This window comes from Methylobacterium sp. Leaf93, assembly GCF_001422345.1.
In the GTDB taxonomy this organism is placed as follows: domain Bacteria; phylum Pseudomonadota; class Alphaproteobacteria; order Rhizobiales; family Beijerinckiaceae; genus Methylobacterium; species Methylobacterium bullatum.
In genome coordinates this window covers 757,153-812,676 of sequence record NZ_LMMS01000001.1, presented here as the reverse complement: position 1 = coordinate 812,676, position 55,524 = coordinate 757,153, and the positions used below count along the sequence as shown (strand labels likewise).

Here is a 55,524-nt window from a genome sequence, read left to right as displayed (position 1 = left end):
TCGACGAGCCGGCCGACGTCCGAAGCAAGGACATCGCCGTCGATCTTGACAAGGGCGAAGGGGTCGGACGGATCGGTGACGAAACTCTCGGCTAGACGCTTGGCACGCTCGAAGACGAGGCCGGTATCCGGCCCGTAGACGAGGATCACCGCGATCTGTGACGCCGGTCCGCGCCGCAGCAGAGCCTCGATATCGCCAGCCTTGACGGCGGTCAGGGCTTGGTCACCAGAACGGAAGCGATCCGCGTCTTGATCTGGTCGGCCAGGGTCTTGGCCAAGCGGATCTCGGCATCGCGGGCTGCCCGCAGGGAGGCGAAGCGCTGAATCGAGCGATCGTAGGTCGTGGTGGCCACGGCCACACCCTCGGTGACGATCTTCGCACCGTCCAGCGATTCGAGGGAGAACCGGATGGTCCCCACCAGCGTACCTGCTTCGGCACGACCCGTCTGGGACGACACGATGGGTGTCTTCACCGACTCGCTGCCCTGCATCTTCAGGCGATAGCGTTTCGGAGACGGCTGACCCGAACCGTCGAGATCGAAAATGAGTTCGCTGCGCAGGTAATGCCCGAGCCGCTCCTGGCCCGCGGCCGTGGAGACGTCGTCCACCTGTACCGAGGCGAGGAGGGCGGCCATGGGCTCGCCCGACGCGGTCGGTCCGTAGAGCGGACGAAAGCAGGCCGACAGGTTGACGGCCATGAGGGAGACCAACGCGACCTTCGCCGCGCGGGACCGTACCGCCTGTCTCAGCCCATGCATCATCATCGCAGCACTGCTCTCCGTCCGGTCCCGCTCTTTACGGCGATCCCGCCCCTTGCGTCACCTGTATAAGCAGCAAGCTTTACGATTCCTCTGCGGCAAGACGGTGGTCGCCGCCTCGACAGCTGATCTCACGGGGTTTCGCCTTCGTCCTATCGCACTCAACAGGCCCCCCATGGCCGAGATCGGGGAGATATCCCGAATGCCGATAGAGGCGCCTGTCACACCACGAGGTTCACGATCCGCCCAGGCACCACGATGACCTTGCGGGGGACACGACCTTCGAGTGACTTCTGCACGGTCTCATCGGCGAGGACGAGAGCTTCCACTGTCGCGGTATCGGCCGTGCGAGGCACCGTGACATCCGCGCGCTTCTTCCCGTTGAGCTGAACGGGGAGCGTGATCTCGTCCTCCACCAGCAGGGCACGATCGACCACCGGCCACGCGGCCTGAGCGACCAGTCCCTGCCGTCCGAGGGCCGACCAGCATTCTTCGGCCAGATGCGGCATCATCGGCGCAACGAGCTGGGTAAGGATGCCCGCCGCTTCCGTCGCCGCATCGCGCGAAACGGTGGCCGTGCGGATCGCCTCATCGAGAGCGTTCGACAGTGTGTAGATATGGGCAACGCAACGGTTGAAGCGGAGGCGCTCCACATCCTCCTCCACCGCCGCGAGAGCCTTATGGGCGGCTTTGCGAAGCGCAGCGTCCGACGCTCCGCTCGCTGCCGGCACGCCCACAGCGAGGGAGACCAGGCGCCAGACTCGCTGAACGAAGCGGGCCGCGCCCTGGACGCCATCTTCCGTCCAGATCACGTCACGCTCGGGCGGAGAATCGGACAGCATGAACCAGCGAGCGGTATCGGCGCCATAGCTCGCGATGATGTCGTCCGGGTCCACCACGTTCTTCTTGGACTTCGACATCTTTTCGATGGAGCCGATAGCGATCGGTGCGTCTGTTTTCACGTGAAACGCCTGACGACCGCCGCCCTCGGCGGTGATGCGGATATCGGCGGGTTGAACCCATGCGCCCGCTGCGTCCTTGTACGTTTCGTGGACGACCATGCCCTGCGTGAACAGGCCGGCAAAAGGCTCTGAAACCCCGGACCAACCCGTCGCCTGCATCGCCCTTGTGAAGAAGCGGGCGTAGAGCAGATGCAGGATCGCATGTTCGATGCCGCCGATATACTGGTCCACGGCTAGCCAGTGATCGACCGCCGCACGGTCGGTCGGCGCGTCCTGCAGCCAGGGAGCGGTGAAACGGGCGTAGTACCAGGACGAATCCACGAAGGTGTCCATTGTGTCGGTCTCGCGCCGGGCCGCAGCGCCGCAACGCGGGCAGGGCACGTTGCGCCAGGCATGATCACGCTCCAGCGGATTGCCGGGGGTATCGAAGGAGACCTCGTCGGGCAGTTTCACCGGAAGGTCGGCGACCGGGACGGAGACCGGCCCGCAGGCATCGCAATGGATGATCGGGATCGGACAACCCCAGTAACGCTGGCGCGAGACGCCCCAGTCTCGCAGGCGGAACTGGACCTTGCGGGCCGCCACCGCTTCCCCGTCCAGGATCTCGGCTTCGAGCCGGTTCGCCACGGCGTGGAAGGCCTCGTCCGTCGTCATGTCGTCGAGGAAGCGCGAATTGATCATGCGGCCATCGCCATCATAGGCGGTGTCGGTGACGACGAAGCTCGCCGCGTCCTGCCCTTCCGGACAGACGACGGGCGTATTGCCGAGGCCGTACTTGTTGGAGAAGTCGAGGTCGCGCTGGTCGTGGGCGGGGCAGCCGAACACGGCGCCCGTGCCGTAATCCATCAGGACGAAATTCGCCACGTAGACGGGCAGCAGCCAGGACGGATCGAGGGGGTGGCGCACCCGCAATCCGGTGTCGAAGCCGAGCTTTTCCGCCGTATCGATCGCGGCCTGCGCCGTGCCGGTGCGGCGGCATTCCTCGATGAAGGTCTGGAGCTCGGGACGCGTGGCGGCCACGGACGCCGCGACCGGGTGGTCGGCGGCAATGGCCAGGAACTTTGCGCCGAACAGGGTATCGGGACGGGTCGTGTAGACCTTGATCTCGCCGTCACGCGCGTCGAAGGCGAAGCGGACCTCCAGCCCTTCCGAGCGGCCGATCCAGTTCTTCTGCATCACCCGGACCTTCTCCGGCCAACGCTTCAGGCCGTCGAGGGCGTCGTAGAGTTCCTGCGCGAAATCGGTGATCTTGAAGAACCACTGGGTCAGCTCGCGCTGCTCCACCAGCGCGCCCGAGCGCCAGCCCCGCCCGTCGATGACCTGCTCGTTGGCCAGCACGGTATGGTCCACCGGGTCCCAGTTCACCTTGGCCGTGCGGCGGGTGACGAGTCCCTTGTCGAGGAAGTCGAGGAACATACGCTGCTGGTGCTTGTAGTAGTCGGGATCGCAGGTTGCGATCTCCCGGCTCCAGTCCAGTGACAGGCCCATGCTCTGCAACTGGCCGCGCATGGTGGCGATGTTGGCGTAGGTCCATTCGCGCGGGTTGACCTTGCGCTCCATGGCCGCGTTCTCGGCCGGCAGGCCGAAGGCGTCCCAGCCCATAGGGTGCAGCACCGCGAAGCCCTTGGCGCGCTTGTAGCGGGCCACCACGTCGCCCATGGCGTAGTTGCGGACGTGGCCCATATGAATGCGCCCCGACGGGTAGGGGAACATCTCCAGAACGTAGTATTTCGGACGCGGGTCGTCGTTCTTGGTGGCGTAGATACCCTGGGCGGCCCAGGCCTCCTGCCAGCGCGGCTCGGCATCCTTGGCGTTGTAGCGCTCCGGAACGGGCATGGGGGAGGAAGTCATTGTGCGGGCTCTGACTACGGCCAGGACGGCCTGGCGAGGCGCCTCACGCGGCGCCGGAACGGTTGGATGCCGGACTAACACGGCTTGTTTGCCGGTCAACAGAGCCGTCACCGGTGGAGCCCGGCGCTTGCGGCCGGCGTTGCGGATGATAGGTCAGGCGTAACCCGCCCTCCTCCTTCGCCCGCGAGACATCATGCCCGACTCCACCGCGCCAAGATACGCCCATCCTGACGCCGCCGCCGTCGTCGCCGGGCTTGAAGCCGTGCGCGATAAGATCGTCCAAGCGGCTCAGGATTCCGAGCGGGATCCGGCCACGATCTCGCTGGTGGCGGTCTCGAAGCTCATCGATGCGGACGGCATCATCCCGGCGCTCCAGGCGGGACATCGGATCTTCGGCGAGAACTACGTTCAGGAATCGAAGGCGAAGTGGCCGGCTTTGCGGGACCGCTTTCCCGACGTGGAGCTTCATCTCGTCGGGCCGCTCCAATCGAACAAGGCCCGCGAGGCGGTGGAATTGTTCGATGTGATCCATGGCCTCGACCGGCTGTCACTGGCGGCGGCCCTGGCCAAGGAGATCGAGCGCACGGGGCGCACGCCGAAACTGCTCGTCCAGGTCAATACCGGTGACGAGCCGCAGAAGGCCGGGGTCTCGCCCTCGCAGGTGGACGTCCTCCTCAGCGAGTGTCGTGAGACCCATGGTCTGGCGATCAACGGGCTCATGTGCATCCCGCCGGCCGAGGTCCCGCCGTCGGCGCATTTCGCCCTCCTGGCCCGCATCGCCGAGCGCCACAACCTGCCCATCCTCTCCATGGGGATGAGCGCCGATTACCCGGCGGCGATCCAGATGGGGGCCACCCATATCCGCGTCGGCACTGCCATCTTCGGCGAGCGCCCCCGCGCCGCAGGGGCCTGAACGGCACCGCCTGTCCCGGGGCCGCGTCTCGGAACCCGGGACGACGGTGAGTTACCCGAACGCTCCCACCTCGTGCTGGATCATCCCCGACAGCTCGCGGACGCGGGCGAAGGACTGGCGGATCGGGCCGAAGATTGTCTTGTGCTCCGATTCGTAGGTGCCGACGTCGCGCGGGCCGGCGGGCTCGCCGAAATTGAGGCCGAGGGTCGGGTCCGGCGTGATCGGGAAGATCTCGTCGAGCATGGCGAGGCAGCCGTCGATGTCGAGGCGCAGGAAGCGTTCGATCAGCTGCTCGCGGGTGATGCCCGATTGCGGGCGGAAGCCTGGAATGTGCACGGCCAGGAACCAGATCCGATGGATCAGGGCGAGGCGCAGGGCGTGGAGCATTGTCAGCCTCACCGACATCTTGCCGAGGTCGGGAGCCGCCGACTGCAGGCTCAACCAGTCGCTGGTGAGGCGGCCGAACAGACGGCGTAGATCGGGCGCGAGGCGCAGGCGGTCGAGGGCGGTGGCGATGACGAGGAGTTCGTCGCGCCGGTCGTCGCGCTGCGTGCGCCGTGCCCGTTCCAGCCACATGGCCGGGTCGAGCGTGTCGATATAGGCGCGCAGCACATCGAGGTCGCCCACCGCCGAGGCATGCTGGGCGAGGCGGAAGGCGCGCGAGAACCGGACCGAATCACGGCGCATGTCACGGAACAGATCCGGTGCGCGGCTTGCCGCCCGGCCGAGGCCGTGGAGCGAATTCGCGAGATAGCCGAGCTGGTGCAGGATCGCGTTGTTAGGGATCGCCCGCATCTGCCGGGGATGGGTGATCATGCTGGGGCCACCGCTATCGGTCTGGCGGGCCACGGGACGCGAGCCGGTGCGGTCGAGCAGGCTTGGGCCGAACGTGCCCAGCAGTGCGGCGTAGCCGGGATCGTCCACCAGGGCTTCCATGTCCTGGCGGGCGACGGTGAAGAACTCGGCGGCGAAATCCGCCTCGCCATAGATCGGGTCGTCGGTCTCGTCGGCGCCCGGCGCGTCGGACAGGACATAGTCGGCAAAGGAATCGTCGTCGGCGATATCGAAGGCGAAGAGGTGCTCGGCGATCCGCTCCACCGTGGCGCGGGCCAGCGCCTGCGTGCCGAACATCAGGTAGCCGTCCGAGCCCTGGAAGCTCGATTCCAGGCGCACCTTGATCCCCGCCTTGCGGTTCTTGTGTCGTGAATCCTCCGGCGCGAGATAGGCGAGGCGGTCCCGCAGGGAGGTCGGATGGGCGCCGCGCCCGATCGATTCACCATGGGTATCGAAGATCGCCAGTTCGATGCCGGACAGGCCGTTCTGCGCCATCAGGTCGGTGATGCGCAGGCGCAGGCGCTCGATCCAGAAACTCGCGGCGAGCTGGCCGACATAGCGGCCCGAATCCGAATAGCCGAACTGCACCGTCAGGCGACCGATGCGCTTGAGGTAGGCACGCCAATGCGGGTTGCGCAGGGCATCGTCGAGGACGCGGATGCCCTGTTCCAGGGCACTCGCCGTCTCGAAGAGCGGCGTGATCTCGACCTTGTCGCTGATCCCGTAATGCCGGGCGAGCCAGAGGGCGGCCAGCAGCGTGTAGCCGGTCTCGGTCTCGGCGATGAGGAAGCGCACCGGATGGGTGCCGTCCACGTGCTTCAGGATCTGCGCGATGGTCATCATCAGGCGTGCGGCCGAAGCCCGCTCGGCGGCGAGCGCGCCGAAATCCACGGCCACCGGATGCACGTCGTTGAGGAGGGCGTGGATGGTGGAGAGGTGCGAGCGCCGCTGCGCCGCGTCCGTCGGCTCTCCTTCCAGGTCGATGACTCGGCGCACGGCGTTGTGGATCTGGCTGGCGTTGAGCCGGAAATGCGGCAGGGCGTTCGACAGACCGTGTGTCGCGATGCCGGAGCGCAGGAGAGCGATGGCGCGCTTGTCCTCGTCGCTCTCGACGCCGCCCAGGGCTCCAGCGAGGCCCGCCAGGAGCGGCCCGGAATCGGTCTGGGCGCGCTCCCGCTCGATGATGAGCGCCAGGGCGAAGCGGTGCACCGCCTCCAGGGTAGGCTTGGTCCCGAGGCGCGGGGCGACGGCGAGTTGCCGGTTCACGGCCGCCAGCGCGCCCTGCGTCAGGTCCCGCACCACGTTGGTGGCCGGCACGTCCGGCAGGTGGCGCATCACCCGGTCGAGCTGCATGCGCTTCGATTCCAGGCGGTAACGCAGGGTGTCCCACCAGCCGATATCGGTGCGCCCGTCCGTGTCGCAGCCAACCCAGGAGGCAAGGGCGAAGGGCTTGAGCACCAGCTCCGTCCAGCGGTCGGGCCAGCGCGCGCGGGCCGCATCGAGCAGGGCTGCGTTGAAGCTGTCCAGGGCCGCGCGGCCGTGATTGGCCGCGAGGCAGGCCTGCTCGAACTCGTCGTCCAGGCTGATCTTCGCATCCGGCCGGGTCGAGAGGGCGGCGGCCTTCTCCATCAGGGGCAGTCGCGCGGCATCGTTGTCCTGGGACGCGGCCTCGGCGATGAGGGCCGCCACGGCCTTCGGCATGCCGAAGGTCGGGTGAGCGGTGAACACCACGGCGAAGCCGGTACGGCCCACGAGATCGCGGAAGGTCTCGAAATCCCCCGTGCCTTTCGGGATCGCCGCCACGAGACGGGCCGGCAGCGTGTTGTCCGCCGATGTCTGGGCGTCGCGGTCCAGCCCGACATAGCCGCGCAGGCGCTCGGCCCGGGCGACCAGGGATTGTGTGCGTAACCGGGTGAACAGGCCGTCGAGGTCGTCCTCGTCGATCTCGTCGCGGTCGAAGCGGCGGGTGATCGCGAGCGTCACCGCCAGGACGGGATTACGGAACGGATCCTCGCTCGACCGTTCGCGAGAATCCTCGATGAGGGCGATGAGATCCTGTTCCAGCTTACCGGGATCGGGCACCGTATTGGCTGGGCTGCGGTCAAGCATGCGCATCGATCGACCTTGTCTGGACAGAAGAAAGAGGACGGCCCCGAAGCCGAGTTGCCTTAGAACAGGTTGGGCGTCGCGCCAGCGACAATGCGTGCATGACGACCCGTCATCCACCGATGGATCGCTTCGCGAAACGGCGCCACCACCGTGCAAGGCCAATCCGTCCGCATGGTTTCGGCTCCGCGTTCCCTCGGCGCAAGGGGCCGAAATGAGACGCAAGGACCGTTCCGGCCAGGACGACCCGGGCGGCAATGCCTGCCTCCGTGCGAAAGCACTCCTGTGGCGCGCCACAAGTGGATGCAAGCCGGCTCTCGCTGGGGTAACCCTCTCAGCCATGCAGATCTCTTCGATCCCGTCCTGTCCTTCCGGTAACCCGAACTCCGCGTTTCGGCCTTGGAGGATGCGGACTGGGAGCCGCCTGGCGCTGGTCTCCTGCGTTGCTCTTTTATGCGTGATGCTGGGAGTCTCCCCCGGTTTCACACAAGAAGACGCCGCGCCATTGGGCGAGGCAGAGGCTCCGGCCCCCAAGCCTAAGCCGAAACCAAAGCCCAAGCCCAAACCGAAACCCGTCGCCAAGCCAGCCGAGGCATCCGATGCTCCTCAGGCCGCGCCCCTGCCGATGCCGGCGGCCAATCTCGCCCCCGTGAAACTGCCCGAGCTCATCGTGGTCTGCGACAACGGTCAGGGTGCGTTCTACGAAGGGCAGGGCGCGGTCTCGCTCTGGGTGACGCGGAGCGGCACGATCACCGTCGACAACCCGCTTCGCCCCCTGACGCCGGAGGCTACCCGCGTGCTGCAGGTCGTCATCGGCAACAAGGCCGCCACCGCCTTCGGCCCGGACCTCCTGGCCCTCCGCCGGGGCGGTAGCCCCGCAGCCCTGGAGGCGACGATTGGCGGACCGGTCCGCTGGGACGAGCAGCTCACGGTGTTGCCGGATTTCCTCAACATCGTCTCGGAGGCGGGCGAAGTCCTGGCGCGCCTCGATCATCGCCGCTGCGGCGATGCCCCGGAGGTGAAGGCGGCGCCCGTTGCCAAGGCGAAGCCCAAGCCCGTGGCGAAAACACCGCGCTCGCCCAAAGCCACCGCCACCGAGGGAGCTGGGCGAGGGGAGGGCGCGGCCCCTCGCGGCCTTCAATTGCCTCAGGGCGCCATTCCGGCCGGCCAATAACGATCGCGGGACGAGGGAGGACGACATGAAGGCCGCCGAGGTGATCGCAAAGCTGGGGCTCCAACCCCACCCGGAGGGCGGCCATTATCGTGAAACGTTTCGCGATCCGACGGAGGTCGATGGCCGTTCGGTGGGCAGCGCGATCTACTACCTGCTCGATCTCGGCGAGACCTCGGATTGGCATCGGGTCGATGCCTCCGAGATCTGGTTCTGGCATGCCGGCGCACCGATGGTGATCACCACGAGTCCGAACGGTCACGATGCGACCGCCACCTATCTCGGTCCCGACCTCGCCCACGGCCAGCAGCCGCAGATCGTGGTGCCGGCGGGGCATTGGCAGACCGCCACGAGCCTCGGAGCGTGGACATTGGTGAGTTGCACCGTCTCCCCGGCCTTCCGGTTCGAAGGGTTCGAGATGGCGCCCCCGGGCTGGCGGCCGGTGCCGCGCGGCTGAGGGGGGCGCGTCTCTCCGTTCGCCTTGCCGGGAGCCTAAGCAGGTTCGCGTTGGTCGACCAACGCTTCACCCTGCTTAGCTCTCCGATGTGTCGCAGGTTTCGATCGCAGAACCGGGGGCCACTTCTGCGAAACCTGCTTAGCCCTCGATCTCGTCCGTCTTCGCGATCATCGGCACCAGCGGGGTGATCCGCAGGGCGGTGATGCGGTTCTTCGCCTTGCGCAAGACCTGAAACCGGAAGCCGTGGAAGTTGAAGGCGGTGCCGGTATCGGGGATCGCGCGTGCCTCGTGGATGACGAGGCCGGCGATGGTCGTCGCCTCCTCGTCGGGCAGGTTCCAGTCCATGGCGCGGTTGAGATCGCGGATGGCGACGGAGCCGTCGGCATTCACCGAGCCGTCCCCCTGGGGACGCACCCCGGAGACCGCGACGTCGTGCTCGTCGGCGATGTCGCCGACGATCTCCTCCAGGATGTCCTCCAGGGTCACGAGCCCCATGACCTCGCCGTACTCGTCGACGACGAGGGCGAAATGGGTCTTCTTGGTGAGGAAGGCCTTCAGCTGGTCCCGCAGGCTGGTCGTGTCTGGCACGAACCAGGTCTCGAGGGCCAGGGCCTCGACCTTCAGACCGGAGGCGTCGCCTCCGGCGGCGTCGAGGGCGCGCAGCAGGTCCTTGGCGTGAAGCACGCCGATGATGTTCTCTGAGGTGCCGCGCCAGAGCGGCATGCGGGTGTAGGGCGAGGACAGCACCTCCCGCACGATCTCCTCAGAGGGGAGATCGGCATTGATGGTGCGCATCTTTGTGCGGTGCACCATGACCTCGGAGACGGACAATTCGTGAAGGTCGAGCAGGCCGCCGAGCATGTCGCGCTCGGCCTTGGCGACGCCGCCCTCGCGGTGGAGCAGGGCGACCTGTCCGCGAATCTCCTCGGTGGGCGAGAGGATCGACTGGTGCTGCCCGATACTGATGCCGAAGGGGCGGAGCATCAGCCGCACCACCTTCTCGATGGCGATGGCGGCCGGGCCGAGGAGCGCCACCGCGAAGGCGACGGGCCGCGCCATCACCAGGGCGGCCTGGTCCGGCTTGTTGATGGCGAGGGTCTTGGGCAGCACCTCGGCGAAGACGATGACGAGGACCGACATCACACCGGTGGCGTAGAGCACCCCGCTCTTGCCGAAGATCGTGGTCAGCACGCTGGTGGTGAAGGCGGAGGCGCCGATGGCGACGATGTTGTAGCCGATCAGCATGGCGCCGATGAACCGCTCGCGCGAGGCGAGGATGCGGTTGACGACGCGTGCCCGCAGGTCGCCGCTATCTTCCAGGGCGAGCATCCGCGCCCGCGACGCCGCGGTGAAGGCGGTCTCGGCTCCCGCGAAGAAGGCCGAGAGCAGCAGCGACATCACCACGATGCTCGCGGCGAGCCAGAGGTCGGTATGCGTGTCCATCAGGCCGTCGTCGCATCAAGCTGTGCCACACCGGCACGGTGCCGGTCTTGGCAAGCCCCTCTCATATACCAACCCGCGACCGAAACGAGGCCGTGGCACCGGATCTGAGCCGGGAGGTCTTCATGGCTCTCCCACGATGTGGCCATGGAGCCGGGATCACCCTCCGCCGACAGCTCCAATCGTCAGGGAAAGTAGAGACGATCCGGTCAGGCCCCGCGCAACTCGTCCTGGAGAAAAGCCTTCACCTCGGCGCGGTCGATGCCCGGTGCGATGAAGCTCTGGCCGATCCCGCGGGCGAGGATGAAGGTCAGCGCCCCGTCGCGGACCTTCTTGTCCTGGGCCATGGCCTCGAGGATGGCGTCGGCGCCGCCGCATCCGCCCGGCACCGCCTGGAGCCGGGTGGGCAGGCCGGCCAGGGCCAGATGGTTGGCCACGCGGCCGGCATCCTGGCCGGGGCAAAGGCCGAGGCGGGCCGAGAAGCGGAAGGCCAGCGCCAGGCCGATGGCGACGCCCTCGCCATGGACGAGGCGGGCGGATTCGTAGCCGGTGAGCCGTTCCAGGGCATGGCCGAAGGTGTGGCCTAGGTTGAGCAGGGCACGTTCGCCGTCCTCGCGCTCGTCGCGCACCACGACGCCGGCCTTCGCCCGGCAGCAGATCGCCACGGCCTCGTCACGCTCCGGACCACCGGAGAAGATGCCGGCCCAGTTGGCCTCGCACCAGTCGAAGAAGCTGGAATCGGCGATGAGGCCGTATTTCGCCACCTCGGCGTAGCCGGCGCGCATCTCGCGCTCGGACAGGGTATCGAGGGTGGCGGTGTCGGCCAGGACCAGGCGCGGCTGATGGAAGGCACCGATCAGGTTCTTGCCGAGGGCTGAGTTGATGCCGGTCTTGCCGCCCACCGACGAATCGACCTGGGAGAGCAGTGTCGTCGGCGCCTGGACGAAGCGGACGCCGCGCCGGAGCGTCGCCGCCGCGAAGCCCGCGAGATCGCCGACCACGCCGCCGCCGAGGGCCACCACGAGGTCGTTGCGCTCGATCCGGTGGGCGAGGAGCCCGTCGCAGACCTGAGCATAGACCGCATAGCTCTTCGACACCTCGCCCGGCGCGACGGTGACGAGGCCGGAGCGCAGGCCCGCCGCCTCCAGGCTCTCGCGCAGGCGTTCACCATAGAGCGCCGACACCGTCTCGTCGGTGACGATGGCGGCGGCTTTGGCACCGAGGGCGGCCACGCGGGCGCCGGCCTCGGCGAGGAGACCCCGGCCGATATGGATGTCGTAGTCCCGACCCTGGTCGAGGGGGACGTGGACCGTCTGTCCGTCACTCACTGCGCGGCAACGCCTTGGTTCGAGGGGCCGTTGAGATAGGCATCGAGTGCCTCCATCACGTCCTCCACCACGCGGTCGTGCGATACGTCGCGCGAGGGGATCATCACGTCGGCACTGCCATAGACAGGATGCCGGATCTCCATCAACTGCCGCATCGTCTCCTCCGGGTCGTCGGTCTGGAGCAGGGGGCGATTGCCACGCTTGCGCACGCGGCGCATCAGCACGTCGAGCTCCGCTTTCAGCCAGACCGAGACGCCGCCCTGCGCGATCCGCGCCCGCGTCGCCTCGCGCATGAAGGCGCCTCCGCCGGTGGCCAGCACCAGCGGCCCTTCGCGGATGAGCCGAGCGATGACGCGCTCCTCTCCCTCGCGAAAGCTCGGCTCGCCGTAGATGGCGAAGATGTCCGGGATCGTGAGATGGGCCGCCGCTTCGATCTCGTTGTCCGCATCCTTGAACATCAGCCCGAGGCGCGTCGCCAGGCGCCGCCCCACCGTGCTCTTGCCGGCGCCCATGAGACCGACGAGCACGATCGAGCGCGCGCCGAGGGCACGGCGGAGCCTGACTTCGATGGGATCGGCGGCGATGTCGCCTCCCGATGGCTCGGTCTCGGTCTCGGTCATTGGTAAAGTCTTGATACACGTCTTCACGCGATCCTAGCGCGTTTCATCCGCCGGGCGAAGCGAGGCCGTCGGGCGGGACGCGATTCTTCCCAGGGCGAGCTTCTTTCGGGCAGGTTTTCTCGTCCCGCGAAGCCTCCCGGACCGGTGAGTCCGATCGCCGCTCGGCGGTCGTGAGTCCCTTGCGGCGCTTCGTGTGGCTCCGAAGTCCTTGCCATCGCGCGCCCGGCATGGTGCAAACCCTTGGCTTGGCTGTTCAATGATCTGCTGGCCGACCGACGCCGTTCATTTCCGCACAGTTCCCTCCGACCGAGGTTCGTCCGAGTGCCGACCCTGTTTCGTTTCCTCGCCACGCTCGCCATCCTCGGTGGACTGGTCTTCGCGGGCATGTTCGCGCTCGCCACCTTCGTTCAACCCACGCCCCGGGAAATGAGCGTCAGCATTCCCTCTGCGAAGCTGCAGCCGCCCGGCCGGTGACGGAGTCGGAGAAGGCTGACGACGTGACGGGTGACGTGGCGGGCGCGGAAGGTCCGGACCTCATCGTGGCCTATCTCGAAATGCTCTCGGCCGAGCGTGGCGCCGCCGCTAACACGCTCGCCGCCTATCGCCGCGACCTCGGCCATTACCTCGCGGCCCTGTCCGCCTCGGGACGTGATCCGCTCGATACCGATGCGGGAGAGGTCCGCGCTTATCTGGCGGATCTCGAGACCCAGGGACTGAAGGCCTCCTCCGCCGCGCGCCGGCTGTCCTGCATTCGCGGCTTCCACAAGTTCCTGTACGCCGAAGGCCTCGCCGAGACCGATCCGAGTGCACCGGTGGGCGGCCCGCGCAGGGGACGCACCCTGCCCAAGGTGCTGTCGGTGACCGAGGTCGACGACCTCTTGCGCACCGCCCGCGAGCGGGCCGTGGCGACGCCGGCCGAGGAGGTGCCGGGCGAGCGGCGGCGCGCGGTCCGGATGCTGTGCCTGCTGGAAACCCTCTACGCCACCGGCCTGCGCGTCTCGGAACTCGTCGCCCTGCCGCGCTCGGCCGCCACCACGAAGCAGCGCTACCTCGTGGTGAAGGGCAAGGGCGGGCGCGAGCGACTGGTGCCGCTCACCGATCTCGCGCGCGCCGCCATGCGCGACCACCTCACTCATCTCACCGGCGACGGTCCCTTCCTGTTCCCCTCCGACAGCGAGAGCGGACACCTGACCCGGCAGGCTTTCGCCCGCGACCTCAAGAGTGCGGCGGCGGCGGCCGGGATCCGCGAGGACCGCGTGAGTCCGCACGTGTTGCGCCACGCCTTCGCCAGCCATCTCCTGCAGAACGGGGCCGATCTCAGGATTGTTCAGGAGCTCCTGGGCCATGCCGACATCTCGACGACCCAGATCTACACGCATGTCCTCGACGAGCGCCTGAAGAGCATGGTCCGCGATCTCCACCCCCTCATGGACGACCCGGCCGAATCCGGTACCGCGCCCGCCTGACTCGGGCGATTCGACCTCCACTCAAAACGAGGTCTGTCTTCCCCTGCTGACCGCGATCGTCGTCTCATCGGTCAGCGAGAACACGATACCCGCGCTGCGCAGGGCGCAAATCGCCTGATTGCGGTTGGGCACCGAGACGGAGGTGATGCAGCCCTCGAGCCGACGGACGGTCGAGAGCGACACGCCAGAGGCTCCGCTCAAATCCGCCATCGACCAGTCGAGCAGTGCGCGTGCCGCACGGATATGCCCAGCTTCGATGCGCTGTTCGAGGCCTTGAAGAAGACGGCCAGCGGGCCTGATCTTCAGATGTATCGGACCGATGAAATTGATCCAGCTTTCGACATCTCCGGTCTCGTTCAGCATAGGAATCATCAGCAGGCGGTAGGTCGCCGTTTCCCCATTCGCGAGTCTGAGGTTAGGCATCGTATGGACGAGGCGCTTGGTAAGATACTGCTCTTGCGCGTGGTCGCGCCAATGGCGGCGCTCCCTCTTCAGAACCGGCAGGGCCGGATCCTGCAGGAGTTCCGCTTCGGGAAGGCCGACGAGGTCGAGCCATTCGGCCGAAAACCTCCTGAACGGGTAGACATCCGTTGTTGACGTGAAGGCACCGACGACGACGTAGATTTCCCGGTCTCGCCGCCGCTGTTCCTCTTCGGCGCAGGTCTGCATGGCCGGATCGCCGATGTCGGCGAGGATGCCATGGGCGCTCAAGGGCCGTCCATCGGGTGCGGCCGTCACCTCCACGCGGCTGATGACGGTACGGATCCGGAAATCCGGCCGGACGATGCGGAAGATCGAGGGGGGTATCGCTTCCGATCGCCGGACGACGTCGGGTGCCATTGTTCGCGGGCAATCGTCCGGATGGATGAGCTTAAACAGGAGCGCGTAATCGGGCCTGACGAGGCCGTCGGGAATCCCCAGGATCGGATAGAGCCCGGGCGACCAGAAATGAGTGCCGTCGACGAAGTCCCAATGCCAATGCCCAACACTTACAAAGTGTCTGACTATGTCTGAAACGCCATCCGATAGGTTTTTAAACGTACCGCCGTGCATTGTGAGACCACAAACTCACGATGATCGTCGAAAACAGGACGGAGCCGGGGAGCCGAAACGACGATCTGAACCAACGAATATCTATCTTTTGATAGTATCGCAATATTCATTCGGGAAACATCCTTACCGTGATGCAAAATCGCGGGGCGACTGCCGATGTCATCGACCCGCCCTGACAAGGCTCTTTTGTAAGGGCGCCCGGATCTCTATCATGGGCTTTCGGCGACTCTCCATCGCCCCTGGAACAAGCATGGCCACTTGCGCGAGCATGCGAGTCTCATAGGCGGATCGTCCTCGTCCGGCCGGCCCCGCGTGGTCGTCTCCGGCGCCAGCGTCACGCCTCTCCACCGGCTCCGCGCTCAGACATCCGCCTCCTCGTCGAGCGTGTCCTCGATATAGACCTGTTCCAGCACGACCTTGATCACCGCCATCAGCGGCAGCGCGAGGGCGATGCCCCAGAGGCCGAACAGCACACCGAGCACGAGCTGGCCGGCGAAGATAGTGGCCGGCGGGATGTCCAGAGCCCGCTTCTGGATGAAGGGCGTCAGCCCGTAGCTCTCCAGGCATTGCACCACGAGGTAGACACCGAAGGCGCCGAGCGCCGCATTGGTGCCGGAGGCGAGGCCCGCCAGCACGATGATGACGCCGGCGATCAGCGGGCCGATCGTGGGGATGAAGGCGAGGAGTCCCGCCTGCAGGCCGAGGATGAGGGCACCTCCGATACCGAGGAAGCTCAAGCCCGCCCAGATGCAGACGAAGATCACCGCCATGGTGATGAGCTGGCCGAACAGCCAATGCCGCAGCGTCTCGCCCATGCCGTCGAGGAGAGCGGTGGCGCGGGGACGGTAACGGGGCGGTACGAACCGGACGGCGCCGTCACGGTAGCTGGCGGGATCGGCCGCGCAGGCGAGGCCGAGGAACACGATCACCAGGACGTTGCCCAGCGCGCTGAACAGCCCGGTGACGACGGCGGCCGCCGGTCCGAGCATGCTGCCGGCATCCGAGAGGAGGGAACCGGGGCTTTTGATCGCCCCCGAGGCGAGGACGCCGAGGCCCCCGGCCTTCTTGTCCTTGTCGGTCTCGTTGTCATTGGCTTTGTCGGGGCCCTGGTCGCTCGACGTCGGCTCCGGTGCCGAGAAGGCCGGCAGATCGATCCCGTATTCCTTCAGGCGGTCACGGACAGACCCCGCCTGTTTCGTGACGGTCTGGCCGAGCTCCCTGCCCTGCTGCACCACCGTCGCGCCACCGAAGGCGAGAAAGCCGAGGGTGAGCCCGCCGAGGACCAGGCTGACGATGGTGAGCCGGAGCCCGCGACCGAGCCCGATCACCTGGCCGAGCAGGCGCGTCAGACCATCGAGGAAGACCCCGAGCAGGATTCCCGCGAAGATCAGGAGCAGGGTCGAGGCGGCGGTCCAGGCGACGATCAGCAGGGCGATGAACGCCACCACCGCGATTCCCGAGGCCGCCGGCGACCAGTTGGCGGGGTGCGGACCCGGCTCGTCCTTGATCGGCGTACCCTGCTGCATCTGCCCGTCCCCTCGCGCGGTCTACCGAAGCGCGGTGCGAACGGGCGCGCGAAACCCGTCACAGGCAAGGGGCGCACGGGCTGAAGCGCGCCCTCCTCTGTGGATGACCGGAGGCGAATCGCCGCCGGTCCGCCCTCACGCCCAGCGTGACGCGGCCTCGTCGTCGGCGCCCGTGGCTTCGACCCAGCCCCCCATGGTGCCGTCGGCCAGATGCTCGCGCTTCCAGAACGGGGCCTTCGTCTTGAGATAGTCCATGAGGAAGCTCGCCGCCTCGAAAGCGGCCACGCGGTGGCTTGCCGCCGTCACCACGAGAACGATGCCGTCGCCCGGCGCGACGAGGCCGTGCCGGTGGATCACCCGCACCGCCTGGAGCGGCCAGCGGTCCTGAGCCGCCTCCACCACGCGGCCGATCTCCGCCTCGGCCATGCCGGGATAGTGTTCGAGTTCGAGTCCGATCAGGCGGCCGCCCTCGTCGCGGCACAGGCCGGTGAAGGTGACGATCGCCCCGGTCCTGCCTTGAAGCGTACCGCTCAGCGCAGCCATCTCCGCGGCCACGTCGAAGGGCGCGCTCTGGATGCTGATCGCGGCTGCGCCCCGATCGTTCGCCGTCGTCTCGCCTGCTGACATCCGTCGATTCCTTGACGCATCGGCGCGAAAGCCCTCGCGACCGGGTTTGATCCCCCTTAAGGGATGCGCGACATTGCAAAGTCCGCGCGGTGGTTTCACGCTGTTGCGCGTCGTTCAGGCAACAACATTCCGGCGTCCGGCCTTACCACTCGACCGGCATGGGTTCCATGCCCCGCCGGTCCCATGGCCGGTCTACGCCAACGGCTTCGAAGGAACCCCCTCGCGTGACGCCTGAGTTGATCCTGCCCCATGACGGCGTCCTGCCGGTCTTCTCGGCCCGTCCGGTCTGGTGCGGGCGCGGAAGCACGGTCATCGGCGCCGCCACGATCGGTGCCCAGGCCTGGCTCGGCGACGACAGCGTGATCCGTGCCGACGGCGAGGCGGTGACCGTCGGCGAGCGCTTCTGGCTAGGCCATCGCTCGACGCTCCACATCGCCACCGATTCTCACCCCACCCTCGTCGGCGACCGGGTGACGGTGGGCCGCAACGCCGTGGTCCATGCCTGCACGGTGGGGTCCGACGTGGTGATCGAGGACGACGTCATCGTCCTCGACGGCGCCACCGTGGAGGACGGAGTGCTCATCGAGGCCGGGGCCACCGTCTTCCCGCGCTCGCACCTCGCCGCGGGCTTCGCCTATGCCGGCAGCCCGGCGAAACCCCAGCGTCCCATCACCGCGGCCGAGATCGCCGAGCGGGCCGAGCGCGTGCGCGAGGCCACGGGGGATACACCGCCGCCCGTCGCCGGCGACGAGATCGACGTCGATCCCAGCGTTTACGTCGCCAGCACGGCGCGCCTGCGCGGCCGCATCGCCCTCGGCGCTGGGTCGAGCGTGCTGTTCTCCTGCGACCTGCATGCGGAGGTCGGCCCCATCCTCGTCGGCGCCGACACCAACATCCAAGACAACACCGTCATCCGTGCACGGGCCGAGGGTGTCGTCATCGGCCGCGACACCACGATCGCGCATAACGTGCGGATGGCCGATTGCCGGATCGGCGCGCGCAGCCTCATCGGCATAGGCTGCGTCCTCGCCCCCGGCACCGTGGTGGCCGACGACGTGTTGCTCGCGGGCGGTTCCACCACCGATCCGGGTCAGCTCCTCGAGAGCGGCCATCTCTGGGGCGGCCGCCCCGCCCGCATCCTCGGGCCCCTCGACGCGGACAAGCGCGCGATGATGACCCGCATCGTCGCCGGCTATTGCGAGCATGGGCGGGTGTATCGGCAGATGGAGACGGGTGAGAACTGAAGGGATGCGCGAAGCGCGCCTGCCGTCCGGTCCTCGAATGCGACGATTACCCGGCAGGTGCCGGTCCGCACCAGCACACGTGGCGGCATCTCTTAAGGGATGATGGCATGCAGGAGGGCAGCGCATGGTCGCCTCGTCCAATGATGCTCGGGAGACGCGCTCCATCGCGATGATCGGCGCAGCGCTTCTGGCACTCGCCGCGCCGGCCCCCGCTTCGGCCGCCCCCGAACCGCAGCGCTTTTCCATCACCTATCGCCTGTCGTTCCTCGACCTTCCCGTGGGCGAGGCCACTCTCGCCGTCGATCAGGCCGGCGGGCGCTACGCCTACGATCTGAAGGCGGGCCTGCGCGGCCTCGTCGGTGTCTTCTTCGAGGGATCGGGGACGGCCTCCGCATCGGGAGAGCGGTCGCGAACCGGAGCGCTCACCGGCACGTTCCGGTCGGAGAGTCTCTACGGCCGCAAGCCGGTCCAAGTCTCGATGGTCCTGTCGGGGGGACGCGCGCATGACGAGAGCGTGGAGCCCCCTCCGACTCCGACGCCCGACCGGATCCCGGTGGCGCCGCAGGACAAGGTGGGTGTCGTCGATCCCCTGACCATGCTGGCGATCCCCCTCGGCGCGGCGCCCCTCGATGTCGCCCTCTGCGAGCGCCGCATCCCGGTCTTCAACGGGGTGGCCCGGGCGGATATCGTCCTCTCGCGCGGGGTGCTGGTGACGGTCCAGGAGGGACCCTATCGCGGACCGGCGCTCGATTGCCGGGCGCGCTGGGTGCCGATTTCAGGCCACCGACCCAATGGCAGCAGCGTGCGCCGCATGGCCGAGAACGACGACATCCGCGTGCGGCTCGCCCCCGTTCCCGGCGGCGCGATGATGTTGCCGCTCACAATCTCTCTGGCCACCGGCTGGGGGCGGGCGGGGATCGAGGCGACACAATGGGGTGCGCCGCTCAAGGCCGACGGACGCGGCGCGGTGAAGGTCCACCTGCCCAACGCCCGCTGAGACAACGGACGCTTCGCGTCTTCCTGCGCCGGACCCCGGCTCGCCTTCCGCCGGCGCTCCAGTCGGCCAGGGAGGGGGGAGGGGAGGGAATACGGGGAGACGGTGCGCCGCTTACCCGACGCCGCGCGATATCAGCCCGCCACGTCCTCGTCGGCGAACAGCCCCGTGGGCAGCCCGTCCATGCTGCGAGCGTTCTTCTGGCGGCGATAGGCGTCGAGTTCGGCCTCCGTCTTGGCCTGGGCCCAGCGGTCGAGGGTGGGACGTTCCTCGCGGTAATCGAACACGGGCACGCCGAAGCCGCAGGAGGTCTGCACGAGATCGATGACGAGACGCACCATCTGACGCGCTCCGGGCGGCTCGCAGCCGTCGAACACATCGGAGAGGAGGCTGGAATAGGCCTCGCTGCCCCGCGCCAGAACCTCGCCGCGCCCGTAGAGCCGCAGGATCGTCGGCGCGCCCTCAAGCGCGCAGAACATCACCGTCAGCCGTCCATCCACCCGCAGATGCGCGGCGGTCTCGTTGCCGCTGCCGGTGCGGTCGAGATAGACGACGGTGTTCGGGTCGATGACCCGGAACGTATTGGTGCCACGCGGCGACAGGTTGATCCGCGTGCCCTCCGCCGCCGATGCGGTAAAGACGATGTGCTGCCGAGCGATGAATTCGCGATGGCGCTCGTCGAGGGCCGGAAACTGCTTGGCCATGGATGTCCTTCTCGCTGCGCTACGCCGCCTCGGGACGTCCCGCCATGATCGCGCGCAGGGCTGCTTCGGGCTCGCGATCCAGGATGTTGAGAAGAGTGCGGACGTAGGGCGGGATCATGGTGCGGCCCTGTTCCCAGTTCTTGAGGGTCGCCAGAGGTGCGCCGATTACCTCGGCGAAGGTCGCCTGCGTCATGCCGAGGCGCTCGCGGATCATCCGAGGAGGCAGCACGATGGCTGAGCCATCGAGGTGGGAGGGATCGTCCGGGTCGAACCCGTCCTCGATCATATAGCGACGGATATCCTCGTCGGTGGTCGCGTCCAATCTGGCGCGATCGACTGTGACGGGACGTGTCAAGGCTTCTTCGAGTGTGATCTTTGCCATTCAGCGCGCTCCTTGCGGTTTGCTGGCCAAGCCGTGATGATCCATCGCGTATCGCTACGATCAGTGTAGACAACCGTGACGAAAACCTCGTTCATCTGTCCGATGGCGATCATACGAACTTCTCCGTAATCCTGCCGCGTGTCCGTCTTCACGAGGACGGGACCCGCAAAGATCGTGACGGCGTCCGCGAAATCGATGCCGCGTTCTGTCAGAACCTTGCCCTGCTTACTCGGATCCCAATCGAAGTTCATCCTGGGCTTCGCGTCCCCGGAAAGCTCCCTGCCCGCCTCTGCAGCGGAAGAGAGGGTGATCCCGTGGGAGTTTCGCGAGAGACAGATATACGCTGTCAGCGCCCCTCAGTAAAGGAAACGCCGGGTTTCTTTGCTGCGACACGCGGTTCCTAGGGCCGCAGGAACCGACCGACCAACAGCCGCGCCAGATCGCGCGGCGGTTCCGGGGTCAGGACGGCGAGCTTGTTGGAGGTGGAGAGGGAGGCGAGCCCGTGGAGGCCCGCCCAGAGGGTCGCCACGGCCTGCCGTCTCTCGCCCGCATCGGGGATCAGCGGTTCGAGCACGCCGTCGACGAGGTCGGTCGCCTGGGCGAGCGCGGCGGCGTACCAGTCGGGAAAGGTCGAGTCCGGCGCCAGGGAATGCTCGAAGACGAGACTCCAGACTTGAGGGTCCGAAGCTACGAAGGCCAGATAGGCATCGGCGAGGGCCAGAGCGTTGTCCCGCGGATCGGCGTCGGTGCGGATCGCACCCTGGAGCGCTCCGTGCAGGCACTCCAGGGTGCGGGCGTTGACCCGCATCACCACCGCGTCGAGATCGCCGACGCCGTTATAGATCGAGTTCGGGGCGTAGCCGATCACCGAGGCGAGCCGGCGCATGCCGAGGCCACGAAGCCCCTCCATGCGGACCAGGCCCTCCGCCGCCTTGGTCACCAGGGCCTCGAATTCCTCGCGGTTGTGCTCGCCCCGTGGGCCGGTGCCGCGCCGTGCCGGTTTGGTCGCTTTCGTCACGCTGTCCCCGCCCTCGGGTGCCGCCCGGCACGTCCTCGTCGCATAGATTGCACGCCGTGCAAAATCAATGTTGCCGCCCTTTCCGCATCCGCATATTTTGCACGTTGTTCAAATTCGGTGGACGTGCCGGATTTGACGGTTCGTTACAGGGTGGGCAGTCATGGTCCGCCCCGAGGAGACCAAGATGTTCCGTAGCTTGATGACGACGCGCCGGTTCGCGCCCCTGTTCTGGTGCCAGTTCTTCTCCGCGTTCAACGACAATTTCCTGAAAAACGCGCTGGTCTTCCTGATCCTGTTCAAGGTCGCCGGCGCCGGCGAAGAGGCTGCCCATCCGGGTATCCTGGTGACCCTGGCCGGCGCGGTCTTCATCGGCCCGTTCTTCATCCTGTCCGGCCTCGGCGGCGAGCTCGCCGACCGTTACGACAAGGCGCTCATCGCCAAACGCCTGAAATTCGCGGAGGTCTTCGCCGCCGCCGCCGCCGCGATCGGCTTCTTCCTCCACTCCGTCCCGATCCTGTTCGTGGCGCTAGGCCTGTTCGGCACGGTGGCGGCCCTGTTCGGCCCGATCAAGTACGGCATCCTGCCCGACCACCTGAAGCGCAACGAGCTGACGGCAGGCAACGCGCTGGTCGAGGCGGCGACCTTCCTGGCCATCCTGCTCGGCACCATCGTGGCCGGCTTCGCCAGCGCGCTCGGCGGCGATGCCCTGGCCTTCAGCGCGCTGATCATGGTGTTCGCGATCCTGTGCTGGCTCTCCGCGCGGCAGATCCCCTCCACCGGCGAGGCGGCGCCGACGCTGAGAATCGATCCCAACGTCGCCCGTTCCACCGTGGCCCTGCTGCGTGACCTCTACGCCGATACCCGGCTGTGGCGCGGCTCGCTCATCGTCAGCTGGTTCTGGCTGGTGGGTGCCGTGGTGCTCGCCCTGCTGCCGGTGCTGGTGCGCGAGAGCCTGAACGGCTCGGAGACGGTGGTCACCCTGCTGCTCGCGATCTTCTCGGTGGGCATCGCCGTCGGCTCGGCGCTGGCCTCCTGGCTCGCCAGCGGACGCATCGTCCTGCTGCCGACGCCGATCGGCGCGCTGTTCATGGGCCTGTTCGCCCTCGACCTCGCCTGGACCGTCTCGCACCTCCCGCCGGTCTCCGGCGAGGTGATGGGGGCCGGCGCCTTCCTCTCCACCGGGGCGGGCCTTCGCGTGGCGGCGGCCTTCGCCGGCCTCGCCGTCGCGGGCGGCCTCTACATCGTGCCCTCCTTCGCCGCCGTGCAGGCCTGGACCGACAAGGACAAGCGCGCCCGCGTCATCGGCGCCGTCAACGTGCTCACCGCCGCCTTCATGGTCACCGGGGCTCTGGGGCTTGCCGCCCTACAGGGCGCGGGCTGGTCCATGGCCTCCCTCCTCACCCTCATCGGCGTCGCCAATCTCGCCGCCGGCGTGATCGTCCTGAAGGTGATGCCGACCAGCGCCTTCCGCGACTTCCTCTCGATCCTGTTCCGCGCCTTCTACCGGCTCGAGGTTCGGGGCCTGGAGAACGTGGAGAAGGCTGGCCCCAACGCCATCATCGCCCTCAACCACGTCTCGTTCCTCGATGCGCCGCTGGCCCTTTCGCTCCTCGACAAGGAGCCGGTCTTCGCTGTCGACCACGGCATCGCGCAGCGCTGGTGGGTGAAGCCCTTCCTGCGGGTGACCAAGGCGATGCCTCTGGACCCGACCCGGCCGCTGGCCACCCGCACGCTCATCAATGCCGTCAAGAACGGCGAGACGCTGATCATCTTTCCCGAGGGGCGCCTCACCGTCACGGGCAGCCTGATGAAGGTCTATGACGGCGCCGGCCTCATCGCCGAGAAATCCGGGGCCAAGGTGGTGCCGGTGAAGATCGAGGGCCTGGAGAAGACCGCCTTCTCGCGCCTCTCCCGCAATCAGGTCCGCCGCCGCTGGTGGCCGAAGGTTATCGTCACGGTGATGTCGCCGGTAGCGCTTACCGTCGATCCCGCGCTGAAGGGCAAGAACCGGCGGCGCGCGGCAGGAGCGGCGCTGTACGACATCATGTCCGATCTCGTCTTCGACACCGCCTTCATCGACCGTAGCGTGATGAGTGCCCTCATCCAGGCCGGTGTCGACCATGGCTGGCGCCGCACCGCGCTGGAGGACCCGGTCACAGGCACGCTCAGCTATTCCCGCCTCGTGATGGGCGCCAACATCCTCGGCCGGAAGCTGATGCCGCTCGCCGCCGAGGGCAAGGCCATCGGGCTGATGCTGCCCAATGCCAACGGCGCGGCCGTGACGTTCTTCGCCCTGGCCAGCGCCGGGCGGGTTCCGGCGATGATCAACTTCTCGGCCGGCCCCGCCAACGTCCTCTCGGCCTGCACGGCGGCGCAAGTGGACACCATCCTCACGTCACGTGCCTTCATCGACAAGGGCCGCCTCAACGGCCTGATCGAGGCCATCCAGGGCAAGGTGAAGCTCGTCTACCTCGAGGATGTGCGCGCCAGCATTACCACCGGCGACAAGATCCGAGGCTTTCTCAGCCCCCGCAAGCCCCTCGTGGCGCGGCGCGGCGACGATCCGGCGGCGATCCTGTTCACGTCAGGCTCGGAGGGCACGCCCAAGGGCGTGGTGCTCGCCCATCGCTGCATGCTCGCCAACACTGCCCAGGTCGCCGCCCGCATCGATTTCGGGCCGACCGACAAGGTATTCAATGTCCTGCCGGTGTTTCACGCCTTCGGCCTGACGGCGGGCCTGATCCTGCCTCTGGTCTCCGGCGTACCGGTCTACCTCTATCCCTCGCCGCTGCATTACCGGATCGTGCCGGAACTCATCTACGGCTCGAATGCCACCGTCCTGTTCGGCACGGACACCTTCCTGTCCGGCTACGCCAAGACGGCCCATTCCTACGACCTGCGCTCGCTCCGCTACGTGGTGGCCGGTGCCGAGGCGGTGAAGCAGGCAACCCGGAAGACGTGGAGCGAGAAGTTCGGCCTGCGCATCCTCGAAGGCTACGGCGTCACCGAATGCGGGCCGGTCGTCGCCCTCAACACACCGATGTTCAACCGCTTCGGCACGGTCGGCCGGCTCCTGCCGGGGATCGAATCCCGCCTCGAACCGGTACCCGGCATCGAGGAGGGCGGCCGTCTCTCGGTGAAGGGGCCGAACGTGATGCTCGGCTATCTCAGGGCAGAGAAGCCCGGCGTGCTGGAGGCTCCGCCGGAGGGCTGGCACGATACCGGCGACATCGTCGCCATCGACGCCGAGGGCTTCGTCACGATCAAGGGCCGCGCCAAGCGCTTCGCCAAGATCGCTGGCGAGATGGTGTCGCTCGCCGGGATCGAGGCCATCGCCGGCGAACTCTGGCCGGATACGCCGAGCGCGGTGGCGGCGGTGCCGGATGCGCGCAAGGGAGAGCGGCTGATCCTGTTCACGGAGCGCAAGGACGCCACCCGCCCCGCTTACCAGGCCTTCGCCAAGGCCAAGGGCGCCACCGAGATCGCCATCCCGGCCGAAGTGGTGGTGCTGGACAAGCTGCCGATGCTGGGCACCGGCAAGGTGGATCAGGTCGGCGTGGTCAAGCTGGCGCACGAGCGGGCCGGCGGCGAGTCCACCGCTGCGGCCTAGGTCTCGCGAACCCTCTCTCGGAAAGGGGGGAGGGTTCGTGGCCATTGTCTCATCACCGCCTCGGCCAACCCATCCACCTGCGCCTCCGTATGCGCGGCGGAGAACGCCACACGCAGCCGCGCCGTCCCGGCCGGGACCGTGGGCGGGCGGATCGCGACCACGAGATAGCCCTGGTCCTCCAAAGCGGCCGAAAGGCCGAGCGCAGTGTCCGCTTCGCCGATGACGATGGGGACGATAGGGCTCTGTGCCTCGGGGAGGCCGAGTTGCGCGGTGAAGCGGCGGGCGAGGGCGAGCGGACGCGCGGCGAAATCAGGCTCGGCCTCGACGATGTCGAGGGCAGCCAGGGCGGCCGCCGCCGAAGCCGGGGGCAGGCCGGTGGTGTAGACGAAGCTGCGGGCCCGGCTCGTCATCAGGTCGACCACTGCGCGGGAAGCGCAGAGATAGCCGCCATAGGAGCCGAGGGTCTTCGACAGGGTGCCCATTTCGAGGGGCGCGCGGGCATCCGGCTCGACGACCCCGAGGCCATGGGCGTCGTCCACCAGGGTCCAGGCATCGTGCGCGTCGGCGAGATTCAGGATGTCGGCGATCGGCCCCCGGTCGCCGTCCATGCTGTAGACGCGCTCCGTGAGGATCAGCGCGTGCTGGTGGCGGGAGCGGTGCTTGGTCAGGAGCGCTTCGAGATCGTCGAGGTCGTTATGGGCGAACCGCAGCACCTTCGCGCCGGAGAGCCGCGCCCCCGCCCAGAGGCAGGAATGGCCGAGCGCGTCCACGAGGATCAGGTCGCGCGGGCCGGCGAGCCCGGAGACGATGCCGAGATTGGCGAGATAACCGCTGCCGAAGACCAGGGCCGCTTCCGTCCCCTTATGGGTGGCGAGGCGCTCTTCCAGGGCGGCGAGGGGCGGGTGGCTGCCGGTGACGAGACGGGAGGCACCGGCCCCCGTCCCGTAAAGGGCGGTCGCGGCCTGAGCCGCCGCGATGACGCGCGGATCCTGCGACAGGCCGAGATAATCGTTGCAGGAGAACGAGACGAGGCTGCGCCCCTGTCGCGTCGCCGCCGCCTGCGGGCCGCGCATGGTGGGAACGAGGTGCCGGCGCAGGGAGGTCTCGTCGAGGCGGACGAGATGGTCGCGGGCGAACGCTTCGAGGCTGGTGGTGCGGTCGGGGTCGGACATGGGAGCGGGAAGGAAGCCCGCGCCATCGCGATGTCAAGCACGCGCGATGGTCACTCGCCCGGCCGGCGCCTCTCGATGCGGTAGAGCGCGAAGCGCGCGGATGCCGCCAGGGGCACGAGCAGGCCCGGCATCGGGTTCGGAGCCGACGGGCCGACGACGTAGAGGTAGTCGAAATCCTCGGTCCAGGTGCGGGTATAGCCCGGCGCGTCCGCGTTGGGCCGGCCCTCGGCGATGTCGCGCAGGATCACCATCGCCGTCGGGCCGCCATAGGGGACGGCCAGATGGCGGTAGCCATCGATCACCGTCACCGGCTGTTTGCCGATGGAGGTGAACAGCGTCGGCACGAACGCATCCGCATAGGCGACGGCCAGCGTCGCCGCGTTGTACATCGGATAATCGGAGAGGTCGCCGAGGGGGGCGTCCTCTCCGTTGCCGCTATGGCCTACGAGCACGCGGGAACCCGGCTTCAACTGCCCGAAGGACGCGACGAGCGCCGCATACTCGCCCCGGTAGATCGCCGCGACAGTGAGGGCGGAGGCGAGGTTCACCAGGGTCACGCCCAGGACGGCCACAGCGGCAAGTCGTCCCCAGGCCCGGCTCGGTGGCGACACCACGATGAAGCCGGGAACGATGAGAAGTGCTGCCACCGTCACCCGGAGATCGACGAAGGACGTGTCGAACAGGCGCGTGGGCAGGACGACGAAGAGCGCCGCGAGGCCGGCCGCCAGCCAGCACCCGGATTGAATCGGCCGGACCGCGCCTCGCATCGCGGCGGCCCCGATGAGGCCGACGAGGATCACCGTGCCGCCGGTGGAAAGCCAAAGGTCGTAGCCGTTCAGAGTGGCGAACGCCATCAAGAGCTTGGTCTGACCGTTCCAGGCGGTCCCCTCCTGGCCGATGGCGCCCCCCGTCGCCTTCATGACCCCGAAGGCGACGAGCGCCGGCAGGGCGAGGGTGAGGAAGCGCGCCATCGTCGTCGGCAGGGCGGGCTTTCGGGTCCGGGCACGCCAGAGCTCGTGAATGCCGAGGGTGAAACCGTAAAGGCCGAGCGCGAACAGATGGGCGCCGAACAGCAGGGCCACGAAGAGGGTGTGAAGCGCGAGCCGGAGCGGCCAGGCCCGGTCCTGCAGGACAATCCAGCAGGCGATCCCCCACAGCGCGATGCCGAGGGCGAACTGGAAGTTCACGAAACCCCAGGCAAAGGGAACGCTGTAGAGCACCAGCAACGCGAGGAACCCGCTCACCTGAAAGCGGCGCTTCACCGCGAGCTCGACGGCGATGGCCCCTGTGATCGTGAGGATCTGGCTCGCCAGCAGGAACAGCCGGGTCGCGAGTTCGACGCTCGTGATCCGCGCGACGAGCGGGACGACGAGGTCCATGGCGAGGTTGGGATAGAGCGCCCAGGTGACCCGGTAGAAGGGGTGCGCCTGCGGGGTTCCGTCCCGCACGAGGATGTACATGCGGGCGAGGTGGTTGGGATAATCCACCATCGCCGGGATCGGCATCGTCAGCACCGGGAGCAAGGCGATGACGAACAGGAGAGCGAACAGCGCCACGGTCGGCGGCGACGTGCCCCAAAGCCGGCCGGGGATGAGTTCGGGTCTCTCGGCAGGCACAGGACAGTCTCGGACAACGAGATCCCTCCGGAGGGCCGGTCGATGGCCTGGAGGGCAGGGTCGCAAACCATGCCTCCGACGGCTTTAAGATCGGGTTGCAGCTCGCTCCCTTGACCGTTCGGCCGCGCACGCTCATCCCGCACGAATGCCTACGGATGCGAAAAACTCTCTCTGGCGGCCCTATACGCAGATGCGGAATGCCGCGCCGCCCCTCGAGGCCGTGCGCACCTTCGGCTCGCGGATCGTGCTCGCCGACGGGCGCGAACTCATTGACGGCATCGCCTCGTGGTGGACCGCGGTCCATGGCTACAACCATCCGCATATCCGCGCGGCGGTGGCGGCCCAGCTCGAGACCATGCCCCATGTGATGTTCGGGGGGCTCACCCATGCGCCGGCCGAGCGCCTGGCGTCCCGCCTCGCCGCCTTGGCTCCGGGCGACCTCGACCACGTGTTCTTCACCGATTCCGGATCGGTGGCGGTGGAAGTGGCGCTCAAGATGGCAGCGCAGATGTGGCTCAACCGGGGCATCGCCGGACGCAGCCGGTTCCTCGCCTTCCGCGGCGGCTACCATGGCGACACGATGGGTGCCATGTCGGTCTGCGACCCGGAGGAGGGCATGCACCGCCGCTTCGGCGCCTATCTGCCGACTCAAGTCTTCTGCGATCTTCCGTGCGATGACGCTACCGCCGACGCCCTCGACCGTGCCTTGGCCCAGCATGCCGACAACCTCGCGGCGATCATCGTCGAGCCCCTGGTCCAGGGGGCCGGCGGCATGGTGATGCACGCCCCCGAGACCCTGGCGAGGGTGGCGCGGGCGGCGGAGCGGCACGGCCTGCCCCTCATCGCCGACGAGATCTTCACCGGGTTTGGCCGGACCGGCACCCTGTTCGCCTGCGAGCAGGCCGGAATCGTGCCCGACATCCTCTGCCTGTCGAAGGCACTCACCGGCGGCACCATGGCGCTGGCCGCGACGATCGCGCGGCGTCCGGTCTTCGAGGCCTTCCTGTCCGACGATCCCTCGGCGGCGCTGATGCACGGCCCGACCTTCATGGCCAACCCTCTCGCCTGCGCTGCCGCCAATGCCAGCCTCGACCTGTTCGAGACCGAGCCGCGTCTGGAACAGGCACGGGCCATCGAGATCCGCTTGGCAGAGGGACTCTCCGGACTGCACGGTCTCTCCGGTATCGCCGACATCCGCGTTCTCGGCGCCATCGGAGTCGTGCAGTTCGCGCGCGCACCCGATCTCGCTGCGCTCAAGGCGCGCTTCGTGGAGCAGGGGGTCTGGGTCCGCCCCTTCGGCGACATCGTCTACCTGACGCCGGCCCTGACCATCGCGCCGGACGATCTCGACCGTTTATGCGAAGCCGTGGCCCACGTGGTTCGGACATCGGCCGACACCGAGCCAGTGCCCTGAAATCTGTCCGCTCCCGCCCTGCAACCTGAACGGATGTTTATCGTTGGATCAAGTTGGGTCAAACGGTGAAGGGTGGGCATCGTGGTGAATGAGACGACGCGCTCGGACGACGACAGGCCGGTGATCCTCCTCGTCGAGGATGAAGCCCTGACGATCATGGACCTCGGGGATGTCCTCGAGGACGGTGGTTACGAGACGGTGCAATGCGCATCCGCGGAGCGGGCGCTGGGCATCCTCCAGGCCCGAACGGATATCCGCGGGCTGATCACGGACGTGGAACTGTCGGGCAAGGTTAACGGGTTCGATCTCGCCAACGCTGTGTCGGAGGCACGGCCGACCCTGCCGATCGTCATTGTATCGGGCCGTGCCGCGCCCGACCCGGAGCGGATTCCCGCAGGTGCCCGCTTCATTTCCCGTCCCTGCACCGGAGAAGATATCCTCCAGCAGATCCAGAGCCTGATCCCCTGCTGAAACGGCGGGCGACAGTCCAGAACCGGTCGTCGGCCTGGTTTCGGCCGACGAAGATCGCTTTGCCTGGAGGAACATCTCTTCGCCGGCCGTTGGTTTCCTCGCAAATTTGAGCCGACTGTCATCTCAGCTTCACGAGCCGGACGCCATCTGCACGCACATGGTCCGCCCCCTTCGCCGGGATCTCAACCGGCGCCCTGGGAACGCGGCCTCCTGTGAGCGTGGAGTCGGGCGGCGATGGTTTCGGCTGAAGAGCGAGGGGCGGTATCGTCCGGCAAGGCCACATCGTCGGGCAAGTCCGAGTTGGGCAAGTCCGACAAAGCCGGCAGGGACACCGAACAGACGATGGGCAAGTCCGACAAACGAATTCGCCCTCCCGGCTCGAAGAGCGTCGGCTGGGCCCTGGTCCAAGCGGCGCGGCTGCACAGGTCCCGGGTGGGAGATCGTCTCGCCGCACTCGATCTGTTCGCCGGGCAGGAACAGGTGGTTCAGGCCTTGGCGGTTGCCGGCACGATGACCATGGGCGATCTCGCCGCCACCCTTCGGGTCCGGCCGCCCACGGCCTCGAAGACGATCTCACGCCTAGCGGCCCTCGGCTTCGTCGAGCGGCGTGCAGAGGCTGGGGATGGCCGCATCGTCCGCGTGCGACTCACCGATGCGGGCCTCGCCAAGGCGGAAGCCATCGAGCGCATCTGGGACGAGGTGGAAGCGGAGATGCTCGATGGGTTCGACGGCAAGGAGCGACGCCGCCTGCGTAAGCTCCTGCGTAAGGCCGCCCGCAACCTCGCCGACGTCTCGGGTGTCACCGGCCACGAAGTCGATGGCGACGCCGATATCGAGAACGACGAGGACGAGCCCGACGCACTGGTCGTACCGATCCAGAGCGATCGACTCGACTGAGCCTCATGGAATCCTACCGTGAAGCCAGCGGATCAGGGGCCCGTCACGGGCGCAGAGACCTGCGCGTGCCAGGCTGAGGGCCGCTCTCAGATTTTCCTGGCGATGCCTGAGTTCGCGTGGAGACCCAGCTTCCGCTTGGGCACACGCCGCAGCTTGCGGCGCTCCAACCGGAGCGCGAGACGTCCGGCGAGCCGATCGATCATCATGACGATGGCGCTGACGATGATGGCGAAGGCGCACGCACTCCCGATCAGAATGCCGATGACGCCCGGTGTCGGGATCAGCATCAGACAGACGAGACCGAAAAGGGCCGTCAGGGGAACCCATTTTGCCATTTTGCAGACGGTCCATCAGAGCATCGCCATACCGACGGTGCCACACCTGCATAAAGACACTCTTAAACCAATGGCGAGCGTTGCGAAGGAGCTCGCCGGCCTTCCCTGTCTCGGGAAGGCCGGTCCGGATTCGCTTCAGCGGTGGTGACGGTGGCGGTAATGGCGACGCGAGTTCATGCGCGTCCGGTAGGCGCGACGGCCCGGATCGATCCCGAGGGCGCCGTTGACCGTCCCGACCGCGCCGCCGACGGCGCCGCCCACGATACCGCCGATCGGTCCGCCGACCCGGTCACCCTCGGCCGCGCCGCGACGGACGCCGCCGGGAAGGCCCTGGGCCTCGGCCGCGCCCGACAGGGCGAAAGCGGATAGGACGAGGGTTGCAGCAAGCAATGCCTTCTTCATGACGGGATTTCCTCTTCTTCTTTTCGAAGACCGGCTGCGGTCTTGCGGCCGGATCGACCTTCAGCGTTCGGATCGGCACCGGTCCCGACCGGGATGGCACGCCGTCACGCATGGGATGATAACGGCCGAGCTTCCAAAAGGTGGCATCGATCCCGATCGGCACTCGCCGGCACGTGACCGGCCGGACGATGCGGGAGGATGATCGCCTCGCGGCTGCTGGTTTCTGCCGTCCGGCGCTGCTAGAAGCCGGGAATGCGCGTTCTCGACGTCCCGCGCGGCCTGAGCCGCCTTCGAATTACGAGCCCGGCCTCCGCCTGAAGGCCGCTGCGGCGGCCCGAGCGGGAGCCGGGAGGGCGGCCCACCGCCTCCGTTCGCCGACATCGGCCAAACGCCGACCGTCCTGAAGATCAGCGCACCGTTTCGCAGAAGACCCCATGACCGATTCGACAGCCCCCGACGCCGGCCAGCCCGCCCGCGACTATTCGCAGACCCTGTTCCTGCCCAAGACCGAGTTCCCCATGCGGGCCGGCCTGCCGGTGCGCGAGCCCCTCCTCCTGGAGCGCTGGGCCGCCATCGACCTCTACGGCCGGATCAGGGTGAAGGCCGCCGGCCGCCCGAAATTCGTGCTCCATGATGGCCCGCCCTACGCCAACGGCAACATCCATATCGGCACGGCGCTCAACAAGATCCTGAAGGACGTCATCGTCCGCTCCCAGGGCGCGCTCGGCTACGACGCCAATTACGTGCCGGGCTGGGACTGCCACGGCCTGCCGATCGAGTGGAAGATCGAGGAGCAGTACCGCGCCAAGGGCCGCAACAAGGACGACGTGCCGGTCCTCGAATTCCGCCAGGAATGCAGGGCCTTCGCCGGCCAGTGGCTCGATACGCAGCGGACCGAGTTCAAGCGCCTCGGCGTCACCGGCGACTGGGACCACCCCTACGCGACCATGACCTTCCCGGCGGAGGCCACGATCGCGCGCGAACTCATGACCTTTTCCATGACCGGCCAGCTTTATCGCGGCTCGAAGCCGGTGATGTGGTCGGTGGTGGAGAAGACGGCGCTGGCGGAAGCCGAGGTCGAGTACGAGGACCATGTCAGCGATACGATCTTCGTGGCGTTCCAGGTTGCCGACGGGGCACCGGACGATCTTGCCGCTTCGCGTGTCGTGATCTGGACGACCACGCCCTGGACCATGCCGGGCAACCGCGCCGTCGCTTATTCGAAGCGGGTGGCCTACGGCCTCTACCGCGTCACCGCGGCGGCCGAGGACAATTGGGCCAAGACCGGTGACACCTACCTCCTCGCAGATACCCTAGCCGCCGGGGTCTTCGACTCGGCCCGCGTGGAGGCGTTCGAGCGCGTCCGCGACGTGTCGGCCACAGAGCTTGCCGGCCTGACCCTCTCGCATCCGCTCGCTGGCCACACCGCCGGCTACGACTTCCAGGTTCCGCTTCTCGAGGGCGACCACGTCACCGACGAGGCCGGCACCGGCTTCGTCCATACGGCGCCGGGCCATGGCCGCGAGGACTTCGAGGTCTGGATGGCCAATGGCCGCGCGCTCACCCAGCGCGGCATCGATACCCGCATCCCCTACACCGTCGATGCCGATGGGGCGCTCACGGAGGAGGCCCCCGGTTTCACGGGAAAACTCGTCCTCACCCCCAAGGGCGACAAGGGCGATGCCAACAAGGCGGTGATCGCCGCCCTGACGGAGGCCGGCACCCTGGTGGCGCGCGGCACGCTCAAGCACAGCTATCCGCATTCCTGGCGCTCGAAGAAGCCGGTGATTTTTCGCAATACGCCGCAATGGTTCATCGCTCTCGATAAGCCTGTCGAGGCACTCGACGGGAAGACGTTGCGTGAGGTGGCGCTGACATCCATCGACGAGACGCGGTGGGTGCCGTCGCAGGGGAAGAACCGCATCAACGGCATGGTCGCCAACCGGCCCGACTGGGTGGTCTCGCGCCAGCGCGCCTGGGGCGTGCCGATTACCGTCTTCGTGAAGAAGGGCACCAGTGAGGTTCTGCGCGACGAGGCCGTGAATGCCCGCATCGCCGAAGCCTTCCTCGCCGAGGGCGCCGATGCCTGGTTCACCGACACGGACGGCGCCCGCTTCCTCGCGCCGGATTACGACCCGGCGGAGTACGAGAAGGTGACCGACGTCCTCGACGTCTGGTTCGATTCGGGCTCGACCCACGCTTTCGTTCTCGACGACCCGGACCAGTTCCCCGGCCTCTCCGGCGTGGTGCGCAAACGCGACGGCGGCCGGGACACGGTGATGTATCTCGAAGGCTCGGACCAGCATCGCGGCTGGTTCCAGTCGTCGCTTCTGGAATCCGCCGGCACACGGGGACGCGCGCCCTACGACATCGTCCTCACCCACGGGTTCGTCCTCGACCCCAAGGGTCTGAAGATGTCGAAATCGAAGGGCAACGTCGTCGCGCCACAGAGCGTCATCAAGGATTCGGGCGCCGACATCCTACGCCTCTGGGTGGCGGCCTCCGATTACGCGGACGACCTGCGCATCGGCCCGGAGATCATCAAGACCTTCGCCGAGACCTACCGCAAGCTGCGCAATTCGCTACGCTGGATGCTCGGCTCGCTGGCGCATTTCGAGGCGGGCGAACCCGTGCCTCATGCCGACTTGCCCGAGCTGGAGCGGCTGATCCTGCATCGCCTCTGCGAACTCGACGGCGAGATCCGCGAGGCCTACGCCACTTTCGACACCAAGCGGGTGGTGGCGCTCCTCAACGGCTTCATGACCGGCGACCTCTCGGCCTTCTATTTCGACGTGAGGAAGGACGCGCTCTACTGCGACCCGATCTCGTCGCAGGTGCGCCGCGCCGCGCTGCAGGTCATCGACGAGACCTTCCGCCGGGTGACGATCTGGCTCGCCCCCGTCCTCGCCTTCACGGCGGAGGAGGCCTGGCTCGACCGTTACCCGTCGGAGGTCGGCTCGGTCCATCTCGAGACGCTGCCGGAGACCCCCGCCTCCTGGCGAAATGCCGCCCTCGCGGAGCGCTGGCAGAAGATCCGCCGGGTGCGCCGCGTGGTCACCGGCGCCCTGGAGATCGAGCGCGCGGCCAAGCGCATCGGCGCCAGCCTCGAGGCGGCACCGACCGTGTTCGTCGCCGATTCCGATCTGCTCTCCGCCCTCGACGGTGTCGATTTCTCGGAAGTCTGCATCACCTCCGGCATCACGATCGTCGAAGGGGAGGGGCCGGAAGAGGCTTTCCGCATCGATGAGGTGCGCGGCGTGGCGGTGGTCTCCGGACCGGCCAAGGGCCGCAAATGTGCCCGGTCGTGGCGCGTCTCCGAGACGGTCGGCTCCGATCCCGATTACCCGGACGTGACGCCCCGCGACGCCCAGGCGCTGCGGGAATGGGACGCGCTGCACGCCGCGTCGGGCGTGGCGTGAACGCTCCGCGATCCGACACGGGCCTCCCTTCCTCCCACTCGGGGGGAGGGGAGAACGCCGGCATGCCCCCCTTCGGCCTTGGCCTCCTCATCCTCCTCGCCACCCTCGTCCTCGATCAGGCCTCCAAGCTCTGGCTCTATTTCGGCACCGATCTGGTGCTGACGCAGCCCTGGCGTCTGACCGGCTTCGCGGATGTCGTCGTCGTCTGGAATCGCGGCATCTCCTACGGCCTGTTCCAGCAGGAGGGCGGCCTCGGCCGCTGGATCCTGGTGGCGGTGTCCGTGGCGGCATCGATCGGGATGATCGCCTGGATGCGCCGTACCTCGTCCGCGCTCCTGGCCTCCGCCCTCGGGCTCATCGCGGGCGGGGCGATCGGAAACGCCATCGACCGGGCTGCCTACGGCGCGGTGTTCGACTTCGTTCACCTCCATGCAGGCGCATGGTCCTGGTACGTGTTCAACATCGCCGATGCGGCCATCGTCGCCGGTGTGGTCGGCCTCCTCATCGACAGCCTGATCCCGGTCCGGCACCCTCGGGACGAGGCCCCTCCGGCCGGACCCTGAAGATTCGCACGGCTGTAATCCGTAAACCACACTGCAGATCGTTGTGACCGTGAGGCTGGTGCGCTGCGGTCAAGGCGCCATACGTTCGCCTGAAACCGCCGTCAGGCCACGAGGGCAAGACCGGCATCGACCGACACCGACACGCGCCAGCACGTTCCGGGCAGGCACGCATTCGAGCTGGCGCACTCTGCGGGCCGGCGCAATTTGGGGGCAGCATGATCGGGCATCGCGGGTTCATTCTCGGCCTTACCGGACTCCTCGCGGCGAGCGGCGCCCAGGCGCAGCAGGGCGTATTCATGCGCGACACCCTGAGCAGCATCGGCCTGATCGAGCCCGAGAAGCCGGCCATCACCTATCGTGAGCGGGCTCCCCTGGTGATGCCGCCCAAGCTCGACGGCAAGGCACTGCCGCCGCCGCGCGCCGCCACCGCCACGCCGCAATGGCCCAAGGATCCCGAGATCGTCCAGCGCGACCGTGAACTCGCCGACGCGAAGAAGCCGATCTCCCGCGGAGCGCAGGGGCGGATGAACGACAACAACATGACGCTTTCGCTCGACGAGATGCGCGGCGGCCGACGCGCCGATGCCAGCGTCCGCACCGAGCCGGGCCGTCCCGAGAGCGACGGCGCCTCGTCGTCGATCTGGAGCCCCTTCGACATCTTCGGCAAGCGCGAGGACAAGGCCCAGCCCATTCTCGCCGAGCCCGATCGCGATACGCTCACCGACCCGCCGAACGGGTACCGCAAGGCCCCGAAGGCGGTCGCCCGCAACAACAGCGACCCCATCAACAATCCCTCGCGCGAGCGTGAGGAAGCCGATCCGGGTGCCTACATCCGGGGTCGCTAGCCGAGTTCCGCGAGGAGCCCGCGGACGGTCCCGTCGCTCGTAGAGGAGATGGCCCCGTCCCGCTGGATCCCGCACCCGCCACCGGCGCCCGAAGGGTATCGGTACGGGATTTGCCCTGACCTCGGCCTACGGATTCGTGGCATCCGAGGCGTGCGCTAAGGGGCATTGCGTTCATGACGGGCGGTCACGCATGGCCGACGTATCAAGGAAAAGACGATGCATCTGTTGCGGAAGGATACGCCCGGGTTCTCGCTCAACCGCCGCTACGGCCATGCCGGCCGGGCCGAGGCCGCGCCGTTCGGGCGGTCCGAGGCCGGTGGCCCCGAAGTCTCCGCCTTCTCCCTCGACAATGGCCTCGACGTCGTCGTGGTGCCCGATCACCGCGCGCCGGTGGTGACGCACATGGTGTGGTACCGCAACGGTTCGGCCGACGATCCGATCGGGCAGTCCGGCATCGCGCATTTTCTCGAACACCTGATGTTCAAGGGCACGGAGAAGCATCCGGTTGGCGCCTTCTCGCAGGCCGTGTCCGGCCTCGGCGGCCAGGAGAACGCCTTCACCTCCTACGATTACACCGCCTATTTCCAGCGCGTCGCCCGCGACCATCTCAAGACCATGATGGAGTTCGAGGCCGACCGCATGACCGGTCTCGTCCTCGAGGATGCCGTGGTGGCGCCGGAGCGCGACGTGGTGCTGGAAGAGCGCCGCATGCGGGTGGAGACCGACCCGTCGGCCCAGCTCTCCGAGGCCATGGCCGCCTCGCTGTTCGTGCATCACCCCTACGGCACGCCGATCATCGGCTGGATGCACGAGATCGAGGATCTCAACCGCACCCACGCCCTCGACTATTACAACCGCTTCTACACCCCCGAGAACGCCATCCTGGTCGTGGCCGGTGACGTGACGCCCGACGAGGTCAGGCGGCTCGCCGACGACACCTACGGGCTCGTGACGCCGCGCGGTGCCAGGCCGGTGCGGGTGCGCGCCAAGGAGCCCGAGCCCCGCGCGCTCCGCCGGCTCAGCGTCGTCGATCCGAAGGTGGAGCAGCCGACTCTGCAGCGGCTTTATCTCACCCCCTCCTGCATGACCGCCCGCGACGGCGAGTGCCACGCCCTGGAATTGCTGGCCGAGGTGATGGGCGGCGGCTCCACGTCCTTCCTCTACCGTAAGCTGGTGATGGAGCTCGGCGTCGCCGTGAATGCCGGCGCCTGGTACATGGGCTCGGCCATCGACGACACGCGCTTCTCGGTCTACGCCATCCCCGCCGAGGGCGTGAGCCTGGAGCGCCTGGAGGACGAGGTCGACCGCGTCCTGCGCCGCGTCCCCTCCGAGGCCCTGGGTCCGGAGGCCATCGAACGGGCCAAGACCCGGCTCGTCGCCGAGACGGTCTATTCCTCGGACAGCCAGTCGTCGCTGGCTCGCATCTACGGCTCGGCGCTCGCCATCGGCGAGAGCATCGAGGAGGTCCGCCGCTGGCCCTCCGACATCGAGGGCGTGACGCGGGATCGCCTCGCCGCCGTCGCCGAGCGCTACCTGATCCCCGCCCGCTCCGTCACCGGATACCTGACCAAGACGCGCGATCCCGACGCCGCCGTTGCGTGAGGCGACCCTCACGCACGATCCCGCTGATCTCGGCCCGGGCGCCCAGAAGAAGAATGAGGTTCTCATGAACTCGGTCGAAGCCAATCTGGTCGATACCACCGCCCGCAGCGCGAACGCCCCCACGCTGGCGCTTCCGGTGGCCGCCGCCGCCGGCATCGAGGCCTGGCACGTGGAATCGCCCGTGGTGCCGATGATCGCCCTCGCCTTTACCTTCGAGGGGGGGGCGGCTCAGGATCCCGAAGGCAAGGGCGGCGTGGCGCAGATGCTGGCGCGCCTCCTCGACGAGGGCGCCGGCGATCTCTCCTCCGACGCCTTCCAGGAGCGTCTGGCCGCGCGGGCCATCGAATTGTCGTTCCATGCCGGCGCCGACGCGGTGGGCGGCTCCCTCAAGATGCTGGTCAAGCACGCCGACGAGGCCATCGACCTCCTCGCCCTGGCTCTCGCCAAGCCGCGTTTCGATCCCGACGCCATCGAGCGCGTGCGCGCCCAGACGCTGGCCGGCCTGCGCTACCAGCAGAACGATCCGGGCGTGATGGCGTCACGTCGCTTCTTCGCCGAAGCCTATGCCGGCCATCCCTATGCCCGTCCCTCGTCCGGCACGCCGGAAAGCATCGCGGCCATCACCCGCGACGACCTCGTGGCGATGCACCGGAAGATCATCGGCCGCGGCGGTCTGAAAGTGGCGGCCGTCGGCGCCATCGATGCCGACCGTCTGGCCGATGCCCTCAACCGCGCCTTCGGTGTCCTCGACGAGGCCGGACCGCTGAACGCCGTGCCGCAGACCCAGGTCGGCCAGCTCGGCCGCCGCGTCGTCGTCGATATCGACGTGCCGCAATCGGTCCTGCGCTTCGGCATGGGTGGCGTGCCGTGGAAGGACCCGGATTTCATCCCCGCCTATGTGCTCAACCACATCCTCGGCGGCGGCTCCTTCACCTCGCGCCTGTTCCAGGAAGTGCGCGAGAAGCGTGGGCTGGCCTATTCGGTCGGCACCTCCCTCGTCAGCCACCGCGCCAGCGCCATGACCTGGGGCTACACCGCCACCAAGAACGAGCGCGTGGGCGAAGCCCTGTCGGTGATCGGCGACGAGATCGGCCGCCTCATCAGCGACGGCCCATCCGACGAGGAGCTTCAGAAGGCCAAGGATTACCTCACCGGCTCCTATGCGCTCGGCTTCGACACCTCGACCAAGATCGCGCACCAGCTCGTGCAGATCTCCTTCGAGGGGCTGGGCATGGACTACTTCGCCCGCCGCAACGAGATGGTGACGAACGTGACCCAGGCGGACATCCGCCGCGCCGGTGCCCGCACCTTCGCCGATGGCAGGATGCTGGTGGTGGCCGCGGGGCGCCCCACGGATTTCCTGTAGGATTCGGACGCTTCGCGGGGTCCCAGCGACACCCAATCAGACAGACAGGGCGAGCCGCTCGGCCGCCCGGCGCAGGTCTCCGGCCGGCACCGCACCGTAGCGTTCCTCGAACGTCCGTTGCGCCTGCTCCCAAAAAGGCTGCGCCTCCTCGATGCGTTTTTGGCCGGCCTCCGTGAGGGTGAGGGAGCGCGTGCGGCCGTCCCGTCCCGGACCGGCGGCGATAAGACCGTCCCGGGTGAGCGGATGCAGGGCACGGCCCATCGTGGTGCGGTCCATCATCATGATGTCGGCAAAACCGTTGATGGAGATCGGCCCGACACGGCCGAGACCGCGCAACAGGCCGTACTGGCTGGTGCGCAGGCCGGTCGGTGCGAGATGCTGGTCGTAATGCTGAGTCAGCCGGCGCGACGCCTGGCGAAGGGCGAGGCAGTGGCACGGTGACACCGGTGCCGGACGGTCCATCGCGAAAAGTCCTCCAGAAATAGCTCACGGGGTTTGCGGACGACACGCTTGTGTAAAGCGTGCATATGCGCCTAAGCAAGGGTCGACCGCGTCGCGGTGCCGGGCATGCCCGCCCGGTGATCCCACCGAACCAGCATGCGGAACCCGAAGAGGCCGTATGACCATCACCGCTCCCTTCGGGTCGTTGTCGAACGCCGTTGCCGCGCCGCTTGCCCGCCGCAACGTCCATTACGGCTGGGTCGTGGCCGGCGTCACCTTCCTCACCATGCTGGTGACGGCCGGCGCCGTTGGCGCACCGGGCGTGCTGATCCTGCCCTTGCAGAAGGAGTTCGGCTGGGACACGGCGACGATCTCCTCGGCGCTGGCCGTGCGCTTCGTCCTGTTCGGATTGATGGGGCCTTTCGCGGCCCAGCTGATGAACCGCTACGGCCCGCGCCGCATCGTGCTCCTGGCGCTTCTGCTCATCGTCGGGGGGCTCCTCACCTCCCTGTTCATGAGCGAGGTCTGGCAGCTGGTCATGCTCTGGGGCGTCGTCGTCGGCATCGGCACGGGGCTCACCGCCCTGTTACTCGGCGCCACCATCGCGACCCGCTGGTTCTCGCGCTCGCGCGGCCTCGTGGTCGGTCTCCTCACCGCCAGTTCGGCCACCGGCCAGCTCATCGTGCTGCCGCTCCTCGCCGCCCTCACCGAACATCTCGGCTGGCGCGCCGCACTCCTGGTGATCTGCGGGCTGCTGCTCACGGCGGGGCTCGCCGTCACGGCGCTGTTGCGGGACCGGCCGGAGGACATGGATCTGGCCCCCTATGGCGAGACCGCCGTCACCGGCACCGCTCCGCCGCCGGTCGTGAGCGGCTCCGCCCTCGGAGCCCTGGCGGAGGCGTCGCGCACGGGTGTGTTCTGGGTGCTCTTCGCCACGTTCTTCATCTGCGGGGCCAGCACCAACGGGCTGATCCAGACCCACTTCATCCCCCTCTGCGCCGATTACGGCATCGGCCCGGTCCAGGGGGCGAGCGTGCTGGCGGCGATGGGCGTGTTCGACTTCATCGGCACGGTGGCGTCGGGCTGGCTCTCCGACCGCTACGACAACCGTTGGCTCCTGTTCTGGTATTACGGCCTGCGCGGCCTCTCGCTGATGTTCCTGCCGTTCTCCGACTTCTCCTTCGTCGGCCTGTCTGTCTTCGCCGCTTTCTATGGGCTCGACTGGATCGCCACGGTGCCGCCCACCGTGCGGCTCACCGCCGCCCGGTTCGGGCGCGAGAAGGCGAACCTCGTCTTCGGCTGGGTGTTCGCGGGCCACCAACTCGGGGCCGCCACCATCGCCTACGGCGCCGGCCTGTCACGCACCGCCCTGTCGAGCTACCTGCCGGCCTTCTTCGCCGCCGGTGCCCTGTGCATCCTCGCCGCCATCCTCGTCCTGACCCTGTCCCGTCCGGGAGACCGGCCGGACGCATCGCCCGCCGCCCTGCCGGTCCGGGGGTAGGGATGCACGGGTCACAGGATCTGCAGCCGGGTGTGCGGCCCGAGGCGCCGCAGTAGCCGGACGAGGTCGCCTCGCTTCACCGCGACGCAGCCCTCCGTCGGCAGGTATCCCGCCCGTGCCACATGGAGGAAGATCGCCGAGCCGCGCCCCGGCCGGATCGGCTGGCGGTTGTAGTCGAGATCGACGACGAGGTCGTAGAGACCGTCCTCCCGCCACATCCGCTCCGCGCTGACACCGGGGGCGGGTAGGACGATCGGCCGGTTGTAGCGCCGGTCGCGCGGGTCGTCGCACCAGCCGTCGTTCTGTCGCGTCCGGCGCAGAGCCAGCGCGGTGCGGGGGCGGGCCCCGAAATGGTCCGGGCGATAGGCCCCGGCCCGCAGGCGGAAGACGCCCCGCGGGGACAGGCCGTCTCCTTCGCGCTTGACCTGACCGATGCCGGAGCGGCCGAGCGCGCAGGGAATGACCGCATTGGCGGCGAGAATCTGCCCGCGAGTGGGATCACTCACCAGCCGGCGGACGCGGATGCGAGAGAGGGTCAAACGGATCATGTCGGCCTTATCGACCGGACAGACCGGCCCGAGCCAGTCCATTCCTGAGGCGGCGATGCGCGACGACGGCACCCATGCGAAACTTTTTCGGGGGTCGAACCGTCACGGACGTGCATACTCCGCCTCCGGCGCGCCCTCGTTCAAGGTTCTGACATAAACCCGCCATCACTCTGCTGTGTAGGCTCGCGGCCGACGAAGCGGTCGTCTCTCAAGTTTTCGGGATCGGCCCGTTCGGGCACATCCCTGTTGCGTGTGAAAGTATCCCCGGCCGATGTCGACCACCCATCGCCTTCTCGTCTGCGACGACGACGAGTCCCTGCGCGAAACCTTGATCGAACAACTCGACCTGTACGAGGAGTTCGTCACCGTCAGCGCGGAGGACGGGAAATCCGCCCTCGCCCGCGTGGCCGAGGATCGGATCGATCTCGCGATCATGGATGTCGGCCTGCCGGACATGGATGGGCGCGAAGCGGTGCGGACCATGCGCCGCAACGGTTATCGCGGCCCGGTCATCATGCTGAGCGCGCAGGATTCGGAAGAAGACACGGTGGAGGGCCTGGAAGCGGGCGCCAACGATTATGTCGCCAAGCCGTTCAAGTTCGCGGTGCTCCTCGCGCGCATCCGCGCGCATCTGCGCAGCCACGAGGCCAGCGAGGACGCCGTCTTCCAGATTGGCCCCTACACCTTCCGCCCCGGCGCCAAGCTCCTCATCTGTGAGCGTGGCTCGAAGCTGAAGCTCACCGAGAAGGAGACGGCGATCCTGCGCTTCCTCTACCGCGCCGGCCGCGAGGTGGTGGGCCGCGACACGTTGCTGGCCGAAGTCTGGGGCTACAACGCGCAGGTCACCACGCATACGCTGGAGACCCACATCTACCGCCTGCGCCAGAAGATCGAGCCGAACCCGGCCGTCACCGCCATCCTCGTGACGGAAGGCGGCGGCTACAAGCTGCTGCCCTGAGGATCAGGCGGCCGCATTCGGCGCATCACCGCCGGATGTGTGGAAGGCGGCGATTTCCCGAATCAGGTCGCGTTGCTGCTCGATGACGAGATCGGACAAGATTTCGTCGTCGTTCCCATCGATGACCGACAGCAGGCGGATATCCGGATATCGGCCCTCGAAGAAGACGAGGACCTCGGATTGCGCATAGGGATCGTTCGGATCCAGGCAGAAGTGATTGGACACCGGAATTTCCGTCTTCATCGCCCTCGGGAGACGCGTCTATCCACCGGTTTCATGACATCCGTTTGATCGACGCTCCGTCCCTGCGCGGGCACCCCGCCGGATTTCCCCCCTCGCCCGCCTTCGGCTAAGGCTAGCTCCTCCGGAGGAACGCCTCCGTCTTGAGGGAGCGGACGGCATTGGGGCTCGACGACGACATCGCGATCCTGGCGGCGGCCCCCCTGTTCAGCTTCATGGCGCGGGACGCCCTGAGGCTGCTCTCCTTTGCCGCTGAGCGTCGTAGCCTGACGCCGGGGGACGTGCTGTTCGCCCGCAACGAGCGCAGCGATGGCGGATACGTCGTCATGTCCGGAACGGTCGAACTGGCGCCGCGTGGCGCCGGTGCCGAGCCCGTCAGGGTCGGCCGCTCCGCCCTGATCGGGCAGATGGCGCTGTTCCTACGCGGCGAGCGCCCCACCGATGCCCATGCCGTCACGGCGGCGGAGGTCGTCCGCATCACGCCCACGCTGATGCGCCGGGTGCTCGAGGAATTTCCCGATGCGGCCGAGGCGATCCATGCCGCCCTTCATGACGACCTCGGTACGTTGATCGAGCATCTCGACGGCGTGCGCGCCAGGATCGACGCCATCTGACATCGTATCGTCCTCTCGCCGGACGCACGATCTGGCAAAACCTGCCGGGACGGGCCAAAAGTCTTCCGTCCCTCAACACTCTTCCGGGAAGTGCTCATGCGCGCCGCCGTGGTTCTCTGCCTCGCTCTCCTGCCCGCCGCCCCCGCCCTGGCGGCATCCCCCTGCGAGGAACTCTGGGGCGAGCGCAACGCGGTCTATGCGGAGGCCGGCTACTGCTTCAAGACGCAGCGGGCGATCTCGGCCTTCGGCAACGTCAATTGCCGCTTCTCCGACATCCGCGACGTCCCGCTCTCCGCCCGCGACCGGGCGAAGGTCGGCGAGATCGTGCGGGAAGAAAGCCGTAACGGCTGCCGCGAGTGAGCCCACGCCTCGCCTGACGCGCCGAGGTGACAGGCCGGGCCGCCTTTTGTAAGCACGGCCCTTCCCCCTAACCGACCGGAACGCCACCATGTCCCACGCCGATCTCTCCACCACCATCGAGACCGCCTGGGAGGAGCGTGCCGGCATCGACGTCTCGACCAAGGGTGCCGTGCGCGACGCCGTAGACGAGGCCCTCGATCTCCTCGACTCCGGCAAGGCCCGCGTGGCCGAGAAAGTCGGCGAGGAATGGCAGGTCAACCAGTGGCTCAAGAAGGCGGTGCTGCTGTCCTTCCGCCTCAACGACATGGAGATCATCCATGGCGGACCCGATGGCGCCAATTGGTGGGACAAGGTGCCCTCGAAGTTCGAGGGCTGGAAGAAGAAGCATTTTCGCGAGGCCGGCTTCCGGGCCGTGCCCGGCTGCTTCGTGCGGCGCGGCTCCTACATCGCGCCCGGCGCCGTGCTGATGCCCTCCTTCATCAATCTCGGCGCCCATGTGGGTGAGGGCACGATGGTGGATACCTGGGTGACGATCGGCTCCTGCGCGCAGGTGGGGAAGAACTGCCACATCTCCGGCGGTGCCGGCATCGCCGGAGTGCTCGAGCCGCTCCAGGCCAACCCGGTCATCATCGAGGACAATTGCTTCATCGGCGCCCGCGCCGAGGTGGCCGAGGGCGTGATCGTCGGTGAGGGCAGCGTGCTCTCCATGGGCGTCTATATCGGCGCCTCCACGAAGATCATCGACCGGTCCACGGGCGAGGTCATGTACGGCCGCGTGCCGCCCTATTCGGTGGTGGTCTCGGGCACGACGCCCGGCAAGGACCTGCCCGACGGTACGCCCGGTCCCGGCCTCTACTGCGCCGTCATCGTCAAGCGCGTCGATGCCGGCACCCGCTCCAAGACCGCCATCAACGAACTGCTTCGGACCTGAGACGCGCTCACACCCGATTCGATCGGCACTCTCCTCTTTCCCGCCGCGGAAAGAGGAGAGGCGGGCGCTCCTCATCGGCCCTGGCGCGACACAGGGCCGACCTGTGCGGCAGCGACCGGCGCGTTAGATCTTCCGTCCGATACAGACCGTCCCGGATGAGGCGTTGCCAGCGATGATCGAGCCTGCCCACTCCACCCGTGGCTTTCAGCTCGACGTGCTGGAGCGCAAGGTCCCGACTCCCTGCGACATCGTCGGGAGCGGCCCGGCGGCCCTGCTCCTGCCGGCCCTGTCGTCGATCTCGGCCCGCGCGGAGATGCGGCCCCTCGCCAAGATTCTGGGCCACGACTACCGTTGCCTCATTCCCGACTGGCCCGGCTTCGGCAACCATCCGCGGTCCCGCATCGCCATGGAGCCGGAGACCTTCCACGCCTTCATGGATTCTCTGCTCGCGGCATTGCCCGGCCCCTACGCCATCGGCATCGCGGCGGGTCATGCGGGACCCTATCTCGTGGCGGCCGCACGGCGGCATCCAGGTGTGTTCGACCGGCTCGTCCTCATTGCACCCACCTGGCGTGGGCCTCTGCCCACCGCTCTGGGCGACTCGCGCCGCGGCTGGCTCTCGAGCATCCGCAAGGCCATCGAACTTCCGCTGCTGGGCGAGGCGCTCTACCGCATCAACATCAGTCCTCCGATCATCGGCCGGATGATGCGCGCGCATGTCTATGCCGATCCGGACCACGTCACGCCCGGCATTATCGCCGACAAACACGCCGTGACGCTCCAGCCGGGGGGCCGTTTCGGCACGGCGGCCTTCGTCACCGGAGGGCTCGATCCGTTCAAGGTCCGCAAGGACTTTCTCGCCCTCATCGAGGCGGACGAACTTCCGCCGATCCTGGTTTTGCGTCCGGAGCGTGCGCCCCGCCGGTCCGGCGCCGAGATGGACGCTCTCATCGCCGCCGGCCATGTGGCCAAGGCTTCGGTTCCGGGGGCCTTGAGTCCGCATGAGGAATATCCGGGAGAGGTCGCCGCCGCGATCCTCGCCGGCATCCGATAGGGGTCTCGTGCGCGGACCTGCGGGCAAACCTGTTACGGATCGGTGAAATGTCATGCGCTCAGGGTGCCATACGAGTGTCGTTCAGGAACCCTATGGCTCCCCTATCGCTTGCCATTCCCGACGCATTTCACCCTGAGCCGCCGCCATGTATTCTTTGTTTCCCGCTCTCGCGTCGCTCGCCTTCACGTCCTGCGCCCTGATGGCGGCTCCTGCCTCGGCGCAGGCACCCGCGCCGAACACGGCCGACAGCAAAGCCACGAGCGGAAAGCCTCGTTCGGCGCCGGCCGTCGCCACGACGCCGTTGACGCCGGAGATGCCGGCACGCGCGCCCTATCTGTCCGACGCCACCGCGCCCGATACGGTCGCGATCCTGCCCCCGCCGCCGCGGGGACAATCGGCGGCGGAGACGGCGGACAAGACCATCTTCGCAGGGACCCGCGCCCTGAAGGGCAGCGCGCGCTGGGAACTCGCCACGGCGGATGTGGCGGACGGCCCCTCGGCCATCCTCGATGATTTCGCCTGCGTGCTCGGCCGCAAGATCGATCAGTCCCGCTCCCCGGCACTGATGACCCTGCTCGAACGCACCCGCCTCGATATCGGCCGGGCCACCCGCCCGCTCAAGGAGCATTACCGTCGCCTGCGGCCCTTCGTCGGCAACGAGGCCGAGATCTGCGTGGCGCGCACCCGCGAGCTCGGCGACGCCTTCAGCTTCCCGTCCAGCCACGCGACTCAAGGGTGGGCCTACGCGTCCATCCTCGCCGCACTGGTGCCGGAGAAAGCGACGCAGTTCTTCGTCCGCGGCAAGGCCTACGGCGAGAACCGCATCGTCTGCGGCGTGCACTGGGCCAGCGACGTGGAAGCCGGCCGCACGACGGCCAGCGTCGTCGTCAGCGCGCTCCAGGGTGATCCTGGTTTCCGTACCGATCTCGAGCGGGCACGCGTGGAGATCGCAAAGAACCTGTCGCAGGAAGGATCGCCGCCGGACGCGGCGATCTGCGCCCGCGAGACCTCGGCCCTGCGCGAACCCATCCTGTAGGCAGCCACGGGGGCTCGGCGGCGGCCGATCCGCCGAGCGCAAGTCAGGTCGGCTGCGCGCCGACACATCGACCGAACCCCTTCAATCTTAGCGGAACGAAGAAAGGCCCGACCGTTATCCCGGTCGGGCCTTTCTTCGTTTTCCTGTGAAACGGAAGGGAAGGGGCTGCGCCCTTACCCCGCCGTTGTCTTATTTCGTCTCCGGCGACGAGCGAGGAGATTGAGAGCCTCGACGCCGGCCGAGAAGGCCATGGCGGTGTAGATGTAGCCCTTCGGCACATGGGCGCCGAAACCCTCTGCGATCAGCGTCATGCCGATCATGATGAGGAAGCCGAGCGCCAGCATCACCACGGTGGGGTTGGCATCAATGAAGCGCGCCAGCGGGTCGGCCGCCAGCAGCATGACGGTGACGGCGGTGATGACGGCGATCACCATGATCGGCACGTGATCGGTCATGCCCACCGCCGTGATGATGCTGTCGATGGAGAAGACGAGGTCGAGGACCAGGATCTGCCCGACGGCGGCGGCGAAGCTCAGCGCCACCGGGGAGGACGCATCCTCATGGCCGTCATCGGGATCGACGGTCTCGTGGATCTCCTTCGTCGCCTTCCACAGCAGGAACAGGCCGCCGCCGATAAGGATCATGTCCCGCCAGGAGAAGGCCTTGCCGAAGATCTCGAAGACCGGCTGCGTCAGGTGGACGATGTAGGCGACGGTGCCGAGCAGGCCGAGACGCAGGACCAGCGCGAGGCCGATGCCGATGCGGCGGGCCTTGGTCTGCTGATGGGCCGGCAGCTTGTTGGTGAGGATCGAGATGAAGATCAGATTGTCGATGCCGAGCACCACCTCCATCACGATGAGGGTGGCGAGCGCCACCCAGGCGGTCGGGTCTGCGGCGAGTTGAAGAAGGGAATCCACGGGGAGAGAACCTCGAACGTCGTCAGGTCGGAAAGCGGCGGAAGATCAGGACGCGGCGGGGATGATGCCGGGGCGCTCGGCGGGTTCCGGCGCATAGATCCGGATGGCCTTCGGCACGACCTTGAAATGGGCCGGCGTGTAGGTGGAGAGCTCCCCGTCGGTGTTCACCGGGCGAGGCTTCTTCGTCTTCACCACGATCTCGGTGGTGTTGAAGGCGCGCACGTCGGCGGCCTTGCCCTGGGTGCCCCGCCTGAGTGCCGGCAGCAGCGCGATGAGCCGCCACCAATGCTTGACCTCCAGGCTGTAGAAATCGAGCTTGCCGTCATCGACGGTGGCGGTCTCCTCAACGGTCATCCCGCCGCCGTAATGGCGACCGTTGCCCACCGAGACCTGAATCGTGGTGATGGTCTCGGTCAGCCCGTCATGTTCGAGATAGACCGTGAAGGGACGCACCCGCCGCAGGACGCGCAGGGCGGCAATGGCATAACCGAGCGTGCCCCACTTCTTCTTCGATTCCGCGGTGAGGTCCCCGGCGAGGTCGGCCGAAAATCCGATGCTCGCCACGTTGAAATAGTAGCGGCCGTTGACCCAGCCGAGATCCACCGCCTGGGGCCGCGCCGTGCCGATGAGCTCGGCCGCCTCCACCGGGTCGGTGGGCAGGCCGAGGGAACGGGCGAGGTCGTTGGCGGTGCCGAGCGGCAGGATGCCCAGCGGCAGACCGGTCTCCACCAGGGCCGGCGCGGCCGAGTTCATGGTGCCGTCGCCGCCGCCGAGGATGACGAGATCGCACTCCTTCGCGTGGCGCTTGATCACCGCCGTGCAATCGGGATCGCCCGGCGGCTCGAACGGCTCGATGCCGGCGGCACGCAGGGAGTCCCGCACGGCGTCGAGGGAGAACGAGCCGTTCCGGGCGTTCGGGTTGACGAGGAGAAGAGCCCGGCGGGCGGAGGCGGCGCTCACGAGGCTGACTCCGGGAAGGGGCATCTCGAGATGCCGCATGAGATCATCGCAACAACCACGTGTTTCAGAACCCCCCGGTGCGTTCGCGCCGCGTCAGCGCAAAGGCAGAGAAGGAGTCCGACATCGCGGCCGACGCCTCGGCCGCCAGAGGGGCCCGGACCCGTCAAGCTCTCCAGAGGTGGGCGCTTCCACGCCGATGGCAAGAGGCAATATTCTGGAGGAAGGCCGGTTGCGGTAAGATGGCCAGGCGCAACCTCGGCCGACGCCGATCGCAGATGGCTGGGAACAGCGGGCATAGCGCGAGGAACGGTGCCCGATCGAAACCGCCTGGCAATGCCGCGTGCTAGGTCTCACACCTCGACGCGACCCCGTCGCGAACGGCCCGCCTCGACGCGGGCAACCGAACGCCCGACCTTGACGTTTCCCTCTGGCCGGACGCTGTCATGCGGTCGTGCCCACCCTCCACGTCGCTCGCGACAGCGGTGAGATGCCATGCGCTACGGATTGTTCTCCACTTGCTCGGCGGCCCTCCTCGGGGCTCTGATGTCCACCGGTAGTGCTGGGGCACAGGGCCGTCCGGCCTGGGTCGATCCTCCTGCCAAGGCCGATACGAAGCCCGAACCGACGGGCGACGCGAAGCCCGCCTCGCCCCAGGCCGTGCAAGAGGCCCCCCAGGCGAGCCCGGCCCAAGCGGTGAAACCTGAGATTACGCCGAGTGCGACCTCCGTCGCGGAGAGGAGCGCGGAGGCACCACGGCGGACACGTCGCGGCAACCGCCACGCTGAGGTTGGGATCAGGCATTCCCCCCGCCGCCTCTCGCAGGTTCCGCCGAACGCCCTTCCCCTTACCGTCTCCCCGGGCGCACCGTCCCCGGCCATGGCGATGGCCTCCGAGGACCGCTTTCCCGAATGGGCGCGCAAGGCCCAGAGGCTGAACGAGGATTATCTCGACGCAATCTCCGAGCCCGGCGACGGCATGGTCGCCGCCGCACCGCGTTTCTATGCTGAGTCCGTGCGCTTCCACGGCCGCACCCTGTCGCTGGCAGCGCTGATGGCGGAGAAGCGCCGCTTCGTCCGACGCTGGCCGGACCGCCGCTACGTGGTGCAGGACGGGTCCCCGCGCACGGCCTGCAGCGTCGGCACGAGCAGTTGCATCGTGCGCTCCACCTTCGATTTCCGTGCAGCGAATCCGAGGAACGGTGCCCGCTCGCAGGGCGTGGCGGAACTGACCCTGGAAATCTCCTTCGCCGGACCGCGCCCGGTGATCATATCCGAGTCGAGCCGTGTCCTGCGCCGCTTCGCACCGGGTCCGCTGAGCGCCGCCGCATCGACACGGCCCGGTGCCTGAGCCACAGTCCAATCGATGAACGCGACCGCAGCCAAGACACGCGCGACGAACACGTCACGCGCATCGGACAAGACATCCCCGACGACGTTGTCCGACGAAGCCGAAGCTCCGGCCATCGTCGCCGCGCGTGCGGCACGGGAATCGATCCGGTCGATGATCGAAGCGGAGATCCGCCGCCAGGACGCGTTTCCGGTGGCTCGCCGGACGCTGCAGCTCCTGGCCGAGGCCGTGGTCGAGCCCGCCGCCGAACCGCCCTTCTACAGGGTCGTCGATCGCACCGGGGCACCGCGACAGGGTGAGACCGGCCCACCGACCCTGGAGGACCTGTTCGCCGAGTTGCGTGAGCGCCATGGCGCTCTCTTCGTGCCGGTGCCGCCGAAACCCGTGGTGGAAATGCCGCCCGAGCCCACCGCGTCGGACGAGATCAAGGCGGCGACGGCGCGGTTCGTGGGATCGCAATCCGAACGAGCCCGCTCGGTGATGGCCCGCTCGGTCGCCAGGGGACGATCGGCCGCGGCTACTGTCTCTGCGAGTCTGGCGGGAACGCTGAGCACCATCCGTCACTCTCTGGCCGATCGCCCCACCGGTGGGCAGGGGTCGAGCCCGCAACCGACCTTGCGCGAACGCGGCATGCGCATCGGTGCCTCGTTCGGCGACAGGGCCCGCGAGACGGTCGCCATCGCCCGTGAGCGTCTCTCGGGCCTCGCCGCAGGGGATACTGCGGCCTCTCCCTCGGCGACGCCGGTTCAGGGAGGACAACCGGCCCGCTGGCCCGGGCTCGTCGCCCGCGCCGGCGACCGGCTGCGCCGCCTTCGCCGGGATGATGGCACGATCCTCACCCGGCCGAGCACGCTCGCGGGCGTGGGCCTGCTCGGCGGCCTCGCCCTCGTCCTGCTCCTCACCCAGGGCGGCGGGGACGACAGGCCGGCCTCCGCCCCCGATGCGGAGGCTCCCCGGCAGGAGGCGAAGGCGCAGGATCCGGCCCCGGCGACACCGCCGACCGAGACCCAGTCGGCACAGAACCGGCCCTCCACCATGGCCAATCCGCGCGAAACGGTGTCCCCGACGGCGCCCCCCGGCATTCCCGCCGAGGAGCCGAGCCCACCCTCGGCGGAGGAGAGCCGGACGAAGCCGGCGGAGCCGTCCAACGCCATCACCGGCAAGACCGAGGTGATCGACACGGCGACCCTGCGCGTCGGCGGCAAGCTCGTGCGCCTGTTCGGGGTGGAATGGGTCCGCGGCGGACAGCCGGAGGAACTGACGCGCTACCTCGCGGGGCGCCCGGTGACCTGCCAGCCCGTGGCCGGAAGTGCCGCCTATCTCTGCGCAGTGGAAGGCCGGGACCTATCGGAAGTCGTGCTCTTCAACGGCGGAGGCCGTGCCTCCTCAGAAGCCACCCCCGATCTCGTCGCCGCCGAGGACCGTGCGCGGACGGAGCGCCTGGGGGTCTGGGCGCGCTGACGCGAGGACGATTCACCTTGCATAGGGCCAGACGCTCGGCCTCAATGTCCCATCCGGAAGGGCAGTGGGGACAGGCATGGATCTCTCGATCGGGTTGAGCGTGGTGGCGGTGGCGCTCGTCATTCTCGTGGTCGTTACCCTCGCCATCGGCATCAACATCATCCCGCAGGGCCACGTCTACACGGTGGAGCGGTTCGGCCGGTACTCGCGCACCCTCGAATCCGGGCTCGGCCTCATCGCCCCCTATATCGAGCGGATCGGACGGCGCGTGAACGTCATGGAGCAGGTCATCGAGGTGCCGAGCCAGGAGGCCTTCACCCGCGACAATGCGGGGGTGAAGATCGACGCGGTGGTGTTCTACCAGGTCCTCGACGCAGCCAAGGCCTCCTACGAGATCTCGAATCTCGAAACCGCGATGATGACGCTGACGATGACCAACATCCGCACCGTCGTCGGCTCGATGGACCTCGACCAGCTGCTGTCCCACCGCGACGAGATCAACGAACGCCTGCTCCATGTCATGGATGCGGCCTCCTCACCCTGGGGGGTGAAGATGACCCGGATCGAGATCAAGGACATCCTGCCCCCCGCCGATCTCGCCGGCGCCATGGCGCGCCAGATGAAGGCCGAGCGCGAGAAGCGCGCCTCCGTCCTCGAAGCCGAGGGCCATCGTCAGGCCGATATCCTGCGCGCGGAAGGCCGTAAGCAATCCGCCATCCTCGAAGCCGAAGGGCGGCGCGAGGCCGCGTTCCGCGATGCGGAGGGCCGTGAGCGCAGCGCCGAGGCCGAGGCCCGCGCCACGAGCCTCATCAGCGAGGCCATTTCACAAGGCGACCTCGCGGCGGCTAACTTCCTGGTGGCCGAGAAATACGTGGACGCAATCAAGGCGCTGGCCACCGCGCCCAACCAGCGGGTGGTGGTGGTGCCGATCGAGGCGGCGTCCCTCGCCGGTACCCTCGGTGGCATCGCGGAGATCACCCGCGGCGTGTTCGGCGAGGGCGCAGCGCAGCAGAGAAAACCGTCCGGCCTGCCGCCGACGATCGGCCCGAGCGGGGGAGGGGCCGCGTGATCGTCGATGGCGTGACGGCGCTGGGACCGGTCTGGACCTGGATCCTGATCGGGCTGGTCCTGATGGGAGCGGAACTCGCGCTCTCGGGCGTGTTCCTGGTCTGGCTCGGCACGGCGGCCGTGGTCACGGGGCTCGAAGTCGCCGTGGTGCCGATGCCGTGGCAGGCGCAGATCATCCTGTTCGCCGTACTGTCGGTGGGACTCGTCGTGCTCGCGCAGAAGCGGATGACCGGGCGTCCCAACAGCCTCAACCGGGGCGCGCAGGGCCTGATCGGCCAGGAATTCCACCTCGACGCCGCGATCGCGAACGGGCTCGGACGGATCAGGGTCAATGACACGCTGTGGCGCGTTTCCGGTCCCGATGCACCGGCCGGCACCCGCATCCGGGTCACCGGGATCGAAGGAACCGTGCTCACCGTGACGACGGCCTGACGGAAGTAGGAAGCCGGAGGGACGCAGGCCCCTCCGGTTTCGTGACGAGCGCGTTCAGGCGACGCTGATATCGACCTGGATGTTGCCGCGGGTGGCGTGGGAATAGGGGCACACCACGTCGGCGCGCTTCACCAGATCCTCGGCCTTGTCCCGCTCGATGCCCGGCAGGGTGGCCTTCAGGGTGACGACGAGACCGAAGCCCTCACCGTCGTCACGCGGGCCGATGCCGACGGAGGACTCGACCTTGGCGTCCTCGGGGATCTTCACCTTGTCCTTGCCGGCCACGAACTTGATCGCGCCGAGGAAGCAGGCAGCATAACCCGTGGCGAAGAGCTGCTCGGGGTTGGTGCCGTTGCCGCCACCGCCGCCCAATTCCTTCGGCGTCACCAGGGTGACGTCGACGGCCTTGTCGTCGGTGGAGGCGGAGCCTTCACGGCCGCCGGTGGCATGGGCGTGGGCGGTGTAGAGTGCCTTCATGGTCGGTCATCCTGCTTGAGATCGAAGGGGGTCGCGTCGAGGAAAGATGGTCTCTCGAGGGGACAGGGAAACCCGTCCGCCGGTGGGAAACGTCCACCATCACGAGATCCGGTCGAAAACCGAAACTAGCTTGCGCGCAACTGATATTCCATATGGCACCAAACAAGATTGCGCGCAACCCTTATGCGAGAGTAGCGTGAACGCTGGTGACCATTCCGCATTATCAATTAGATAGGGTAGTTGGGCCGGACCCGACACCGGACCCGACCAACATGAGGGAGGCCCCAGGAATGGCAGGCCGACGCACCACGCAAGCAGCCGCCATCGACGACGTACCGACCCCGGGGCGGGGCGTCGACGGTCAGTTGTGCTTTGCGGTCTATTCGGCGGCCCACGCCTTCGGGCGCGCCTACCGGGCGCTCCTGACCGCCCACGACCTCACCTATCCACAATACTTGGTCCTCCTCGTCCTCTGGGAACAGGAAGGGCTGACGGTGAAGGAGATCGGAACCAAGCTGTTCCTCGATTCCGGAACGCTCACGCCCCTGCTGAAGCGTCTGGAGGCGTCGGGTCACGTCCGCCGCGCCCGTGACCGGGCCGACGAACGGCAGGTCAGCATCTTCCTGACGCCCAAAGGGCGCGAACTGGAGGGGCGGATGGATTGCGTCCCCGGCCTTGCCGGAGCCCTGACGGGGATGTCGGAGGATGGGCGCCAGGCGCTCCTCGATTCCCTGGTGATGCTGCGGGGCGCGCTTCACGACAACGTGGCCGGCACGGCGGCGGCGTCCACGGTCCCCGAGCCGTACGAGGAATGGAAAAAGGCCGCCTCCCGGTAGGGGAAGCGGCCTTTCCGATCACGGGTCCTAAAAGGACCGGATTCGACGCTCAGTTCTGGGTCTTGAGATAGGCGATCACGTCGGCGAGCTTCTTGTCGTCCTTCAGGCCGGGATAGACCATCTTGTTGCCGGGCACCTTGGCCTTCGGGTCCTTCAGCCACTCCTTGAGGTTCGCCTCGTCCCAGGTGATGCCCGAGCCCTTGAGGGCGGCCGAGTAGCTGTAGCCCTCGTAGGTGCCAGCCTTGCGGCCGACGACACCCTTGAGGTCGGGACCGACGCCGTTCTTGACGAAGTTGTGGCAGGCCTTGCAAGGCGCGAACGCCTTCTCGCCGGCTGCAGCGTCGCCGGCTTCCTGGGCCTGTGCGGAGATCGGAAGCATCAGAGCGAGCGCGGCGCCGAGGATGAGGTGACGCATTGTATTTTTTCCTCCGTTGGGCGGCATAAGCCAGCCGAGCTTATGGCAGAGCTTTTGGTTTTAGAACAGATCGAGACTGGGAACGTTCCAAACTCGCCTAGGGTCCGTGCGGCGAAACGAAGCCCGAAACCGGCCCTTCCGCCCTCCGGAAACGTCGACGCATCCGATCCTGATGCATCGAAACCGGTTATCGTTTAGATATCTTCCAATTCCATTGTCCTGAACGGTTCACGGCTCGTTTTTAGTCCTTCCAAGCTGAGCGGTGGCTGAAGACAGGTCGATGCGTCGAGGAGCGCCCGCCCATGTCGATCGCCTTTCCCATGCCCGATCCCGATATTCTTGCCCGCCGCGAGACGATCATCGCCGGCCTGCGGCCGCTCGTCGCGGCCGAGGCGTTGATCGTCACAGAGGACGAGCGCCGCGCTTTCGAGACCGACGGCCTGACCGCCTATCGCAAGATGCCGCTGGCCGTGGTCCTGCCCTCGACCACCGCCGAGGTTTCCGCCGTGATGGCCTATTGCCACGCCAACGGCGTGCGGGTGGTGGCACGCGGGGCCGGCACCTCCCTCGCCGGCGGGGCGATCGCCCAGGAAGACGCGATCATCCTCGGCGTCGCCAAGATGACCCGCGTCCTCGACGTGGATTTCGAGAACCGCGTCGCGCGGGTCGAATCGGGCCTGACCAACCTCGCCATCTCGGGCGCCGTCAGCCACGAGGGGTTTTTCTACGCGCCGGACCCGTCGAGCCAGCTCGCCTGCACCAT

The 55,524-nt window shown here is 67.8% G+C and carries 54 protein-coding genes (2 of these 54 cut by a window edge); 29 read left to right on the top strand and 25 right to left on the bottom strand.

Annotated elements, in window-relative coordinates; genetic code table 11:
- From holA to leuS, 3 genes are all read right to left on the bottom strand, one after another.
- Window positions 1-215: the 5' portion of a DNA polymerase III subunit delta gene (gene holA / locus ASF26_RS03585; RefSeq protein WP_056249584.1), read on the bottom strand. Its footprint begins 817 nt before the window's first position; the window shows 215 of its 1,032 coding nt (coding positions 1-215); its start codon is at window positions 213-215; its stop codon lies beyond the left edge, outside the window.
- Window positions 212-763: an LPS assembly lipoprotein LptE gene (gene lptE, locus ASF26_RS03580; protein ID WP_056249582.1), complete on the bottom strand. Its 552-nt coding sequence runs from the start codon at window positions 761-763 to the stop codon at window positions 212-214. The genes holA and lptE overlap by 4 nt, the downstream gene beginning before the upstream one ends.
- 215 nt (window positions 764-978) lie before the next feature.
- The gene (leuS, locus tag ASF26_RS03575) at window positions 979-3,570 is read right to left on the bottom strand and encodes a leucine--tRNA ligase (protein ID WP_056249579.1); all 2,592 of its coding nucleotides are present in this window, start codon (window positions 3,568-3,570) and stop codon (window positions 979-981) included.
- Between the two features lie 193 nt (window positions 3,571-3,763).
- Between leuS and ASF26_RS03570 the strand changes: the two genes are divergently transcribed.
- On the top strand, window positions 3,764-4,483 hold the full coding sequence (locus tag ASF26_RS03570; protein WP_056249577.1) for a YggS family pyridoxal phosphate-dependent enzyme: 720 nt from the start codon (window positions 3,764-3,766) through the stop codon (window positions 4,481-4,483).
- Between the two features lie 51 nt (window positions 4,484-4,534).
- On the opposite strand, the gene ASF26_RS03565 is transcribed toward ASF26_RS03570, so the two are convergent.
- A complete protein-coding gene (locus ASF26_RS03565; RefSeq protein WP_056249574.1) occupies window positions 4,535-7,432 on the bottom strand; it encodes a phosphoenolpyruvate carboxylase in 2,898 nt (965 codons plus the stop codon).
- Between the two features lie 496 nt (window positions 7,433-7,928).
- Between ASF26_RS03565 and ASF26_RS03560 the strand changes: the two genes are divergently transcribed.
- Together ASF26_RS03560 and ASF26_RS03555 are read left to right on the top strand one after the other, a co-directional pair.
- The gene (locus tag ASF26_RS03560) at window positions 7,929-8,597 is read left to right on the top strand and encodes a hypothetical protein (RefSeq protein ID WP_056249570.1); all 669 of its coding nucleotides are present in this window, start codon (window positions 7,929-7,931) and stop codon (window positions 8,595-8,597) included.
- Window positions 8,598-8,622: 25 nt separating this feature from the next.
- Window positions 8,623-9,051, top strand: coding sequence for a cupin domain-containing protein (locus tag ASF26_RS03555; RefSeq protein ID WP_056249565.1), 429 nt, complete (start codon window positions 8,623-8,625; stop codon window positions 9,049-9,051).
- 138 nt (window positions 9,052-9,189) lie between these two features.
- On the opposite strand, the gene ASF26_RS03550 is transcribed toward ASF26_RS03555, so the two are convergent.
- The 3 genes from ASF26_RS03550 to ASF26_RS03540 all read right to left on the bottom strand — a co-directional run bounded on the left by ASF26_RS03550 (window position 9,190) and on the right by ASF26_RS03540 (window position 12,439).
- The gene (locus tag ASF26_RS03550; RefSeq protein WP_056249562.1) at window positions 9,190-10,494 is read right to left on the bottom strand and encodes an HlyC/CorC family transporter; all 1,305 of its coding nucleotides are present in this window, start codon (window positions 10,492-10,494) and stop codon (window positions 9,190-9,192) included.
- A 206-nt stretch (window positions 10,495-10,700) separates the two neighbouring features.
- Window positions 10,701-11,819 (bottom strand): 3-dehydroquinate synthase, encoded by a 1,119-nt coding sequence (aroB, locus tag ASF26_RS03545; RefSeq protein WP_056249558.1) that lies wholly within the window; start codon window positions 11,817-11,819, stop codon window positions 10,701-10,703.
- Window positions 11,816-12,439 (bottom strand): shikimate kinase, encoded by a 624-nt coding sequence (locus tag ASF26_RS03540; protein WP_018045857.1) that lies wholly within the window; start codon window positions 12,437-12,439, stop codon window positions 11,816-11,818. The genes aroB and ASF26_RS03540 overlap by 4 nt, the downstream gene beginning before the upstream one ends.
- 321 nt (window positions 12,440-12,760) lie before the next feature.
- Between ASF26_RS03540 and ASF26_RS03535 the strand changes: the two genes are divergently transcribed.
- Both ASF26_RS03535 and ASF26_RS03530 read left to right on the top strand, forming a co-directional pair.
- Entirely contained in the window at window positions 12,761-12,913 is a 153-nt protein-coding gene (locus ASF26_RS03535; protein WP_056249556.1) for a hypothetical protein, read from the top strand.
- Between the two features lie 35 nt (window positions 12,914-12,948).
- Complete coding sequence (locus ASF26_RS03530) at window positions 12,949-13,905, top strand: site-specific tyrosine recombinase XerD (RefSeq protein ID WP_056249867.1); 957 nt, start codon at window positions 12,949-12,951, stop codon at window positions 13,903-13,905.
- 21 nt (window positions 13,906-13,926) lie between these two features.
- On the opposite strand, the gene ASF26_RS03525 is transcribed toward ASF26_RS03530, so the two are convergent.
- From ASF26_RS03525 to ASF26_RS03515, 3 genes are all read right to left on the bottom strand, one after another.
- Window positions 13,927-14,958 carry a transcriptional regulator gene (locus ASF26_RS03525; protein WP_056249550.1) on the bottom strand — a complete coding sequence of 344 codons (1,032 nt, stop codon included), beginning with the start codon at window positions 14,956-14,958 and terminating at the stop codon, window positions 13,927-13,929.
- 359 nt (window positions 14,959-15,317) lie between these two features.
- Window positions 15,318-16,484 carry an AI-2E family transporter gene (locus tag ASF26_RS03520; protein ID WP_056249547.1) on the bottom strand — a complete coding sequence of 389 codons (1,167 nt, stop codon included), beginning with the start codon at window positions 16,482-16,484 and terminating at the stop codon, window positions 15,318-15,320.
- Window positions 16,485-16,619: 135 nt separating this feature from the next.
- Window positions 16,620-17,111, bottom strand: a complete 492-nt coding sequence (locus tag ASF26_RS03515; protein ID WP_056249543.1) for a molybdenum cofactor biosynthesis protein MoaE — start codon at window positions 17,109-17,111, stop codon at window positions 16,620-16,622.
- A gap of 224 nt (window positions 17,112-17,335) precedes the next feature.
- On the opposite strand from ASF26_RS03515, the gene ASF26_RS03510 reads away from it, so the two are divergent.
- Window positions 17,336-18,355, top strand: a complete 1,020-nt coding sequence (locus tag ASF26_RS03510) for a gamma carbonic anhydrase family protein (protein ID WP_056249540.1) — start codon at window positions 17,336-17,338, stop codon at window positions 18,353-18,355.
- A 124-nt stretch (window positions 18,356-18,479) separates the two neighbouring features.
- Complete coding sequence (locus tag ASF26_RS03505) at window positions 18,480-19,352, top strand: DUF3108 domain-containing protein (RefSeq protein ID WP_056249537.1); 873 nt, start codon at window positions 18,480-18,482, stop codon at window positions 19,350-19,352.
- Between the two features lie 131 nt (window positions 19,353-19,483).
- On the opposite strand, the gene ASF26_RS03500 is transcribed toward ASF26_RS03505, so the two are convergent.
- From ASF26_RS03500 to ASF26_RS03485, 4 genes are all read right to left on the bottom strand, one after another.
- Complete coding sequence (locus ASF26_RS03500; RefSeq protein WP_056249529.1) at window positions 19,484-20,053, bottom strand: pyridoxamine 5'-phosphate oxidase family protein; 570 nt, start codon at window positions 20,051-20,053, stop codon at window positions 19,484-19,486.
- A gap of 19 nt (window positions 20,054-20,072) precedes the next feature.
- Window positions 20,073-20,435 (bottom strand): helix-turn-helix domain-containing protein, encoded by a 363-nt coding sequence (locus ASF26_RS03495; RefSeq protein WP_056249528.1) that lies wholly within the window; start codon window positions 20,433-20,435, stop codon window positions 20,073-20,075.
- Window positions 20,405-20,686, bottom strand: a complete 282-nt coding sequence (locus ASF26_RS03490; RefSeq protein WP_056249526.1) for a BrnT family toxin — start codon at window positions 20,684-20,686, stop codon at window positions 20,405-20,407. The genes ASF26_RS03495 and ASF26_RS03490 overlap by 31 nt, the downstream gene beginning before the upstream one ends.
- Window positions 20,687-20,835: 149 nt before the next feature.
- Window positions 20,836-21,453 carry a TetR-like C-terminal domain-containing protein gene (locus tag ASF26_RS03485; RefSeq protein ID WP_056249523.1) on the bottom strand — a complete coding sequence of 206 codons (618 nt, stop codon included), beginning with the start codon at window positions 21,451-21,453 and terminating at the stop codon, window positions 20,836-20,838.
- Between the two features lie 184 nt (window positions 21,454-21,637).
- Between ASF26_RS03485 and ASF26_RS03480 the strand changes: the two genes are divergently transcribed.
- Window positions 21,638-25,063: an acyl-[ACP]--phospholipid O-acyltransferase gene (locus tag ASF26_RS03480; RefSeq protein WP_056249864.1), complete on the top strand. Its 3,426-nt coding sequence runs from the start codon at window positions 21,638-21,640 to the stop codon at window positions 25,061-25,063.
- On the opposite strand, the gene ASF26_RS03475 is transcribed toward ASF26_RS03480, so the two are convergent.
- Entirely contained in the window at window positions 25,060-26,235 is a 1,176-nt protein-coding gene (locus ASF26_RS03475) for an aminotransferase class I/II-fold pyridoxal phosphate-dependent enzyme (protein ID WP_056249520.1), read from the bottom strand. The two genes, ASF26_RS03480 and ASF26_RS03475, sit on opposite strands and share 4 nt — an antisense overlap.
- 50 nt (window positions 26,236-26,285) lie before the next feature.
- Window positions 26,286-27,851 (bottom strand): hypothetical protein, encoded by a 1,566-nt coding sequence (locus ASF26_RS03470; RefSeq protein WP_244475804.1) that lies wholly within the window; start codon window positions 27,849-27,851, stop codon window positions 26,286-26,288.
- A gap of 145 nt (window positions 27,852-27,996) precedes the next feature.
- On the opposite strand from ASF26_RS03470, the gene ASF26_RS03465 reads away from it, so the two are divergent.
- The 3 genes from ASF26_RS03465 (at window position 27,997) to ASF26_RS03455 (ending at window position 30,633) form a co-directional block, all read left to right on the top strand.
- Window positions 27,997-29,265 carry an adenosylmethionine--8-amino-7-oxononanoate transaminase gene (locus ASF26_RS03465; RefSeq protein ID WP_056249516.1) on the top strand — a complete coding sequence of 423 codons (1,269 nt, stop codon included), beginning with the start codon at window positions 27,997-27,999 and terminating at the stop codon, window positions 29,263-29,265.
- Between the two features lie 81 nt (window positions 29,266-29,346).
- A complete protein-coding gene (locus ASF26_RS03460; RefSeq protein ID WP_056148853.1) occupies window positions 29,347-29,736 on the top strand; it encodes a response regulator in 390 nt (129 codons plus the stop codon).
- A 342-nt stretch (window positions 29,737-30,078) separates the two neighbouring features.
- Window positions 30,079-30,633 carry a MarR family winged helix-turn-helix transcriptional regulator gene (locus ASF26_RS03455; RefSeq protein WP_156462853.1) on the top strand — a complete coding sequence of 185 codons (555 nt, stop codon included), beginning with the start codon at window positions 30,079-30,081 and terminating at the stop codon, window positions 30,631-30,633.
- Between the two features lie 86 nt (window positions 30,634-30,719).
- On the opposite strand, the gene ASF26_RS03450 is transcribed toward ASF26_RS03455, so the two are convergent.
- The gene (locus ASF26_RS03450) at window positions 30,720-30,968 is read right to left on the bottom strand and encodes a hypothetical protein (RefSeq protein WP_056249512.1); all 249 of its coding nucleotides are present in this window, start codon (window positions 30,966-30,968) and stop codon (window positions 30,720-30,722) included.
- A gap of 135 nt (window positions 30,969-31,103) precedes the next feature.
- Complete coding sequence (locus tag ASF26_RS03445; protein ID WP_018045876.1) at window positions 31,104-31,370, bottom strand: hypothetical protein; 267 nt, start codon at window positions 31,368-31,370, stop codon at window positions 31,104-31,106.
- 434 nt (window positions 31,371-31,804) lie between these two features.
- Here ASF26_RS03445 and ileS point away from each other — a divergent pair, with 434 nt between their 5' ends.
- The 5 genes from ileS to ASF26_RS03420 all read left to right on the top strand — a co-directional run bounded on the left by ileS (window position 31,805) and on the right by ASF26_RS03420 (window position 39,165).
- A complete protein-coding gene (gene ileS / locus ASF26_RS03440; protein WP_056249510.1) occupies window positions 31,805-34,789 on the top strand; it encodes an isoleucine--tRNA ligase in 2,985 nt (994 codons plus the stop codon).
- Window positions 34,790-34,851: 62 nt separating this feature from the next.
- Window positions 34,852-35,352 (top strand): signal peptidase II, encoded by a 501-nt coding sequence (lspA, locus tag ASF26_RS03435; RefSeq protein ID WP_056249507.1) that lies wholly within the window; start codon window positions 34,852-34,854, stop codon window positions 35,350-35,352.
- Window positions 35,353-35,567: 215 nt separating this feature from the next.
- Entirely contained in the window at window positions 35,568-36,197 is a 630-nt protein-coding gene (locus ASF26_RS03430) for a hypothetical protein (protein WP_056249503.1), read from the top strand.
- Window positions 36,198-36,413: 216 nt separating this feature from the next.
- Window positions 36,414-37,799: a pitrilysin family protein gene (locus ASF26_RS03425; protein ID WP_056249500.1), complete on the top strand. Its 1,386-nt coding sequence runs from the start codon at window positions 36,414-36,416 to the stop codon at window positions 37,797-37,799.
- A gap of 64 nt (window positions 37,800-37,863) precedes the next feature.
- Window positions 37,864-39,165 carry a pitrilysin family protein gene (locus tag ASF26_RS03420; RefSeq protein WP_056249858.1) on the top strand — a complete coding sequence of 434 codons (1,302 nt, stop codon included), beginning with the start codon at window positions 37,864-37,866 and terminating at the stop codon, window positions 39,163-39,165.
- Window positions 39,166-39,201: 36 nt separating this feature from the next.
- Here the strand turns inward: ASF26_RS03420 and ASF26_RS03415 are convergent, their stop codons facing one another.
- Window positions 39,202-39,627, bottom strand: coding sequence for a hypothetical protein (locus ASF26_RS03415; protein WP_056249497.1), 426 nt, complete (start codon window positions 39,625-39,627; stop codon window positions 39,202-39,204).
- Between the two features lie 157 nt (window positions 39,628-39,784).
- Between ASF26_RS03415 and ASF26_RS03410 the strand changes: the two genes are divergently transcribed.
- Window positions 39,785-41,107 (top strand): MFS transporter, encoded by a 1,323-nt coding sequence (locus ASF26_RS03410; protein ID WP_056249495.1) that lies wholly within the window; start codon window positions 39,785-39,787, stop codon window positions 41,105-41,107.
- Window positions 41,108-41,118: 11 nt separating this feature from the next.
- Here the strand turns inward: ASF26_RS03410 and ASF26_RS03405 are convergent, their stop codons facing one another.
- Window positions 41,119-41,655, bottom strand: coding sequence for a L,D-transpeptidase family protein (locus ASF26_RS03405; protein WP_056148859.1), 537 nt, complete (start codon window positions 41,653-41,655; stop codon window positions 41,119-41,121).
- A gap of 271 nt (window positions 41,656-41,926) precedes the next feature.
- Between ASF26_RS03405 and ASF26_RS03400 the strand changes: the two genes are divergently transcribed.
- Window positions 41,927-42,613, top strand: a complete 687-nt coding sequence (locus tag ASF26_RS03400) for a response regulator transcription factor (RefSeq protein WP_018045885.1) — start codon at window positions 41,927-41,929, stop codon at window positions 42,611-42,613.
- Window positions 42,614-42,616: 3 nt separating this feature from the next.
- Here ASF26_RS03400 and ASF26_RS03395 read toward each other — a convergent pair whose 3' ends face one another.
- On the bottom strand, window positions 42,617-42,838 hold the full coding sequence (locus tag ASF26_RS03395; RefSeq protein ID WP_018045886.1) for a hypothetical protein: 222 nt from the start codon (window positions 42,836-42,838) through the stop codon (window positions 42,617-42,619).
- A gap of 176 nt (window positions 42,839-43,014) precedes the next feature.
- Between ASF26_RS03395 and ASF26_RS03390 the strand changes: the two genes are divergently transcribed.
- From ASF26_RS03390 to ASF26_RS03370, 5 genes are all read left to right on the top strand, one after another.
- Window positions 43,015-43,467: a Crp/Fnr family transcriptional regulator gene (locus ASF26_RS03390; RefSeq protein ID WP_056249493.1), complete on the top strand. Its 453-nt coding sequence runs from the start codon at window positions 43,015-43,017 to the stop codon at window positions 43,465-43,467.
- 96 nt (window positions 43,468-43,563) lie between these two features.
- Window positions 43,564-43,827 carry a YARHG domain-containing protein gene (locus ASF26_RS03385; protein ID WP_018045888.1) on the top strand — a complete coding sequence of 88 codons (264 nt, stop codon included), beginning with the start codon at window positions 43,564-43,566 and terminating at the stop codon, window positions 43,825-43,827.
- 88 nt (window positions 43,828-43,915) lie between these two features.
- Entirely contained in the window at window positions 43,916-44,758 is an 843-nt protein-coding gene (dapD, locus tag ASF26_RS03380) for a 2,3,4,5-tetrahydropyridine-2,6-dicarboxylate N-succinyltransferase (RefSeq protein ID WP_018045889.1), read from the top strand.
- A 172-nt stretch (window positions 44,759-44,930) separates the two neighbouring features.
- A complete protein-coding gene (locus ASF26_RS03375; protein WP_056249488.1) occupies window positions 44,931-45,812 on the top strand; it encodes an alpha/beta hydrolase in 882 nt (293 codons plus the stop codon).
- 145 nt (window positions 45,813-45,957) lie between these two features.
- Window positions 45,958-46,848, top strand: a complete 891-nt coding sequence (locus ASF26_RS03370; RefSeq protein WP_056249484.1) for a phosphatase PAP2 family protein — start codon at window positions 45,958-45,960, stop codon at window positions 46,846-46,848.
- 173 nt (window positions 46,849-47,021) lie between these two features.
- Here the strand turns inward: ASF26_RS03370 and ASF26_RS03365 are convergent, their stop codons facing one another.
- Together ASF26_RS03365 and ASF26_RS03360 are read right to left on the bottom strand one after the other, a co-directional pair.
- Entirely contained in the window at window positions 47,022-47,765 is a 744-nt protein-coding gene (locus tag ASF26_RS03365) for a TerC family protein (RefSeq protein WP_056249481.1), read from the bottom strand.
- Between the two features lie 45 nt (window positions 47,766-47,810).
- Window positions 47,811-48,764, bottom strand: a complete 954-nt coding sequence (locus ASF26_RS03360; protein WP_200925878.1) for a lipid kinase — start codon at window positions 48,762-48,764, stop codon at window positions 47,811-47,813.
- Between the two features lie 453 nt (window positions 48,765-49,217).
- Between ASF26_RS03360 and ASF26_RS03355 the strand changes: the two genes are divergently transcribed.
- The 4 genes from ASF26_RS03355 to ASF26_RS03340 all read left to right on the top strand — a co-directional run bounded on the left by ASF26_RS03355 (window position 49,218) and on the right by ASF26_RS03340 (window position 53,033).
- Window positions 49,218-50,072 (top strand): hypothetical protein, encoded by an 855-nt coding sequence (locus ASF26_RS03355; RefSeq protein ID WP_056249479.1) that lies wholly within the window; start codon window positions 49,218-49,220, stop codon window positions 50,070-50,072.
- Between the two features lie 87 nt (window positions 50,073-50,159).
- On the top strand, window positions 50,160-51,533 hold the full coding sequence (locus tag ASF26_RS03350; RefSeq protein WP_244475802.1) for a hypothetical protein: 1,374 nt from the start codon (window positions 50,160-50,162) through the stop codon (window positions 51,531-51,533).
- Between the two features lie 76 nt (window positions 51,534-51,609).
- A complete protein-coding gene (locus tag ASF26_RS03345) occupies window positions 51,610-52,602 on the top strand; it encodes an SPFH domain-containing protein (RefSeq protein ID WP_056249473.1) in 993 nt (330 codons plus the stop codon).
- Window positions 52,599-53,033, top strand: a complete 435-nt coding sequence (locus ASF26_RS03340) for an NfeD family protein (protein ID WP_056249470.1) — start codon at window positions 52,599-52,601, stop codon at window positions 53,031-53,033. The genes ASF26_RS03345 and ASF26_RS03340 overlap by 4 nt, the downstream gene beginning before the upstream one ends.
- 54 nt (window positions 53,034-53,087) lie before the next feature.
- Here the strand turns inward: ASF26_RS03340 and ASF26_RS03335 are convergent, their stop codons facing one another.
- Window positions 53,088-53,510, bottom strand: coding sequence for an organic hydroperoxide resistance protein (locus ASF26_RS03335; RefSeq protein WP_056249467.1), 423 nt, complete (start codon window positions 53,508-53,510; stop codon window positions 53,088-53,090).
- Between the two features lie 290 nt (window positions 53,511-53,800).
- Here ASF26_RS03335 and ASF26_RS03330 point away from each other — a divergent pair, with 290 nt between their 5' ends.
- On the top strand, window positions 53,801-54,346 hold the full coding sequence (locus ASF26_RS03330) for a MarR family transcriptional regulator (protein WP_244475801.1): 546 nt from the start codon (window positions 53,801-53,803) through the stop codon (window positions 54,344-54,346).
- A 49-nt stretch (window positions 54,347-54,395) separates the two neighbouring features.
- Here ASF26_RS03330 and ASF26_RS03325 read toward each other — a convergent pair whose 3' ends face one another.
- Window positions 54,396-54,761, bottom strand: a complete 366-nt coding sequence (locus tag ASF26_RS03325) for a cytochrome c family protein (protein WP_056249457.1) — start codon at window positions 54,759-54,761, stop codon at window positions 54,396-54,398.
- A 302-nt stretch (window positions 54,762-55,063) separates the two neighbouring features.
- Between ASF26_RS03325 and ASF26_RS03320 the strand changes: the two genes are divergently transcribed.
- Window positions 55,064-55,524 carry the 5' portion of an FAD-linked oxidase C-terminal domain-containing protein gene (locus ASF26_RS03320; protein WP_056249453.1) on the top strand. The gene runs 973 nt beyond the window's last position, so 461 of the gene's 1,434 nt are visible here — the first part of the coding sequence; the start codon lies at window positions 55,064-55,066; the stop codon falls past the right edge of the window.

What these genes read in the sequence shown, in the direction of transcription:
- lptE (WP_056249582.1), bottom strand. Translation starts at nt 763, where the DNA reads ATGATGATGCATGGGCTGAGACAGGCGGTACGGTCCCGCGCGGCGAAG.
- leuS (WP_056249579.1), bottom strand. Translation starts at nt 3,570, where the DNA reads ATGACTTCCTCCCCCATGCCCGTTCCGGAGCGCTACAACGCCAAGGAT.
- ASF26_RS03570 (WP_056249577.1), top strand. Translation starts at nt 3,764, where the DNA reads ATGCCCGACTCCACCGCGCCAAGATACGCCCATCCTGACGCCGCCGCC.
- ASF26_RS03565 (WP_056249574.1), bottom strand. Translation starts at nt 7,432, where the DNA reads ATGCGCATGCTTGACCGCAGCCCAGCCAATACGGTGCCCGATCCCGGT.
- ASF26_RS03555 (WP_056249565.1), top strand. Translation starts at nt 8,623, where the DNA reads ATGAAGGCCGCCGAGGTGATCGCAAAGCTGGGGCTCCAACCCCACCCG.
- ASF26_RS03550 (WP_056249562.1), bottom strand. Translation starts at nt 10,494, where the DNA reads ATGGACACGCATACCGACCTCTGGCTCGCCGCGAGCATCGTGGTGATG.
- ASF26_RS03540 (WP_018045857.1), bottom strand. Translation starts at nt 12,439, where the DNA reads ATGACCGAGACCGAGACCGAGCCATCGGGAGGCGACATCGCCGCCGAT.
- ASF26_RS03525 (WP_056249550.1), bottom strand. Translation starts at nt 14,958, where the DNA reads ATGCACGGCGGTACGTTTAAAAACCTATCGGATGGCGTTTCAGACATA.
- ASF26_RS03520 (WP_056249547.1), bottom strand. Translation starts at nt 16,484, where the DNA reads ATGCAGCAGGGTACGCCGATCAAGGACGAGCCGGGTCCGCACCCCGCC.
- ASF26_RS03515 (WP_056249543.1), bottom strand. Translation starts at nt 17,111, where the DNA reads ATGTCAGCAGGCGAGACGACGGCGAACGATCGGGGCGCAGCCGCGATC.
- ASF26_RS03505 (WP_056249537.1), top strand. Translation starts at nt 18,480, where the DNA reads ATGGTCGCCTCGTCCAATGATGCTCGGGAGACGCGCTCCATCGCGATG.
- ASF26_RS03500 (WP_056249529.1), bottom strand. Translation starts at nt 20,053, where the DNA reads ATGGCCAAGCAGTTTCCGGCCCTCGACGAGCGCCATCGCGAATTCATC.
- ASF26_RS03495 (WP_056249528.1), bottom strand. Translation starts at nt 20,435, where the DNA reads ATGGCAAAGATCACACTCGAAGAAGCCTTGACACGTCCCGTCACAGTC.
- ASF26_RS03490 (WP_056249526.1), bottom strand. Translation starts at nt 20,686, where the DNA reads ATGAACTTCGATTGGGATCCGAGTAAGCAGGGCAAGGTTCTGACAGAA.
- ASF26_RS03480 (WP_056249864.1), top strand. Translation starts at nt 21,638, where the DNA reads ATGTTCCGTAGCTTGATGACGACGCGCCGGTTCGCGCCCCTGTTCTGG.
- ASF26_RS03475 (WP_056249520.1), bottom strand. Translation starts at nt 26,235, where the DNA reads ATGTCCGACCCCGACCGCACCACCAGCCTCGAAGCGTTCGCCCGCGAC.
- ASF26_RS03465 (WP_056249516.1), top strand. Translation starts at nt 27,997, where the DNA reads ATGCCTACGGATGCGAAAAACTCTCTCTGGCGGCCCTATACGCAGATG.
- ASF26_RS03455 (WP_156462853.1), top strand. Translation starts at nt 30,079, where the DNA reads ATGGGCAAGTCCGACAAACGAATTCGCCCTCCCGGCTCGAAGAGCGTC.
- ASF26_RS03450 (WP_056249512.1), bottom strand. Translation starts at nt 30,968, where the DNA reads ATGGCAAAATGGGTTCCCCTGACGGCCCTTTTCGGTCTCGTCTGTCTG.
- ASF26_RS03445 (WP_018045876.1), bottom strand. Translation starts at nt 31,370, where the DNA reads ATGAAGAAGGCATTGCTTGCTGCAACCCTCGTCCTATCCGCTTTCGCC.
- ileS (WP_056249510.1), top strand. Translation starts at nt 31,805, where the DNA reads ATGACCGATTCGACAGCCCCCGACGCCGGCCAGCCCGCCCGCGACTAT.
- lspA (WP_056249507.1), top strand. Translation starts at nt 34,852, where the DNA reads ATGCCCCCCTTCGGCCTTGGCCTCCTCATCCTCCTCGCCACCCTCGTC.
- ASF26_RS03430 (WP_056249503.1), top strand. Translation starts at nt 35,568, where the DNA reads ATGATCGGGCATCGCGGGTTCATTCTCGGCCTTACCGGACTCCTCGCG.
- ASF26_RS03425 (WP_056249500.1), top strand. Translation starts at nt 36,414, where the DNA reads ATGCATCTGTTGCGGAAGGATACGCCCGGGTTCTCGCTCAACCGCCGC.
- ASF26_RS03420 (WP_056249858.1), top strand. Translation starts at nt 37,864, where the DNA reads ATGAACTCGGTCGAAGCCAATCTGGTCGATACCACCGCCCGCAGCGCG.
- ASF26_RS03415 (WP_056249497.1), bottom strand. Translation starts at nt 39,627, where the DNA reads ATGGACCGTCCGGCACCGGTGTCACCGTGCCACTGCCTCGCCCTTCGC.
- ASF26_RS03410 (WP_056249495.1), top strand. Translation starts at nt 39,785, where the DNA reads ATGACCATCACCGCTCCCTTCGGGTCGTTGTCGAACGCCGTTGCCGCG.
- ASF26_RS03405 (WP_056148859.1), bottom strand. Translation starts at nt 41,655, where the DNA reads ATGATCCGTTTGACCCTCTCTCGCATCCGCGTCCGCCGGCTGGTGAGT.
- ASF26_RS03400 (WP_018045885.1), top strand. Translation starts at nt 41,927, where the DNA reads ATGTCGACCACCCATCGCCTTCTCGTCTGCGACGACGACGAGTCCCTG.
- ASF26_RS03385 (WP_018045888.1), top strand. Translation starts at nt 43,564, where the DNA reads ATGCGCGCCGCCGTGGTTCTCTGCCTCGCTCTCCTGCCCGCCGCCCCC.
- dapD (WP_018045889.1), top strand. Translation starts at nt 43,916, where the DNA reads ATGTCCCACGCCGATCTCTCCACCACCATCGAGACCGCCTGGGAGGAG.
- ASF26_RS03375 (WP_056249488.1), top strand. Translation starts at nt 44,931, where the DNA reads ATGATCGAGCCTGCCCACTCCACCCGTGGCTTTCAGCTCGACGTGCTG.
- ASF26_RS03370 (WP_056249484.1), top strand. Translation starts at nt 45,958, where the DNA reads ATGTATTCTTTGTTTCCCGCTCTCGCGTCGCTCGCCTTCACGTCCTGC.
- ASF26_RS03360 (WP_200925878.1), bottom strand. Translation starts at nt 48,764, where the DNA reads ATGCGGCATCTCGAGATGCCCCTTCCCGGAGTCAGCCTCGTGAGCGCC.
- ASF26_RS03355 (WP_056249479.1), top strand. Translation starts at nt 49,218, where the DNA reads ATGCGCTACGGATTGTTCTCCACTTGCTCGGCGGCCCTCCTCGGGGCT.
- ASF26_RS03345 (WP_056249473.1), top strand. Translation starts at nt 51,610, where the DNA reads ATGGATCTCTCGATCGGGTTGAGCGTGGTGGCGGTGGCGCTCGTCATT.
- ASF26_RS03335 (WP_056249467.1), bottom strand. Translation starts at nt 53,510, where the DNA reads ATGAAGGCACTCTACACCGCCCACGCCCATGCCACCGGCGGCCGTGAA.
- ASF26_RS03330 (WP_244475801.1), top strand. Translation starts at nt 53,801, where the DNA reads ATGGCAGGCCGACGCACCACGCAAGCAGCCGCCATCGACGACGTACCG.
- ASF26_RS03325 (WP_056249457.1), bottom strand. Translation starts at nt 54,761, where the DNA reads ATGCGTCACCTCATCCTCGGCGCCGCGCTCGCTCTGATGCTTCCGATC.